Genomic DNA, 57,671 nt, shown 5'->3' with positions numbered 1-57,671 from the left:
ATTGCCCGAACTGCGACGAGCCTCTCGAAGTCTCGGTCACCACGGACGAACTGCGAGCACCGGGGCGACGGAACGTTCCGGGCCCGAGGCGTGATCCAGCCACGTTGCTGGCCGAGGGGTACGAGGTCACGTACCGCGCACTCACCGGACGAGACCTGCTGGCTGTCGACCCCGCTTCCTCCGAAGCCCGGCGTACGTTGCTCAACCGCTGTGTGGTCGACACGACCCCCGCAACTGACGACCTGCCGCAAGGGGTCCTCGAAACAGTGGCGCAGCGCCTCGCTGACCTCGATCCGGGCGCCGACACAGTCCTCCCGATCACCTGTCCGTACTGCCGCCACGCCTGGACTGCGGCGCTCGACGTCGCCGACTATCTGTGGGCGGAGGTCGAGGGGTATGCGCGTCGCCTCCTCCATGAAGTGCACACGCTCGCCTGTGTGTACGGATGGTCGGAGTCCGAAGTCCTCGCTGTAAGCCCGGCCCGGCGCCGGTTCTACCTGGCGGCGACGGCCGGATGAGCGACTTCGTCGGCCGGCTGCTGGGGGAGCCGGGACCAAGGCTGCGGCCGCTGCTGCCGAACGTGTTCGACGCGGCGGCACCACGCCTGCAGACGGACGGCGATCCCGTTCCTCCTGCGTTTGTGGAACAGCGCCCCCCGGCGCCTGCCGTCCAGGAACCACGTGCCTCCACGCTGTCGGCGCCGGGACCAGCGCCACACCTCCGGCACGAACCTGCGACGGAATCACTGCCGGATCAGGAGCCTGAACCGAGGACGGCTCCAGAAGCAGAGCAGGGACCACGGACGGCGACAGCAGCCGGTGCGACCCCTGGCCGACTGCTGCCCCGGGCAGCGCCCAGGACAACAGACATGAGCGAGTCCCTCCCGGGCCCTGGCATGCACACCGACCCCCCTTGGGCCGACATCGCCCCGCGGCGCGGACCGGCCCCACAGCCCGACACCGGACTGACGCCGGACAACAACCCGGGACCCGGAGCCAGGCCCCGCCCACGATTCCCCCTCGCGCCGGCAGCATCGATCGAGCCGGGCTCGGATGCCCCACCCGGGCCGTCCGCCACCCTTGCGCCGGGCATCCCCACGAGACCGACGACCTCCCTTGCGTCGGGCACGCCCACCAGACCGACCGTCCCTCCGGGAGCGGCCACCACGCCAGGTGCGGCCGACACTGGGGACCGCAAGGTCGTCGCAGAGCCAAAGAACCGCTCGTCACCGACGCCGAAACGGGCGTCCGTAGACGGCCTGCAGGGCGGAGACGGCTCTCACTTCGTCGTGCGGGCCGAGGCGCGGGTGGCCCATACACAACAAGCAGCGGCCTCCGCCCAGAGCGACGGACCTGCGCCCGGCGATGAGCGAGTTTCACCACCTGCCACAGAGGCGCCCGAAGCCGACCTCCCTGTACGCAGCGGTATGCCTTTCGCTCCGGCAGCCCAGCCTGGCCCATCAGGCGACCGTGCCCACACCTCCCACTCTGTACGGCCCGCGGTCACTCCCCTTGCCGCCACGGCACCGCCCAGGGAGGGGCGGGCGCCTGGCACAGCCAAGGCCGCCGAACCGGTCGTACGCATCACCATCGACCGGCTCGAGGTCCGAGCCACCCCACCACCCGCTGCCGCACCCCGCTCGTCTCCCCGGCGGCCACAGCTCAGTCTCGATGAGTACCTGCGGGGGCGGTCGTGAGCGACGCCTTCGCGGTAGCCGCCGTGACGGAGACGCTCCGCGCCATCCTGCAGGGCGCGGTGGGCCGCATGGTGCCCGGAATCATGGTGACCGCTCTTCCCCCTGACGAGGCGTTCGTGGAGCGTCCCTCCGCCGGGCTCAACATCTTTCTCTACCGGACATCGATCGACGGTGGGTGGCTCAACGCCGACCCTGACGGCATGCGCCCCGGTGAGACCCGCCACCCCATGCTCCCTCTGGTCCTGCACTACCTGGTCACCCCGTACGCGAGCGGGGACGCGGGGGCTTCGGCCGCCGACCGCATCCTCGGCGTCGCGATGTCGGCCTTGCACGACCACCCCGAACTCAGTCCGGCCGACCTCAAGTCCGCCGCTCTCTTCAGCAACCTCCACCAGCAGAGTGAGCGGGTGAGAATCACTCACGTCCCTCTCGGCGTCGAAGACAACTCCAAGCTGTGGACCGCGTTCCAGAGCCAGTACCGCACTTCGGTCGCCTACGAGGCTCGCGTAGTGCTGATCGACAGCACGCTGCAGGGGCGGGCCCCCCTGCCGGTCGTACGCCGTGGCGAGGACGGCAGAGGTCTTGAGGCCGCAGCCAGCGCCGCCGACCGTTGGCCGGCCCTGGAGGCGATCACCGTGCCGGTCATGCTGCCCGGGGACGACCTGGTCCTCACAGGGAACCAACTGGACTCCGGTGTCCCGTCGCTCCGCCTCACTCACCCCTTGCACGGCAATCGCCTTGTCCAGGACGTCCGGAACGTCGGCGGCACCGAGGTCCGTGCCCACCTCCCCGACGATCTCGCCGCCGGCACCTGGTCGGCGACGCTGGTACTCACGGCGGCTGACGGAAGGGAACAGATCACCAAGGCCCTGCCGGTGAGCATCGCCCCGAGGATCACGAGCAGCCTGCCGTTGCCCGTCGCGCGTGATGCCCGAGGCACAGCGTTGCTCACGGTGACGTGTCAATCCTCGGTGCACCCCGATCAGCGCGTCGAACTGCTTGTCGGGGAATTGCCGGTACCAGCAGATCAGTTCGATCAGGCCACCCGTACGCTCCACTTCCGGATGGCCGACGTGCGGCCCGGTCGGTACGCGCTGCGACTGCGGGTCGACGGTGTGGACAGCCCTCTGCTGGATGCCAACTCCGCGCAGCCGCAATTCGCGGTCGACACAGCGGTGGTGGTGACATGACGACCGCTTCCGCCTCCGGGCCCGAGACCCCGGCCGGTCCCCTGTGGGCACCGAACTCCAAGTCGACGCAGGACCGCGAGGACAGCTGGCAGGCGGACAACAGCCGGTTTCTGTCGGCCGCGCTCGAATGGCTACGGCTGGCGCTCCGCGCGCACATCGAGACGCGATCCGGGCCCCCCGTCACGACCGTCACCGAGGAAGAACTCAAGGCTGCTGAGAAGGACATGGAACACGCGGCGGAGGCCCAGCCTCCCCCCGCCCTGATCAGTCTCGGCGGTCTTCTCGGGCTCTCCTCCTTCGAACTGCACACGCTGCTGCTCTGCGTCGCCCAGGAGCTGGACCCCTCGGTCGCTGACCTGTGCGCCCAGGCCCAGGGCCGCCCCCTGGCGTCCGGTCCGACCTTCGCCCTGGCCCTGTCCCTCTTCCCGGACCCCGCCTGGGACGTCATGTCGCCGTACCGCGGGCTGCGCTTCTGGCAGCTCGTGGAGATCAACCGGACGGCCGAACAGCCCCTGGTGACCAGCCCGCTGCGCGCCGACGAGCGGATCGTGAACCACGTCAAGGGACTGGACTACCTCGACGACCGCCTCGAACCCTTCCTGACAGCCGTGGAGTCGCACGCCGCGCCAACCGATCTTGCGCCGTCCCACCACTCCGCAGAGGAGGAGATCACGGAGTGCTGGCGGCACACACCCTCCTGGGCCGGGGGTCGGCTGCCTGTCATCCAGCTTCTCGGCGCCGACCGGGAGAGCAAACAGTCGGTGGCCGCGCAGTCCGCCGCCCAGCTGGGTCTGCTGCTGTACAGGCTGCCGGCGGGGCTGCTTCCCGAGCCGACGGCGGAACTCGAGAGCATCGCGAGGCTCTGGCAGCGGGAGGCCCTGCTGCTCCCGTTCGCCCTCTACCTCGATGCGGACGACACCGAGCTCGTAGGCGGGGCAGACGGCGCAGGCGACCGGTTGGTCGGGCGCTTCCTGCAGCGGAGCGGCGGCCCGTGCTTCGTCGCGACCCGGGAGTTGCGGCCCGACGTACCGGCTCCGACGTCCGGGGTGGACATCGCACCGCCTCCGGTCGCTGAACGTGCCTCCATCTGGAGGACAGCGTTCCCGCCGAAGGACGCGGACCGGCTGGCCGGCCAGTTCGCGCTGGGCCTGTCCGCGATCCAGGAGATCGCGACGGCGTCGGGCAGCGACCCCGACATCGCCTGGCGCACGTGTCTGGCCCGCACCCGGCCGCGCCTGGGCGCCCTGGCCCAGCGTCTGGAGCCGAAGGCCACCTGGGACGACATCGTGCTGCCCGCCCAGGAGGCCGCCCTGCTGCGGCAGATCGGCGATCAGGTGGCGCAGCGCTGCACGGTCTATCAGAACTGGGGATTCGCGGAGACGCACAACCGGGGACTGGGCATCAGCGCCCTGTTCACCGGTCCGAGCGGTACCGGCAAGACGATGGCCGCCGAGGTCCTGGCCGGGCATCTGAGCCTCGACCTGTATCGCGTCGATCTCTCGGCGGCCGTGAGCAAGTACATCGGCGAGACGGAGAAGAACCTGCGCCGGCTGTTCGACGCCGCCGAGCCAGGCGGTGCCATCCTCTTCTTCGACGAGGCGGACGCGCTGTTCGGCAAGCGCAGCCAGGTCAAGGACTCCCACGACCGGTACGCCAACATCGAGGTCAGCTATCTGCTGCAGCGAATGGAGGCGTACCAGGGCCTGGCGATCCTCGCCACGAACTTGCGCCGGTCCCTGGACACCGCTTTCCTGCGACGGCTGCGGTTCATCGTCCCCTTCGCCTTCCCCGACACCACGCAACGCCGCGAGATGTGGGCACGGGTCTTCCCGGGATCAGCCCCCGTCGACGCCCTCGACCTGGACCACCTCGCCGGGCTGCCGCTGAGCGGCGGAATGATCCGCAACATCGCGCTCAACGCCGCCTTCGCCGCCGCCGCGGAGGGAACGACGATCGGGATGGCGGCGGTCCTGACGGCCGCCCGGACGGAACTGCGCAAGGTGGAAATGCCACTGTCCGAAGGCGACTTCGTCTGGGACGGCTCGACGGGGGTGACATCATGAGAATCGAGCTGCACATCGGACGACTGGTCTTCGACGGCATCGCTCCCGGCGACCCTGCTGCTCTTCGTACGGCCCTGGAATCCGAGCTCGGTGACCTGCTGTCCCGCGACCCGGTCGCCCCCCGCCAGGACCAGCAGCTACACCGCGCCACCCCGCCAACGATTGCCGCCGCAGCGGATTCGGCCGCCTTCGGACGCCATATCGCCCGCGCGGTCCACAGCAGCCTGCGGTTGCCGCTAGGGGGGAACGGGATGAAGGAACGAGCTGTCCGAGCGAACGATCAGCCTGCCTCGCCGACCTCAGACCAGAGCCGTCCCCATGAAGCCGCGCCGAATACAGCTGTCGCGGACGGTCGGTAAAACCGGGCTCCTGTTCCACGCTGCACCCGATACCAGCACGACACCGGAGAGCAGGTTGTCCCTCGTGAGCACCCCCACCCCGCCCCGCGGAGGCTTTGTCTTTCTCGACCCAGAGCAGGGGCGTGTCCTGCGAGTGGCGCCGTTTCAGTACAACCCCGACACGCTCACACGCACGCTCCAGCCGCAGGGCATCGGGGGCGAGGCAGGGGACCGTCTGGAAGCGTTGCGGCTGAAGGGACCGCCGCATGAAACGTTCAAGATCGACGCGGAGTTCGATGCGGCAGATCAGCTGCAGCTGGTGACCGGTGCTGCGCCCACGGCAAGTGCTGGGCTGTTCGGGGCATTGTCCGCGTTGGAGACGGCGGTCTGTCCGAGCAGCGCGCAGCTGGCGCATGAGAATGACATGGCGTCCCAGGGAATGCTCCAGATCGCCCCGGTGGAAGCTCCCCTGATGGTGCTGGTGCTCGGTCGGCGCCGGGTCCTTCCCGTGCGCATCACGGACTTCACCATCACGGAAGAGGCCTACGACGGAGAACTGAATCCCATCAGAGCCAAGGTCGGTATGTCCGTCCGCGTCCTCACCGTCGACGACGTCGGCTTCTCCCACAAGGCGGGCGCCCTCTACATCCGTTACCAGCAGAGCAAGGAGCGGTTCGCGGCACTGATCGGATACGGCCCGGGAGCGGTCGGCTACACCGGGATCTGAGTGCGACGGGACGACCTCGAGAGGCAGGAATGTTCGACCCCACCAGCCGGTATCACGGCATCGCCACAACGACCCTGACGACACCTGACGGACGGACCGTCACGTACGTACGGCGTCGCTTCCTGCCGCAGCCTGGGGATCTCACGTCCGTCGGCGTGCAGGTCGTCGCACCCGGCGACCGACTGGACCGGATCGCGGCCAGACAGTACGGCGACCCGGAGCAGGCGTGGAGGATCGCTGATGCCAACGGGGCGATGAGGCCCGAAGACCTCACGGCGGTGCCCGGTCGTCGACTGCGGATCGCTCTTCTTGCAGGTGTGCCCGGGAGCCTGACCATGGCGACGACCCCGGCAACGTCATGACGCGCAGCCTCCAACTCATGCTCCTCATGGGCAAAGTGGTGCCGGTGCCCGCTCCCGCCGTTCTCGTCGATGCCCTGCAGTCCGTGCAGGTCACCTCGTCCAGTGGTTCGGCGAGTGGTTTCCAGCTGGCCTTCGCCGTGAGCAAGCGGTCGCCCCTGACCGAGGTGATGCTGCCCACGGGGCTACTGGACCCCAAGACCCGGGTGGTCGTGGTGGCCGTGGTCGCCGGAGTGCCACATGTCCTCATGGACGGAGTGATCACCCGTCAGGAGATAAACCCCGGTAAGGCCCCGGGCAGCTCGACCCTCACATTGACCGGTGAGGACCTGTCGCTGCTCATGGACCTCCGGCACGTCGAACGCTGCTACCCGGGGCTGCCGCATCATCTGCGCGTGATGCTGGTGTGCGCCGGATACGCACAGTACGGAATCGTCCCGCTGGCTGTCCCGCCGGCAATCAGCAGCCTTCCGAACCCGGCCGTCGAGGTCCCGGTCCAGTCCGCCACCGACCTGGCCTATCTCCGCGCGCTGGCCGACGAGGTCGGCTACGTGTTCTTCATCGAACCCGGCCCCGCCCCGGGAGTGAGCATCGCCTATTGGGGCCCGGAGGTCCGCGCAGGTCTGCCCCAGCCGGCGCTCACGGTCGACTCCGGGACGGCGGACAACGTCGAATCGCTGAGCTTCAGCTTCGACGGACTGTCGCACACCCAGTACACGGCTCGGTTCGTCGAACCCATCGCCAAGACCCAACAGACCGTGCCGGTACCCGACGTCAGCCTGCTCCACCCGCCCCTTGCCCTGCGGCCGGCCCCGGCTCTGCGCGAGGAACCACTGACCGGACAGACCGGCCGGTCACTCGCAGAGACCCTGCTGTGGGGACTGAGCCGCAGAGCCCAGTCCGCCGACGCCGTCACCGGTCAGGGCAAACTCGACGTCCTGCGCTACGGACACGTGCTCAGTGCCCGCAACCTGGTGGGGGTACGCGGCGCGGGCCTGACCTACGACGGCCTCTACTACGTGCGCAGTGTCACCCACGACATCGCCCGCGGTGCGTACAAGCAGAGCTTCACCCTCACCCGAGACGCTCTCGTCTCCAACATGCCGGTGGTGGTCCCATGACGGCTCAGTCCGTGAAGAAATGGCACGGCCTGTATCAGGGCGTGGTGGTGTCCAACGTGGACACCAGCGACATGGGTCGGCTGCTGGTTCGGGTACCGGATGTTCTCGGGGACGACCCGTGCATCTGGGCTTCGCCGCTGTCTCCCATGGCGGGGACGGCCAGCGGCATGTACGTCGTGCCGCTGCAGAACTCCGGGGTATGGCTGCAGTTCCTCGACGGCGACCCCAACAGGGCGGTATGGACCGGCTTCTGGCGAGGCGGCGCGGGCGATGTGCCGCCTGCGGCGAAGTCCACCCCGCCGGGGGTCCCGCAGATCGTGCTCGCCACCCCCTCCCAGAACGCTCTGGTCATCAGTGACCAGAGCGGGCCGGCCGGTGGCAGTGCCATCACCCTGCAGCTCCATGGCGTCGGCGGGCCGTTCATCAAGATGAACGAGATGTCCATCGAGATCTCGTGCGGTCCCGGGCGCGCCAGCATCGTGCTCGACGGAACAGGGGTGCACATCAACGGCGACGCCCTGACAGTGCTGTGAGGAGGACAAGATGCCCGGACTGATTCTCCACAGCGGTGCCACCATGACGTGCGCCCACCAAGGGTCCGCGAACCCTCCGGCACCGGCCCAACAGCGGGTCCTCGTCGGCTCACAACCCGTCGCCACGACGGCGGACACCTTCGTCGTCCTCGGCTGCGCTTTCCCGGCGGCCTCCCTGGGGGCGCCGCCCTGTACGAGTATTCGGTGGACCCAGATGTCCACCCGGGTACTGGTCAACCGACTGCCGGTGCTGCTCCAGCCGACACCGCCCCCGAGCTTCGGCGCGGGCGTCGGGGTCGGCACACCGCCCAGCCCGCCCATGGTCCAGGCTATGCAGCTTCGGGTGCGGGGGACATGAGCGCGATGCACATCGACTTCCCTTTCAACGTCGACGCGAGCGGTCGCACGGCGACGACCCCACACGCCGACCATGTCCGCGACATGGTCGAGCAGGTGCTCTTCACCACCCCCGGTGAACGGGTGAACCGGCCAGACTTCGGCTGCGGTCTGCTCGACCTGGTGTTCGCCCAGAACGGCCCGGAACTCGCTGCGGCCGTCGAGATGACCGCGCAGGCCGCGCTGCAGCGCTGGCTGGGAGACCTGCTCACCGTGGAGTCCCTGACGGTCAGAGCTGAAGAGTCGGCCCTGACCGTTTCCGTGAACTACGTTCTGACAGCCACCGGGGAGAGTCACAGCGTGCTCATGCGCGGCGGGACAGCGTCTTGAGCGCCCATCCGCTCCGTGACGACGAGCAGCGACGCGCCGCGGTGCGGGCTGCCGGGCTGGCCGGCATCGAGAGTGTCTCGGTCGACGCCGGCCGACGCAGTCTCACCGTCCTATTCTTCGGTAGGCTCCCCGAGCGGCTGGACCGGCACAGCTTCCGTGTCGATGGCGGACGGCGGGGCAATGGCATCCGCATCGTCTCCGTCACCAGCATGGCCGACCCGGCGAACTGCCTGACCATGGAACTCGACCGGCCGGGTGACGGGTTCGTCTACCGGCTTCGCGCACTCGGGCAGGGCTTCGACCGCTGCTACGACAGTTTCGAATTCTCGTTCCGACAAGCCGACCCCGAGGCTCCGGCGCCGGCCGACGGCACCGGTCTGCTGCCGACCCACCCGGCACCGGCCATCGACTACCTCGCCAAGGACTACGCGAGTTTCCGCCGTCTGCTGTTCGAACGACTAGCCCTCACCATGCCGGAGTGGACCGAGCGGCACGCACCCGATCTCGGCGTCACCCTCGTCGAACTCCTCGCCCACATCGGTGACCAGCTCAGTTACCAGCAAGACGCCGTGGCGACCGAGGCGTACTTCGACACGGCACGGCTGCGTACCTCGGTACGACGCCATGCCCGCCTGGTGGACTATCCGATGCACGACGGCTGCGCGGCCCGTACCTTCGTGTGCGTCGAGACCAGCGAACAGCTGAAGCTGCGGCCGGACGACCTCGCCTTCACCGCCTTCCCGCCGGGCCGTATCCCGCAGACGGGCGCCGTACTCCCGGCCGAGCTGCTGACGGACGGCCGCCACCCCGTCTACCGGCCACTGGAACGGCGGGACATCGTCCTCCGCCCCGAGCACAACAGCATCGACCTGTGGACCTGGGGCGATCAGGACCACTGCCTGCCCGCCGGCACCACCCGGGCCACGCTTCTGGACCAGCGGCCCCGTCACAAGGGAAGGGACCGCCCGCTGCTGCTCGCCCCCGGCGATGTGCTCGTGTTCGAGGAGATCGCGGACCCGTGGACCGGAAGTATGGCGGATCGCGATCCCACTCACCGGCAGGCCGTCCGCCTCACCCGGGTCACAGAGAGCATCGACGTGCTCTACGACACCAAGGTGCTCGATGTCGAATGGGCCGACGAGGACGCACTCGCTTTCCCCTTGCGCGTCACCACCCGCAGGGGACACAGCCGCGGCCCGAAGACCGTCGTGGCGCGGGGGAACACCATTCTCGTCGAGCACGGCATCGAAAACAGCTGGGGGCCCGACGGCCTCCCCGAAACGGTCGAAGGACCCGCCGAACGCAGCCCCGAGCAGACCTGCCCCGGGTCGGTCCCACCTCGTACCAACCGTCGCTTCATGTCCACGCTGTGCGGTACACAGGTCACCTGGTCCGCGCCCTATCCGCGCCCGGCGGACGTCTCCGTGGGGCAGAGCCGACAGCTGTCCCGTCTGGCCGCCCGTGCCCGTGCCCGGCTGAGGGACATGCACCGCTCCGGTGCGACGCTGTCCGCCGCCGACCGCGACTTCCTGGAAACACTGTTCGAGGCGGGCCTCCTCACCAGGATGCGCGACGACCGGAGTTCCCGGTTCGACCTGGCTTCCCTCCTCTCACGTTTCGACGAGTACCTGTATCCCAAACTGCGCCGACTCGAGGCACTGGCCGGGCGGGCCCGATCCGGCTACGTGCTCGACCGCGCCGACATCGGGTGGGAACTCACGCAGACCTGGGGCGAGGATGCCGCGGGGTTGATCGACCCGGACAACCCCGCACTGCACGGCCCGGCGTGCGCCGGCTTGCGTCCGGACCCGCGCGAGGCTGTCCCCGCCGTACGGATCTGGGCCGAGGGCACCGACAGCGGTGGCGACGCCTGGACACCACGCCGCGACCTGCTGGCCAGCGGCCCTCGCGACCGCCACGTGGTGGGCGAGAGCGATGAGGAGGGGCGGCTCAGTGTCAGGTTCGGAGACGGCCGTACCGGAGCCGCACCGCTTCCGGGACAGCGACTCCTGGCCTCCTATCGCACCGGCAACGGCCGGTCCGGCAACGTCGGCAGCGAAGCCATCAACCGGATCGCGTCCCGTTCCCGTTCCACCCTGTTGGACGGCGTCATCCGCGTTCGCAATCCATTGCCGGCGGCGGGTGGAACCGACCCCGAACCCGTCGCGCAAGTACGGCTGGCCGCACCTCGGGAGCCATTTCGCAGGCTGGTCAGGGCTGTCACGGCCGAGGACTACGAGACGCTCGCCGTCGGGCACCCGGGAGTGCAGCGGGCCGCCGCCGCCCTCCGCTGGACGGGCAGCTGGTACGAGGCGGACGTGGCGCTCGACGCTGAGGGCACATCTGATCTGCCGCACAGGCTGTCCGAGGACGTGAGGCTGGCCCTGCACAGATTTCGCCGCATCGGCCATGACGTGGTCACCGGGCCCGCACTTCAGGTACCCCTCGACGTGGCCCTCACCGTGTTCGTCGACCCCGATCACCTCGCCGGTCACGTCCGCCAGGCCCTGCTGCGGGCGCTGCGGCCCGGCCCGCAACCCGGGGGTGGACTGGGCTTTTTCGATCCCGGCGTCCTCACCTTCGGCACACCGGTACGGGCGAGTGCGCTGGTCGCCGCGGTGGCCGGGGTCCCCGGGGTCCGGCACGCCGAGGTGACGCGGCTGCGCCGGCTCCACCGATTCACTGACGGCGGGGCGAGCCCCGGCCCGGATGTCCCGCCCTCTGGCGTGTTGAGGCTGCGTCCCCTGGAGATCGCGCGACTCGACGGCGACTCCACCCGGCCGGAGAACGGCTGGCTGACCCTGGACCTGCGAGGAGGGCGATGAGCCCGTCGGCCTGCCGTTGCGGCAGCTGCCCCGGTACCCGGTCGACCACGCCGGCAAGGATCTGGAACCGGCCCGCCCTGCCGGCGCTGCAGTACCGCGCGGGTATCTACGACCAGTTCCTGACGTCGATGCTCGCTGGCTTGTCCAGCACCGATCACTCGTCACTCGCCGGGCTGACCACACGTGAACCCGACGATCCTTCCATCGCCCTCATGGAGGGCTGGGCACTGATCGCCGACATCCTGACCTTCTATCAGGAACGGATCGTCAACGAGGGATACCTGCGCACCGCGACCGAGCAGGAGTCTCTGGTCAGGCTCGGACGGCTGGTCGGCCACCGGCCTCGCCCACCGCTCGCGGCCGGCACCTTCCTCGCCTACACCCTCGACGCAGGCACTCGCTGCACCATCCCGGCCGGCTCGCAGGTGAAAAGCGCTCCACCGCCCGGTGGGCTGCCCCAGGTCTTCGAGACCTCGGAGGAACTCAGCGCCCGCGCCGAATGGAACCAGCTTCCGGTCCGTGGGACCGTTCCCCCTTCTATCGATCCCGATGCCGCCGAGATCATGCCGTCGCTCGAACTCGACGGCGTCCAGCCCAACCTCGGCGCCGGTGACCGTCTGCTCTTCACGTTCGGCGATCCCAGCCGGAACGTCACTCGTCTCGTGGAGAGCACTCGACTGGACCCGTATCGCAGGCGGAGCACCGTACTGCTCAAAGCGCCAGGTCCGGCCCACCAGTTGAAGCGCGAGGTACAGGCCTTTCGCGAGGACGTGGACAAGGCCGTACGGAAGCCGCAGCCGTCCAAACCGTTCGAGGACTTCCTGAGAGTGTTGCGCGAAGTCCTGCACGCCGGTGACATCCTCCGTGATCCGGATGCACTGGCGGAAACACTCGACGACAAACTGCAAGCGTTCCGCGAGCGCCTCTCCGGGGCGCAGGCCGACGCGGCGCACGCTGCCGAACTGCTCGACAAGGTGACCGCTCGGGTCGCGGCTGTCAGAACTGCCGCCGGGGCCGTCACAGGCCCGCCCACGGGTACCGCCGGGAAGCGCCCTCCGAGCAGCTCTGACGGGGAACCCTCCGTAAATCCCCTGAGCCTCGGCCGTCAAGTTCTGCACGGGCTGGAGCGCCCCCCGTCCCGGCCTCCTCGCAACCCCAGTGAAATGGCCACCCCTGTCACCGAACTCTTCGGCCCGGACTCTGATGCCATGTCACGTCTGCTCACCGCGAAGAGTCCCCACCTCGCCGAAACGCTCTACCGCGCCCTCGGTACCGTCTCGGTCAGCGCCGCCGACCCGCCCGGCGTGCAGTGCTTCCGCGTGAAAGCAGCTCCCCTCGGTGCGACGATCCCTGACGTGGCAAGCGTCAGAAGGCTGCTCAGGTCGGTGGATTCCACCGACCCGCCCGGCCCGGACGAATCCACCGACGACGGGAGAGTTCTCCTGTTGGACTCGGTGTACGACACGATCCTGCCTGGCACCTGGATTGCCGTGCGCCGGACGGACGGCCATACGAAGACTCGGATCATTCAGGTCACCGACGTCACTCAACTGGCCGTGGCCGACGAGCACTATGCCGCACGGGTGACCCGTCTGCGGCTTGCTGAGCCGTGGACCGACGATCCCGGCGACCTCTCCGCCCGACGCGCAACCACCGTCTGGGCCGCCGGCGAGACGCTTGCCCTCGCCGATCCTCCGGATACGTCCGTGGTCGCCGGCGACGCGATCGAACTCGCCGGTGCCTACGAGGGACTCACTCCCGGTCGCTGGCTGATCGTCTCCGGGGAACGCACCGACATCCCGAATGTCTCCGGAGTCCAGGGCACTGAACTCGTCATGCTCGGCGGAGTACATCAAGGACTCGACGACACCCCTTTCGGCCACGGCGTACGCAGCACGCTCGCCTTGACCACGGAACTTGCCTACCGGTACCGCCGAGACACCGTGGTCATTCATGGCAACGTCGTGTTCGCGACCGCGGGTGAGACCCGGAACGAGATTCTCGGCAGCGGAGACGCCACGCAGGCGGGGCAGGTCTTCCCGCTGCGTCAGGGCCCTCTCACCTGGCTTCCCGCACGCACGCCCGACGGCGCGAGAGAAACCCTGACCGTCCGGGTTTCCGGTGTGGAATGGCCCCGGATCGCCGATCTGAACGAGGCCGACCCGGCCACTCTTGCCTACCGTCTGCGCGTCGGCATCGACGGCGGAACAGCGGTCGAGTTCGGCGACGGACGCCATGGGTCCCGGCTTCCGACCGGTGTGGAGAACGTCACGGCTCACTACCGCATCGGTGGAGGTACCCCGGGCAATGTCGCGGCCGGACAGGTCAATCACGTGGTCAGCCGGCCCCTTGGGGTCAGCGGAGTCACCAATCCGCTGCCCGCCACCGGAGGCACGGATGCCGACGGCCGGGAAGAGGCCCGCCGTAGTATCCCTTTGCGGCTCAGCGCCCTCGACCGACTGGTGTCGGTCCGTGACTATGAGGACTTCGCTCTGGCCTTCGCCGGCATCGGCAAAGCCGTCGCGCGCCGCTGCCCCGTCGGCGCTCGTCAGTTCGTGCACGTGACCGTCGACGCCGCAGACAACGCCCCCCTCGATGCCCGCTCACTGCTCCTGGAAGCTCTTCAGTCGGCTCTCAGCCGGTACGGGGATCCGGCGTTGCCGGTGCGCGTGGAGGTCTGCGAACGGGTACGGCTTGTACTGTCGCTCGGTGTCCGCACGTTGCCGGACCATTCGCGGGACGTGGTCGAACAGGCCGTCCGGGACGCCCTGCTGGACCGGTTGGGTTTCGCCGCGGCAGAGCTCGCCCAGCCCGTCTTCCTGAGCGCCGCCATCGCGGCCGCGCAGGCAGTCCCCGGGGTCGACTTCGTGGATGTCGACGCCTTCGGCGGTGTGGGGGACGATGTCGACGCGGCCGGCGTCATCCGGTTCGCGCGGGAACTCACGGCCTCCCCCTGCGTGCCAGGCCACCCGGCGGGGTACCGCGAGACCCTCTACACTCCGGCCCCCGAGGAAACGAGCGCCTCGGTGGCCGCCGCCAACGGACTCACGGAAGAGCAGCTGGCTCTGCTGAATCCCGACGGCGTCCCTCGAACTCCCGGCACCGCGATGGTGGTGCGGCGGGCCCTCCGCCCTGCCCAGCTCGTACTCCTCGATCCGTCGCTGCCCGAGACTCTCGTCCTGCGGAGGATCCCATGACTCCCGACCAGGTGTACGCGCTGTTGCCCGCCGTCCACCGACGGCTCGACGCGGAGCACGGCAGCAAGCTGTACGAACTGCTCTCGGTCATCGCCGCTCAGGCCCGTGTCGTCCAGGACGACATCGAGCAGCTCTACGACAACTGGTTCATCGAGACCTGCGAGGACTGGGTGGTGCCGTACATCGGCGACCTCGTTCGCTACCGCATACTGCCCGGGACGACCGCCGCGCTCTCCGACAACTCTTCGCCTGCGTACGGGCTGCTCGCCGCAGCCGCGCCCCGCAGGGAGGTCGCGAACACAGTCGCCAACCGCCGGCGCAAGGGCACCCTCGCCCTGCTCGAAGACCTGGCCGCCGATGTCGCGGACTGGCCCAGCCGGGCGGTGGAGTGCCGCCGTCTGCTCGCCGTCACCCAGCCGATCCGGCGGTACACCACCGAGGATTACGACGCACGGCGGCGACTGCGCCGCGGTGGCCTGGTCGACCTGCGCCGAATCGACACCCTGGACCGGATCGACGGGCCGTTCGACGAGCTGGCTCACACCGTCGAAGTACCCCGCGCCGACTCCTCACGCCGCGTCGGCCAGTACAACATCCCTGGTGTCGGCCTCCACGTGTGGCGACTGCGGGCCCACCCGGTGACCATGGCCCCGGCGCTCTGTGTGGACCGGGCCCGGTCGTGCTACACCTTCAGCATTCTCGGAAACGACACCGAGCTGTTCACCAAGCCGGTTCCTGAACCGTCGGCCTGCCACGTCGCGGACGAGATGAATGTCCCGGCGCCCATCCGGCGCAGAGCTCTGACCGAGCGGCTCTACGACTACTACGGCCCGCTCAAGAGCGTGTGCGTATGGACCGGACCACACCCCGACCTTGATGTCGCGGCCCTCGACCGCATCGTGTCCGCAGACCTGTCCGATTGGAGCTACTCCCCACGCGCCGGACAGGTGGCTCTCGACCCGGTTCTCGGACGCATCAGGTTTCCCGAGCAGACGGACCTGGAGCGAGGCGTCCGGGTGACCTACCACCATGCGTTTCCGAGTGACTTCGGCGGCGGTGAGTACCCCCGTCCGGGGAACACGGTGGGCCCAACCGTCGTTCGCTACCGGGTCGGTCCGCGCGAGGAACACCACAGGATCACCGATGCGATTGAGCGGTGGCGCTCCGAAAGGCCGCACAGTCCCGAAGCGATCATCGAAATCACCGGGAACGACGTCCATCGTGACCTCAAGAACATCCTTCTCGAGCCGGAAGACCGTCTCACCCTGCGCGCCGAGGACGGTTCACGACCGGTGCTCGCACTGCCTGACCGGACCGAGAACGGCCCCGCCTCCTTGCGGATCACCGGCACCGGGCCGCGCGAAGGGAACCTGCCGCGCATCGTTCTCGACGGTCTCATGGTGACCGGGGGCAGCGTCCAGGTCCGGGGCAAGGTGGGACAACTCATCGTCCGGCACTGCACGTTCGTGCCCGGCTGGGACCTCGGCGCGCATGGCTTGCCGCGGTCGCCCGAGGAGGCAAGCCTGGAGCTGATCGGCACGCCGGTCTGCGTCGAGATCGAGCACAGCATTCTCGGCACCGTCGTCGTCAGCCGGGACGAGGCCGCGGCCGAACCCAACCGGATCTTCCTCACCGACAGCGTGCTCGACGCCACCCACCCGGAGCTCGCGGCGCTGACCGGTCCGGACGGTCGGTACGCTCACGCCCTCCTCACGGCACGGCGTACCACCGTCATCGGCTCGGTACGCACGCGCGCCGTCGACATGGTGGAGAACTGTCTGCTGGACGGCGACGTCCAGATCGCCCAGCAGACAAAAGGCAGTGTGCGTTTTTGCTGGCTGCCGCCCGGCTCCCGTACTCCGCGCCGTTTGTATTGCCAGCCCGAGCACTCGGGCGACCCGGACCGCGTCGCGCTGAAGTTCGCCGGCACGCGGTACGGCACACCCGACTACGTCCGACTCACCGACGCATGCGCTGAGGAGATCCGGCGCGGAGCGGACGACGGGTCGGAACCCGGCGCGCTGCACGATCTGTTCCGTCCGCAGCGTCAGGACAACCTGCGTGCCCGCCTCGCCGAATACACCCCGGCCGGGTGCAACGCGGGAGTCTTCTTCGCCACATGAGCGCATCGCCCGAGTGGGCCAAGAACTCACTAGCCGTCACCATCCGCCATGCACACCGTCGTTCAGTCAGGGAGCACAAACGCATGCAGGGAGACTTCTCCCGGGTCACCTTCGACCCGGCCCAGCGTTTCTCGGCCGTCCTTTCCCAGCAGGGCCGGGTACAGCTCGACTCCGAGATCAACGAGCAGACAGCGATCCTGCTGCACTACATGCGCACCCTGGCCGCCGACCTGCTCGGGCCGGTCGCGTTTCCTTCCGGTCCCGGTCACAGCCCTGGTGGGTTCTGCGTCGACACGTTCGACGGAGGCAACTTCACCGTGACGCCGGGCCGGATCTACGTGGATGGAATCCTGTGCGAATGTGATGGGACCGACTACTGGAGCCAGCCGGACGGGCACCTCGACCGAGGGCGGGAGCGTGACCAGCTCCCGACCAGTCCTTTCATGGTCTACCTGCGGGTCTGGGAGCGCATGGTCACGGCTGTGGAAGCGCCCCGCATTCGCGAGGTCGCTCTGGGGCTGCACGGCCCGGACACGACGGTACGGACCCGGGTGGTCTGGCAGTTGTGCTGGATGGATCTGGACTCTGAATCCTTCATTCCCGACATGAAGACCGCACCGCAGTTCCTGCGCGACCAGATCGGTCGAAGGTTCAGGCCTCGCCCACTGCTCTCCGCCCGCGTCCGCAACCCCGAAGGCAACAGCGCGCCTTGTGACGTGCCGCCCCAGTCCGGATATCGCGGGCCGGAGAATCAGCTCTACCGAGTCGAGGTGCACCGGGGCGGAAACGCTGAGACCGCGACATTCAAGTGGTCCCGGGAAAACGGCTCGGTGATCCTGCCGATCAGGGCGGTCAGCGGTGCGTCGATCGAGCTGGAGACGCTAGGCCGGGACGACAAACTGGGGCTCGAAATCGACGACGTGGTCGAGATCGTCGATGACGCTTCCATCTGCCGCGCCGCCGCCGACGCGTGGGAGGAGGAATGCCCCCGTCTCTACACCATCAAGGCGATTGACCACGCCAGGCGCAAGGTCGCCCTCGACCACGAGCCGGCCCAGGATCCCTACCAGCCGGACGCCGGAACGGTTCCCGGACGTCACCCGCTGCTTCGCCGCTGGGACCACGGGACGGCAGGGAGGGAGCAGAGAGACGGTGACACCTATACGGGTGTGGACAGCGAGGGTACCCAGCAGATCAGGGAGGGCACCTGGCTTGTGCTCGAGGACGGCGTCGAAGTCCGCTTCGAGGGAGACGTCGAGCGAGCCCCACAGTACCGCCGCGGTGACTACTGGACGATTCCGGTCCGGGTCGTAACCGGTGACGTCGAGTGGCCCAAAGGGCTCAATGGTCGACCTCAGCCGAAACGACCACAGGGCATCGACTATCACTACGCGCCGCTGGCAGTCGTACTGCCCCAGGACGCCACCGAGTACACCATGGTGGATTTGCGGGTGCCGTTCCCTCATCGACGGCAGTGACCGCGGAAACTGCCGCACAACCGCTACGGCACGCGGGTGGGGTCAGTAGCCCCGCGGTCGGCCTTTCGTCGAGCCTCACGGTTGGATACGTGATGTCACGATTATGAAGATGACCATGCACACAACGAAGACCAGGAAGACGGCGCACCCGATTTTCGAATAGGACTTGGCGGAGACGTCCGCGCCGGTCGTCAGGTTATGCAGCTTCTTCACGCGCAGCGTCCCGGACCGCATCCGGCCACTCGCGCGAACCCGGTCACCATTGGCCACAGAGCCTTCAAATATGAGCCCCTTCATCTCGATCGGCACGAGTCTCACCCGATCGATGGAATCGTCGTATTCCTCGACCCGGAAATTCATGACGAACACGCTTGCCGAGTCCTTCCCCCCGTGCTGCGTTCGGGTCTGGACATCACGGACTGTCCCCTCCACAATCCCGCTTTCCAATTTCGGGGGAGGCGGCGGAGGAGGAGGCGGTGGTGGAGGCGGTGGAGGAGGCGGTGGAGGGAGTGGGGGTGGTGGTGGGTCCACGATATCGTCACACGAATCCGCGGGATCGAATCGAACACCGCAGCGAGCGCACGTGGTTACCGCGGGCGATTTCCGTTGTCGACTGCCGCAGTTTTCGCACGATATCCATTCACTCGCCATGCGCCCACTCCTGTACACGCATCCTTGACGTATTGAGACGTCCCCTGCTTTCGTGGAGACGCCCACCCCCGGTGACATGCGCATCGGCTTGGCCCTGAAGGTGACGCAACAACTGAAACCGATCGCCACTGCTCGTTTCGCTGGAGCGAATATCCGGCCATCTGAATTGAAGACAGCCGTCTAGTCTAGAAAGTGGCAGGGTGCCATCAGCGGTCACTCGGGGCAGCGACAGTGCGGGCCCAAAGCCCTCCTTACGATGCTGACGTGAGGTGCAACGGGCCGCAACCTGAGCACCGTAAACCACGGTCGCCGGCGCCGACAGTGGGTGTTTTCCACCCTCGCTCTGAGCTGGTCAGTCAAAGGGTGAAGACGGCGTGGACGGGTTTGGTGATCCGGGTGGTTGAGCCCCGCAGTTTGCGGAGGAGCCTCAGGTCCTGAGGGTGGCGACAGCCTCTCGACGAGGGCTCGGCTTTCGCGTGGGGCTGGTTCCCTGCCTTTTGCCCTGGGGAGAGGGTTTCGCTGCGGCTCCAGTACGGGACACGGACCGTGCCGCCGGCCCCCGGTAACCCTGGTCGACCCAGCACTTGATGCCGACCTCGGCGAGGGCATCAGCGATGCCGTGTTCACGGGCTGCGCGGACGTCGTGGATGGTGCCGGGCAGCGCTGACGAGGCTGACGGCAGGCGGTCGAATTATTGGGGTGGGTAACCGCGAGCGCGTACCGTTCGGCAGTTGCGTGCGCGGGCGGCGAATACCCTGTAGTTCGGCTGTAGATCGGTGGTCGGCGCCATTCGGCTTCGCGGAGCGGTTGCCGTTGGTGGGTGTTGGGAGAGATGTTCTTCCTGCCCGCTTGTCAGGGGCATTACGCGCCCGTAGAGCAACTCCACTGCCATCGATGAGTCACCACCTGTGCTTGGCAGCCTCGAAGGGCTGGAGAGAGCTGTTGAACGGCAGTTGCTGCGTTGCCATTTGTGAGCAACGGCACTCAACGGAGTGCACAACTTTGCGGGTGCCGATTAATCATCCGGCCTGTTCAAGCCGCATGTTGGTACTGATGCAGCGTTCCGCCGAGTCGCTCTCGTCGATAGACCTGTAGGTCCTCGATCTCCCCTGGTTCGATGATCGGTTCGGGTAGTGAGCGGAGCGGGGCGGCCTGATCCAAGGCCCGGTGTGGCCGGTGCCCGTTGTAGAAGGATTCGAACTCGCGCAGCGCGTGGAGCAGGTGGCTGTGGTTCCAGATCAACGTGCGGTCCAGCAGCTCGCGCCGGCAGGTTTGTATCCAACGCTCCATGATGGAGTTCATCCGCGGCATCCGGATGCCGCTGGTGACGACCTTCAGCCCGGCGTCGGCCAGCACACCGTCGAAGGCCTGTGTGAACTTCGAGTCACGGTCACGGATCAGGAACCTGGCCCTGCTCCTCGCGTCCTCCAGGTCCATAACGAGGTTACGCCCGAGCTGCACGACCCACTGTGCGGTGGGGTGCGCGGTGGCGCCGAGAACGCGGATGCGGCGGGTGGAGTGCTCGATCACTGCAAAGACGTACAACCGCGCCCCGGCCAGGGTGCGGGCCTCGAAGAAGTCGCAGGCCAGAAGCGCGTCGGCCTGGCTGCGCAGGAAGTCGGACCAGGTCGTGCCTTCCCTCTCCGGGGCGGGTGGGATGCCGTGCTCACGAAGGATCTCCCAAACGGTGGAGGCGGCGACCTTGATACCCAGCGCCGCGAGTTCACCATGGATCCGGCGGTACCCCCACGAGCTGTTTTCGCGGGGCATACGCAGGACGAGGGCGCGGATCGAACGGATGGCCGGCGGGCGACCGCGTCGCCTCGGCACGCAGGTCGCGGCGTGGCGCCGTTTGAGCAGATTGCGGTGCCAGCGCAAAAGCGTGTCCGGGCGCACCAGCAGCAGGACGTGCCGCAACTTCTCCCCCGGGAGGCGGTGGAGCAGGCCAGCGAGGATGACGCGGTCGGTGTCGTTGAACGCGGGCTTGCCGACCTGACGCTGCAGGACCAGCAACTGGTGCCGCCGCGCCAGCATTTCGATGCCCTTCTCCCGGTCACTCATAGGCACCAGGCGCAGGAGCGCAACGGTGGCCGTCGCGGTGAGGTAGGCCAGGCGCAGCAGCATGACAGGTCATCCTGCCGTCCTGCCGCGTACAGGTGAAGACAGTTGGGCGGCCGGCGAGTACGGCACGAGATCGGCGATCAATGCCTTCACCTGGGCGGATGATTTGTCGGCACCCGCAGTGGTGCCGGGTGCATCTGGAGCCGCGCTCATCGGTAAGCCCGCCTGTCTCGGCAGTCGTGTGTGGAGCCACACCCGGCTGCCGCCGGAAACGCTACTCGTTGTCGTCGACCAACCGGTCGATCACGGCTTGCACGACATCCGCGCGACGCCGGTCGTCGTGCTGGTCGCGCACGGCACGCTGGAGTGCGAGCAGGTCGCGCCATGCGTCCGCGTCCTGCTCCATGACGGAATCGACGACGGGCGCGGAGACAAGACGCAGACACTCGGCGAGATGGCGGCGAGTGGTCGGGGAGGGCGGGGAATCGGTGTCCGGCGTGCTGAAGCCGCTGGTGAGACAGCGGGCAGGGTCGATGAGGCGCCAGCCGGTCAATGCGCCGTCGTGGACCAGCAGTTCCACGTCGGGGGCGATGCCGATCCGGGCGTCCGGCTGCCTGGCGAGCAGGTCGGCTGCGCGCAGGCACACCAACTCGGCGCCGTCCGGGGCGCAGCGGAACACAGCCGCCTGCGGTAGTTCGAACTCCGACGGCTCGTTTGCCCGCAGCCCGGCCGACTCGCTCGGCGGCAGTGCTGCCGCACCGTGTCCTGCCTCGTAAGGAGCGGACCGGAGCGGAAGGAAGAACGTAGCGCTACATAGCCCCCGACTGTCCCTGTCGAACCGGAGGAAGTCGTTCTCCGACCACAGCCACTGCATGCTGCCGAAGGTGTCGGCCAACTGCTTCTCACGCTCACGCGCGTCCGCGTATCCGGCGATGATCAGTTGTTGGCCGGGAAGGTCGAAACGCGGGGTGAACCGCAACGGACGCCCCGTCGTCTCGACACTGACCGTGCCGCCGACCGAGAAACTCACCATGGTTGTCGCCTATCGGATCTGCTGGGCGGGCGGCATGGTGCCGCCCCTGGAACTCGGGACGTTCCCGTTCACAATGTCGTCGTGGGTCACCGGACTTCCGGGGTCGTCGGCCGAGCCCCCCAATGCCTTGGCACCGGATTCTCCCTTGACACCGGAGGGACCGTAACCCGTGATGACATCTCCCGCTCCGGCGCCTGGCCCCTTGGTGACCACGATGTCCTCGCCCTGGCGGAAGATGAGGTTGCCACGGCCGCCTTCGGAGAGGTACACGGCGTCCGGCTTCTTCAAGATCTCCAGCACACGCTCGTCGCCGAAGTGCGGATGGTAGCCGCTGTCCTTTCTCATCTTGCCTTCCGCGGCCCGTTCGATGATCTTGTCGGTGGCCTTGTTCGCTTTCTCCACCGGGCACTTCGGGGCGAGACCGAGCGGGTCGCTCCAGGTGAGCGGGTTGTGGACATAGCCACCGGGATTGGGCGACGGCGCGAGGCCCAGGGGGTCCGCGGTGAGGTAGCGGGCGGTCTCCGGGTCGTAGTGGCGGAAGTAGTTGTAGTGCAGGCCGGTCTCCGGGTCGTAGTACTGACCCGGAAAGCGCAAGGGTGTATAGGCGGGGCTGTCGGCCGGCCAGGCCGTCGTGCCCCAGAGCGTTGAGCGGGCCCGCCAGGCGATGGTGCCCTGTTCGTCGACGAGCTCCGTCGGCGTCCCGACGAGGTCGGTGACGATGGCGAAGAAGCGGGAGTCGATCTCTTCCTGCGGAGCGTCGGCGGCGGTGATGCGTTCGTTCTGGGCGACCGGACGCTGATCACGGTGGTCCCAGGTCAGAGTTACTGGATGTGGCAACTTCCGTGACACGGAGGTCTGTTCGCACACCGTCGTGCCGTCCCACGTGAAGGTCACGCGCTCGACGACCGTGTCGCCGTCAGCGTCAAGACGCAGCTTCGCGGTGCGACGCCCGATGGGGTCGTAGGTGTAGCGCCAGCGTATGCCGTCTGGAGTGAGCACCGAGGTCAATCGGTCCTCCGCGTCCCACTCGTAACGCCAGGTGTCCGGGCGGCCGGACAGCCGCTTCTTCTGGCGCAGCACGATACGGCCGAGCGCGTCGTGCTCGTAACGGACCTGACCCGCGCGGATTAGCCGGGTACCCGCGTACGCGCGAGGGCCGGTGGCCTCGTGGCCCGGGTGCGTTGCCGGCCAGGCCGCCTGGGTCTGATTGCCGACGGCGTCGTAGGCGTAGCTCTCCGTCCAGCCCTCGGCGGTCACAGAGGTCACCCGGCCCACCGCGTCGAGCTCGAACCGGCGCGCTCCGGACAACAGGTCCTCCACGGCAGTGAGATGCCCGTCCGCGCGGTAGGCGTAGGCGCGCTCCTGAAGCGTACGGTCATTGCTCATGGCGGTCTGGGAGGTGAGTCTGCCGACCGGGTCGTACGCCTGCGCCAGGGTGAAGGCATCGGCGATGGTGCGCCGTACTTCTCGCGCGTCGGCGTCGTAAGTGAACGTGATCGGACGTCCGGCGGCGATCATCTGCGCCACATTGCCCAATGGATCGTAGGTCCAGGTCGTGGTGGCGCCGCCCGGCGTGGTCCGGCTTGTGCGGCGGCCCAGGTCGTCGTGGGTGAAGCGGAGCGTGCGACCGTCGACGGTCTCCGTGCGCACGTTGCCGTGCCGGTCCCGCAGAAGGGTCAACGCGCTGCCGTCCGGGCCGGCGGCCTTGGCGAGCTGGTCGGTGAGGTCGTAGGCATACGACGTGACTTGGCCCGCGGCATCCTTGCTGACGATCCGGCCCAAGCAGTCGCGCTCGTAGCGGATGGTCTGGCCCAGCATATTCGTACGCGAGGTGAGCTGGCCCCCGGCGTCGTGGGTGTAGCTGATCTCCCTGCCGTCGAAGTCCCGCTCACCGACCAGCCGGCCTGCCGGATCGTAGGAGTAGCTCCAGCTCATTCCTTGGGGGTTGGTGACTTCTGTGAGCCGGAGTTCCTCGTCGTATGTGAACTCGTGACGGCCGCCATCAGGTCCCGTGCGGCCGACGAGCACGTCGAAGTGGGTGTACTCGTAGCGGGTCGTGCCGCCGAGACGGTCCGTGTGGCTGGTCCGGTTGCCCTCCCCGTCGTAGGTCCACGACTCGGCCGCGCCGTCAGCGGCGGTCCGGCGGGTGAGCAGGCCCTCGACCGTCCATTCCAGGAGTGTGGTGGCGCCGCTCGGCTCGGTGACCTCCACCGGGTGGCCGAGGGGGTCGCGGCGGTAGCGGGTCACGGCGCCGCGGGGGTCGGTTATCCGGATGGGCAGCCCGGTGCGGTCGCACTCGACCGCGCTGGAGTGGCCGAAAGGGTCGACGACCGACGTGAGGTGGCCTGCTTTGTCGTAGGTGAAGGTGGTGGTCTTCCCTGCGGAGTTGGTGAAGCCCGTGCGGTTGCCCCGCTCGTCGTAGAAGTAGCGGTGGACCGATCCATCGGGGCCAGTGACCTTCACCGGCAGGTTGAGCGCGTTGTACTCGGCGGAAATCTCGCGGCCGTCGGCGCGCTTGGCCAGGACCAGGTTGCCCTGCTCGTCGTACGCGTAGCGGGACGTGTGCCCCAGCGGATCGGTCCGGGAGAGCAGCCGCCCGCGGAGGTCACGTTCGAAGCGGGTGACGGCGCCGAGCGGATCGATCTCGGCGGTGACGTGACATGTGTCGTCGATCAGGTACCGCCGAGTGTGACCCGCGCCGTTCGTGACAGTGGTGACGCGATGTCCCGTGACGGGGTCCGTGTCGTCATAGGCCAGGCGCAGCACTAGGTGGCCTTCGGCGCCGCCCTCCGCGACACAGCGGTCCTGGCCGTCGTACTCGTAGGTGTAGGAACGGTCATTGGAGTCGGTCCAGGAGGTGACCCGGCCGCGCTCGTCGTATGTGAACCGCAGTGGCAGACCGGAGGAGTTGACGACCTCGGTGAGGTGGCCGTCGTCGTAGCCGTAGCGCTTGAGCTCCAGGTCGCCACCGTCGGGGGCGCCGCCGCCCAGGTGTAGGGCCGTGATGCGCCCGTCCCGTGTAGTGATCCTCAGATGGTGGCCCGAGGAGGAGACGATCGCGAGCGGAGTGCCGTCCCGGGCGTGCTCGAAGGTGACCCAGTTGCCGTTGCGGTCGTCGATCTGCTCCAGGATCGCCGCCTGCTCACCGCGATCGGCGAAGTGCCGGACTCGCCCGGTGTCCGGCTCCGTGATCGTGTAGCCGTCGTCCGTACGGTCGAGGTACAGCGGTGTGCCGTGGCTGGGCAGTGTGGGGATGCCGGGCGCCGGGTGCGGGTAGGCGAGGATCCGGCCGTCGGCGTCGACGTGCACCACACCCTCGGCGTCGATCTCCAGCCGTTCGTCCACGGTCGAGGACCACGAGGGGCCGAACCAGCGGCCGAGCGTGTATCCGGACTCCACGCGCCGCGTGAACTCCAGGGGCAGGGAGCCGGGCAGACTGATGTCGGTCTGCGGCAGGTACATCCTGCCGGTGGTCAGGTCGACCGGGTCGGTCGGATCGTGCTCGACCTTGTCCCGAGGCTTTTCCCCGCGGCCCTCCGGGCCGTCCCGGACGGTGCGCCGCGCCGCGCTCTCGGCACCTTCCTCAAGGCCTTCCTTCGCCGCCGTCTTGAGTCCGAGCCGTAGGCCGCTGCGGGCGAGTCCGGCGCCTTTGGTGCCGATGAGTTCGGGGATGAGGCGGCCGAAGAATTCGGAGGGGTCCTTCTTGAAGCCGTCGACGGCGGCGGTGACGATGCGTTCGGGGTGCGCGGCGGTGGAGACGAGGCCGGAGAGCGTCATGGAGACGTTCTGCATGTACGCGGCCGGGTGCGTGAGGTTGTAGGGGTCGGTGGGGTTGAGGCCGCGGACGAAGTTGAGCAGGCCCGCGGTGCCCTTGAGGGCGCCGCCGACGACGTGGGTGAGCTCGGTGTTGTAGGCCTGGTAGCCATCGACGATGGAATTGCCGAGCCGGTCGAGCGGCGGGGGTTCGGCGGGGGCGTGCGCGAGGGCCGCCTTGACCTTGCCCTGGGCGTCGGAGGCGGCGGTGTTGCGCTGCTTGCGTGCCTCGGTGAGCGTCTCGTGGGCCTTCTCGATGTCGGCCTTGCCGGGATCCTGGAAGGGCTCGGGCCGGGGCCCGGGGTCCTCGTTCGCCTTCAGCTTGGCATTGTAGGCGTCGGCCTTCTTGTTGTACGCGTCGACCGCGTCGGAGGAGGCCTTCGTGCCCTTCTTATAGAGGTCGATGGCATCCTTGGCCTTGCCCTGCGCCCACTTCACGGTGTCGGCGTACGCGTCCAGGGCGCCGGCCGCCTTGTCGCAGGCGTCGGACGCCTCGGCCCACTTGGTGGGGTGCACGCCGAACTTCTTGCGGAACGCGTCGCCGCCCTCGCCCGCCCACCCGGACGAGTCGACCTTCTTCATCCCCTGCGAGACATGGTCGAACGCGGTGTGGAAGTCCTTGAGATGCTTCGAGGACTCGCGGATTTTGTCCGGGTTGCCGTGGACGAGCTCGTCGGCCTCCTCCGTCTGGCCGAGCTGCTGCTCGCCGGGCGTGGCACCGAGATCCGAGGCGACATCGTCACCCCAGTCCTCCACCGCGTCGGCCGCCCCGTGCAGGCCGACATGGTCCAGACCGTCGCCGACCTTGTTCGTCGCGTAGTCGACGCCCTCGCCGACCTTCTTCTTGCCCTCGTCGATGAGATCCTCACCGACCGAAAGACCCTTGTTGATACCGCCCTTGACGCCATCGACGATGTCCCCGAGCCCCATCAGCCCTCACCCCCGCCCTGAGTGCCCTGTTGCTGTTCGGCGGCCTTGGCGCGGGCCTCGGGGGAGGGGCCGAAGGTGTCGTCGAGCCACTTGTTGTACTCAGCGTCGGAGACCCCGGCAGCGTTGTGCATGTTCTCGGGATTGAGGCCCAACGGGCCCGCAGTATGAGACGTCGCGATGTCGCGGCCAGCGTCCTTCCAGCCCTGCGCGCTGTTGGCCATGGCCTGGTCGAAGGACTCCTTGCTGTAGTCGGGGGCCGAGAGCACGCCCGACGTGGCGATGTCGCCCCAGCCCTGCTGGGTGACCTCCTCCTCGGTGGCGTAAGGGTTGCCGATCGCGGCGTTCGTAACGACCTTCAACGTCCCCTCGACGTATTGGTCCGTCTCGTAGTAGGTGCCAGCTGACAGGCCGGTCTTCACGGCGAAAGCGTTGCCCTCGTTCACCAGCGAGCGCACGCCCCATTCCCAGCGCTCGCAGAAGCTCTTGAACTCGCCCGTCAGCCCTTCGTGCCCCAGGTCCAGGCCGGACAGGGCGATGTCCCCGAAGCCGCGCCCGGCCCCGGCCTCACCGACCATGCCCAGTTCCTTCAGCTCGGCCAGGGCCTCGGTCAGCCCCTTGGCGATCAGATCCAGGCCACCGGTCTTCAGGTCCTTGCCACCGCCACCACCGCCCGTCACGCGCTGTCCCCCTCATCCGCCTGGTCCTCGTCACGGTCGACCGCCGCCTTGTCCGGCACGATGCCCCGCACCGGCGGAAAGACCATGCCGTCCGGCCCGTCGGCACAGTCCAGGGCCACCCCGCAGGGCACTCCGGCCGTCGGCACCGCGACATCGAGCAGTTTCGCGCCGAGGATCGTCCGGTAGGTCCACTCGCGGCTGTACTCGCCGCGCGCTTGGGCATAGCGGGCCAGTGCCTGCTCGTCGGAGAAGGCGAGGAGGAACCGGACGCCGCTAGAGTCGGCGGTCAGCAGACCGCGCTCCTCGGCAGGGCCGGGTCCGTCGCCCAGCGGCACCAGCACAGCCGTCCGCCGGAACTCGCCCAGCAGCTCGGCGAACGCCCGTCTGCGCGCCGCAACTTCAGGATTCTCGGCGAGCGACACCTGGCGATCCGGCTGTGTTTTGGACTGGACACTCAGGGGCGGCTCCGGATGCTCCTGCGAAGGTGTCGCCGGCGCGTCAGGAGTCGGCGACTCGTCCATCTCTGCGTAATCGGCGAGACGCGATCTCGGTATACGTGGCGGCTCCCCCGCCGCACCCCCGTGCTCAGACATGCCGACCATCATCACAACTGCCCGTTGCGCACCGCAACGTGCCTGCGTCACACCCATGTCACAGGCGTGCGTCGTCCCGCCGGGGCTTCCGAGGTGGTGTCAGGCTTCGTCTGCCTCACGACTGAGGTCGTTGCGGAGGTAGTTCCCGTAGCGGGCCATGGTGGTCGGCTTGAGCGCCAGAGCCTTCACGGTGAGCCAGACTCTTGGGTAGTCGGCGACCGTCTGGTTCGGATCGGCGTCGAACCCGCCCGCCTCGCCCTCCAGGAATCTGAGGAGCGCGGTCTCGGCGCTGTCCTGGCTTGGGTAGCCGCCGCGGCGGATGGTCGTCCGGTGGTGGGCCACGGAGGGGACATCGACGGCGAAGCTCCACGTCCCGTAATCGCTGTCCGTGACTAGATGTGGGCAGTGTGCGCCGAGCTGGTAACGGTGAATGTCTTGGCAGCCGCAGCGGCGGTAAACACGACCGCGGCCGGCGGTGGTTGTACGCATGGTGATCGCCTCAGGGTGCGGCAGGGGATGCCGACGCTTCCAGCCTCCGTCCAGTGCGACCACCAGGCGACCACCATGTTCCACGTGGTGTCGGTCTGCCGCTGGGGTGCCGGGGGTATCTTCCGGCGCCTCAGGACCCCGCGGATAGTGGAAGCGCCCACGTGGTGGCCGAGCTTGAGCAGCTCGCCCTGGATGCGCTGGAATCCCCATCGAGAAGCTCAAGTCCCTGCGCGGCCTGGGCGTCGACCAGTTCGCCGTCTACAACATGCACGACGCCCGCGAAGCGACCACCGACGTCTACGGGACCCAGATCATCCCCGCCCTGTCCGACTGACCGCCGCGTTCACCGGCCGTACGCACCACCCAGCGCCCGCGCCGGCGTTGCTTCCGGTGATGTCCGGCCCTATGACCGTCGCCCGCCCCCGGACTCGTCACGGCTCGCCGGATCCACCGAACCCCCCGGCTCCGCAACGTTCACCACCACCGGCGGCGCCGAGCCGAGCGCATCGCCGAGGCGGTCGCCGGAGGACGGCGGACCGGCGTCCTCGATCCCGAAGCGCTCCATCAGTTCCCGACTGTGCAGGCGGACGACCGCTTCGACGAGCCGGGCGTAACTGTCCGTCGTGGAACGGGCGCGCCGACGAGCGGTTGCCGCGAGCAGCACGGCCAAGACGCCTGCCGGCCACCACACCGCCGCCAGCGCTGCGTACAGCACCGACCAGGCACCCAGTTCGGCCGCGCGGGCACCGGCGGACCGGGTGGCGACAAGCTCCGTACGTTCTCCTTCGGGAAGTGACAGCCAGATGTAGGGCCAGAGTTGGCCAAGATCCAGGTGCTGGTCGCGCTGCAGTCGCAACGCGACGGCATGGACCCGGTCGCCGCTCCAGGTCGGCCGGTCCGGACGCTCCGCGGAGATCGCCGCCCTGGCCCCGAGCGCCCTTCGCCGCGCCGTCGGGTCGACTTCGCGGTCCAGGGCTGCCGCGCGCGCGGCCCGTGCCCACTGGGCGCTGTACTCGCGGTGCGCGGCGTCCCATCGCCGTCGGCGGATGTCCGTTCGGCGTCGTGCGAGGGCTGCCGCGGGACGCGGCCAGGAACGCCAGTCCGCCGCCAGCGCGACCCGTTCGATTCCCGCTCCCAATGCCCGGGCCGCGAGACCTGCCGCCACTGACGCGGCGAGGACGGCCACCAGCACGACGATCTGGCCGCCGGTGGTACGTACCGCAGGTGCGTGGGCCCAGGTGGTGACCTGGTGGGCCAGACGAGGTGCGTCCAGCGCGTGCGCCTGGCCGAGGGCCTGTGCGGCCGCGCACACCGCCAGGTAGAGCGCCCCGGGGAGGGCCAGCAGGCTCAGCCACTTGTCGGCAAGCCCCTTGCCGAGCTGGGCCCCGAAATCGCCGAGTATCCCTGTCACGTAGCGAGGGTGCTGCGCCGCAAGGGTGTGCCCGTCACGTGACAGACGTGGGTGCTGCCCGGCGTCGGCCAACTGTAGCGAGTGCAGGGGTTGTCGGGGCGCGGGCAGAGGAGGACGGGCTCGTCGGTGCGGGCGGGCGGGATTCCCGGCGGCGTCGCCATCGATATGTCGCGGGTGCGCCCGAAGACGCCGATCGCGTCCTGGCCCCGCCGCAGCGCGTGATGGACGGCTTCCAGCTGCTCGGAGGGGTCCGTCCCATCGCGCAGGGCGTCGAGCAGTTCGTCGAGGAGGCGTGTACCGTCCGCCGGGCCGCGTGCCAACGTGGCACGCGTCCGCTCGATGTTCTCGCAGAACTGTGCGATGCCGTCGGCGATCTGTTCCGCCGTCCGCCTGCTTCCGCGTGCCACTGAGCCGCCCTCCGGATGCTGATTCCCGGCGACCACCCCACCGGGGTACCGGCATCGTACGCTGAGACTCGCCGTGACGAGGAGGGCTCGATGGGACGCCGCGATGAACTGCTGCTGTCACTGGGCGAGTTGGTGCAGCGGATCGGTGACACCGGTGATGCGGCAATGGCCTGGTCACCACAGGTGATCGCGGTGGCGCAGGACCTTACGGAGGAGCTCGACGAGGCGGAGGGCTGGGACATCCCGGTCCGGCAGGCGCTGGGGTGGCTGAAGTGGTACCAGGCGTGTGCTTCGTTGGGGGAGGAGCGGCAGCGCGCGGTAGACGAGGCGCTGCAGGTGTTCGCCCCGGCCGCGATGGTGATCGGGATGGTGCCGTTTCCCGAGCCGCTGCTGCCCGGCCTGGCCGACGAGGCCGCCACGCGCCTGCCCGCGATGCTCGAGTACGCACTGTCCAGCCCGGACGACGATCAGTTCGCGGCTCTGGTCGACACCTCGATACACATCGCGAACGCCACTCCCGGCGGGCATCCGCAGCGGGCGCACCGGCTGGCCGTCGTCTGTCACGCGCTGATCTCCCGTAGCGCCCGGAACGGCCAATTCATCCGGCTGGAACAGGCGTTGGCCGCCGCCCGGCAAGGCGTCGTCCATAGTCGCCCGGACGACCCGGACCGGGCCGCGATGATGAGCGTCTTCGCCGCGGTGCTGTTCAACGGATTCAACCTCAGCGGAGCGGTCGCGGATCTGGACGAGGCGATCGAAGCGGCTCGCGAGGCGGTGTCCAGCGGTAAGGGTCGGCCTGGTGAGCGCATACGGCTGGTGGTCCTGGCCGACATGCTGTGGACAAGGTTCCAACTGACCGACTCAGTCGCAGACTTGGACGAAGTGACTGAAGTGCGATCCTCCCTCGCCGAGGCGAGCAAGGTCACCGACGCCGGGTGCAGCGAGCAGTTCACCTTGCTGGGGCAGGCCCTGTTGACGCGGTTCGACATACGGCACGATCCGGCGGACCTGGACGGGACCGTGAACGCTCTGCGCGGCGCTGTGTCCGCCGCGACCACCGACGAGGAGCGGCTGTACTGCAGGTCGGACCTCAGCTGCGTCCTGCAAAGGCGGTTCGAGCGCTGCGGCGCGCGGGCCGACCTGGACGAGGCGGCCGACGCGGCCCGTGAAGCCGCTGCCGAGGCGCCGGCCGCATGCTCCCCGAGTCTGCTGACGAGCCTGGCGATCGTGCTGGACTTCTGCGCTCGCACCACCGGGTCCCTGGATGATCTCGACACGGCGATCGGCCTGGTCCGGCGGGCCGCTGCGGCGACGCCTGCCGGGTACAGCCGGACGAAGCGCCCGGAGCTCGGAATCATCCAGGCACACGTCCCGGACGTCATGGAGGGCGCGACGGCCGAGTACGAGCCCAGCCGGCCTGAGTTGCAGCGACTGCTCTGCGCCTATCTGACAAGGCGCTTCGAGCGGACCGATGTGCTGGCCGACATCGACGCCCTCGTCGAAGCACGCCGTGAGGCGCTCGCGACGGGGGGCGTCGACGGCAGGGACGACGGCGACCGGGCCAGGAACCTGGCCTTGCTGAGCTACGCGCTTAAACTCCGCTTCCACCGGGTGGGCCGGTCCGAGGACCTGGAGGAAGCCGTGACGACCATTCAGCAGGCCCTGTCCATCCAGCCCGGCGACGGTGACTTCCTTTCCTCGCTGAGCGACACCTTCCGCGTTCGGTTTGTGGAGTATCGGGACAAGGCCGATCTCGATCAAGCCGTCCAGCTGGCCCGGCGGGCGACACAGGTCTGCGCCGGCGACCTGCTTCCGGCCGTCGCCTTCGCGAACCTCTCCCAGGTGTTGCAGACCCGCTTCGGCCTGTTCAGGGATCGGCCTGATGTCGATGAGGCGGTGAACGCCGCGCGCGCGGCCGTCACCGCGGAGGGCGACGGAGCCCAACGGCCGAAATGGCTGCTGATCCTCGGGGAGTCGTTGCTGGCCCGGGTCGGGGCCCGTCGCCTCTCGGACGACGAGTCCGGGCGGGAGACCGACCGCGCGGAGGCGCTCCGGGCCCTCTCCGAACTGGTCATGCGATCCGACTCGGCGCCGCCGCGGTTGAAGGTGCACGGCGCGAAGCTGGGTGCCTGGCTGGCAGCCGTCGAGCTCCCTCCCGGCAGCGAGGACTTCGCACTCGCTGCCGACCTGTTGGAAGCGGCCGTCCTCGCGCTCCCCGAACTGGCCCCGCGCCGGATGCGCCGGGAGGAGCAGCAGGAGACCATGGAGACGGCGTCAGGAATCGCCGGCGACGCCGCGGCGATGGTGCTCTCCGACCCTCTTCGGCCTCCGGCGGAACGCGCCCGCCGTGCCCTGTCGCTGCTGGAGATGGGGCGTTCGGTGCTGCTGAGCCGGCGCCTCCACGCCCGCAGGGACCTCGCCGGACTCCACGAGGCCGGACCGGAGTTGGCGGCCCGCTTCGCTGCCCTCTGCGATCTCCTGGACGGGGATGTGGAACAGGCGCCGACCGGACAGGACCGTATCGGGGCGGCCGCGGAACTGGCTGCGACGCTCCGTCGGATCCGCGCCCTGGACGGCTTCGCCCACTTCGCTCTGCCGCCGACCGACGAGGAACTGCTCTCCGCGGCCGACCGCGGCCCGGTCGTCAGCCTGAACGTCGCCTACCGGGGCGACGCCCTGCTGCTGACCGCGGAGGGCAACACCGCGCTCGGGCTTCCCGGTGTGACCGCCGAGACGGTGATCGACCAGATCAACGCCTTCCATGTGGCACTTCGGGAAGCCCGTGACCCGCACCGGGACCGCGTCGCCGCGCAGCACGCCCTCTCTCAGGTGCTGAAGTGGCTCTGGGACAACATCACCGGCCCCGTGCTCGACGCTCTGGGCCACCACGGCCCGCCCGCCGACGGCGCTCCCTGGCCCCGGGTGTGGTGGGCGCCCGGCGGGTACCTCAGCCTGCTGCCCCTCCACGCCGCCGGCCACCACGACGATCCGGCCGAAGGGCGGCGCACCGTCATGGACCGCGTCGTCTCGTCCTACACGCCCACCATCAGCGCTCTTCGGCACGCGCGACGTCGCCAGTCGACGTCAGCCCCCGCCGCGAGCAGTGCCCTCATCGTCGCGATGCCCGAGACTCCGGGACTCGCCGGACTGCGAAACGTTGCCCCCGAAGCGGAGCTGGTCCGCGACCTGCTCCCCGACTCCCTGCTGCTGACCGCGCCGGATCGCGCGCAGGTGCTGGCCCAACTGCCCGGACGCACCATCGCGCACTTCGCCTGCCACGGCAGCTTCGACCCCGACGATCCGTCGGCCGGCCGGCTGCTGCTGAACGATCACGGGCAACACCCCCTCACCGTCGCCGACCTGTACTCCGTCGACCTCGATGGCGCACAGCTCGCCTACCTGTCCGCCTGCCACACCGCGGTGAACTCGGCCGAGCGCCTGCTCGACGAGGGCATCCACCTGGTGGGGGCACTGCAGACGGCGGGCTTCCCCCAAGTGGTCGGCACCATGTGGGAACTGGACGACGAGATCGCGGAAGAGATCACCGAGGACTTCTACTCGCTGCTCCGCGAACCGCACTCCGGCGGACTGGACCTGCGCACGGCCGGACACGCCCTGCACCACGCCGTACGCAAGCAGCGCGACCGTTACCCGGGCACGCCGTCCTTGTGGGCCTCGCACCTGCACTTCGGCGCATGAACGTCGACGAGGCCGGCCCTGCTCCGTTCAGCCCTGACCCGTGATGATGCGGCGCAGCTCCGGAACGTAGGGCGTCACCGGATCTTCTCTGTACGACAGCGGTCCGGCCCGGAGCACGGTCGCTCCGAATCCGGGACTGTCCGGCGGCGCACCGTGCAGACCCGCTGCGGTGCCGTCGCCGCCGGTATCCGGCGAGGTCGCGAACACAGGTCCCTTGTAGCGTAGTTCGCCCACCTGATCGACCCCGGCTCCTGTACTGGCGAGCAGCACCAGTGCGTCCGCTTGCAGACCGTGGTCCCTGGCCGCGAGCCCCGCGACGAGTCCGCCGTAGCCGTGCGCGATGACGCTGACCCGGGCCGAACCGGATGTGGGCCCCGACGACGGCCGGGACAGCGGCAAGGTGACGAGGAAGCTCGCGAGGCGTCGGGCGCCGGCGACGGCGAACGCCGGGTCGGCGGCTTCCCGGGGCGACTGCGGCGCCACGTAGTCGACCCAGGTGATGACAGACACCGCATCGTCGTCCGGCCCAGAGGCGACCTTTCGGAAGAGGGACTCCGTCTGCTCCTGGAGCCGCTCCATTCCGGACAGCCCGGAGCCGACACCGGGCACCATGACGACGACCGCGCGCGCACGGTCCGGGTCGTTTCGTGCAAGGACCATGCGGCCTTCTTGGATGTTGAAACTCAACAGAAGGATGCGATCGCTGTTCGGCATGGTCCGCAGTCTGTCGAACCGGGCAGACTGCGGCAACCACTTTGACAGGTAAGGCAGTTGACGTCGGCTCTCTGGCTCAAACGCCGTTCCTCACCGGGTCGGAGAACGTCACACCGGGCTCGCCGAGCGGCCCAGCAGGGGGACTGTCACGATCGCCGCTGCGATGTCGACCACGTGACCGCTAGGGAGAGTAGCGGTGTTCCGTGCGTGTTCTCGCGCATTGCGTTGCCGGCGCCTCCACCGCAGCCCTCACAATTGACGGTGGCTGAGGGCGCGCTGGGAACGTTGCCCCGGGGTGCCGTCACCCGTCGGGGTGCGAAGCTGCGGTGGAGCGAACGCTGCACCGCAGCCGATGGAGCCGGATCGAGCGGGATGCAGCGGGACGGAAACAGGGCGATATGCCCCGCTCTCGGAGAAAGCCGCAGGTGAGAAGCGTCACCGGTTTGGGTTCGAGTCCTACCCGCCCCACCACGAGGCTCCCTCAGAGAACCGTTTCTACCTGCGAAAACACGAGGGCAGGGCCTGTGCGTGCCGACAGGTGCGCGAACGCGTCGTGGCCAAGATCCGGCGCTACCAGCAGTTCCTCGAGCGCCGCGACAAGACGCTTCGGGGCGCGCGTGCACACGGACGAGGACGGGGCCTGGTGTGTCGAACGGGGCGGCCTGTGCGGCAGCGCGCTGACCGTCGAGCGGCGGACCGTCTCGTACTTCTTCGTCGCGGCCGCTGTCACCGGGGCCACGGTGCGCGTGCCGGGCCGGGGCCGTGCCAGCCTCCAGGGGCGAAGTGTGTTTCCTCGACGTCCGCGAACAGGACGCTGTGCGGGTCGAGTTGACCGAGGGCGCCGCCGATGTCACCGGAACGGGACGGTTGCGGGGCGGTTCAGCGTCGATTTGGGGAACGTCTCCGACACCTTCATGACGATGGCGGCGATCGCGCCGCTCGCCGACGCCCCGATCACCATCACCGGAGTCGCGCACGCCCGGCTGAAGGAATCGGACCGTATCGCCGCGGTCGCCCAGAACCTGTGGGCGCTGGGGGTCCGGGCGGATGAAGGCCCCGACCGCATCACGGTCCACCCGGCCGGCCCCGCATCGCTTGCCACCGCGACCATCGCATCGCGATGGCTCTCAGCGTCCTGGCACTGTGGTCCGGCGGCATCGTCCTTGACGACCCGACCTGCGTCACGAAGACGTTCCCCGCCTTCCACGAGGAGCTGCGCCGCTTGTTCGGGCCGCCGCTGGGGTGACGAGTGCTGCCGGCGAGTTCCGCCGCAGCAGCCGATGACCTCGGCTGTAGCCGACCATGCCGCAGCGGAGGCGAGCAAGATCGCTACCCCGGCCGAGGCCCGGACGTCGCTGTACGCTGCGTCCATGCAGTCGCCCGCCCCTTCCTCGCCTCACCGATCCGCGCCCACGGGTCCTACCGCCGACCCCGCGCAGCGCGGGCTTTTGACTGAGCGCATCGCTCGCCAGTTGGAGCACGACATCCGGTCCGGTGAGATCGCGGTGGGAGCGAAGCTGCCTTCGGAGCGTGAGCTGGCGGCCCAGTTCGGCTCCAGCAGGAACGTCGTACGGGAGGTGTTGCGGCGGCTTGAGGCTCAACATCTGATCGAGGTCGCGCCCGGACGGGGTTCCTTCGTGCGTGAGCAGACCTCCGGGCAGGCGAGGGGGTACGACGCGCTGTACAGAGCGGGTCGGCCCACGGTCCGTCAGCTCATCGAGGCCCGTCTCCCGTTGGAGGTCGAGATGGTGCGACTCGCGACCCAGCACGCCACCGACGAAGACCTGGCGACGATGCGTCAAGCGTGCGACGCCCTGGAGTCGGCGACCGATGTCGTGGTCAAGGCGCAGGCTGACATGGACTTCCACGATGCCGTCGCGGTGGCGAGCAAGAACCCCGTGCTGCGGATCATGCTGTCGTCTATCAGCGGAATGATGTTCGAGATGATGCTGCGTTCGAACTCGGACCCGTCGATCGGCGAAGAAGGCGTGCCGCACCATCCGGAGATCTTCGAGGCGATCGAGGCACGCGACGTGGAACTCGCCGGCGCACGCATGAGGGAGCATCTGATGCTCGGGCTGCGTACCTACGGGCCGGACCTCGACGTGCAGGTGGACACCATGGCGCGTAATCACATCGAGACTTTGCTGGAACGGGCGGCGCGGGGACGCTGAGCAGTCGGCGGGGATGGGGTGCCGCCGGCACCCGGTCCGGCCGGGCCCTGGCGGAGCCGACCTGGCAAAGGCGGTCGGCGCGTACGCAGTTGAGATTTGTGGATCTTTCCTCTCGGGGGTGTTCCGGATCTGCGGAGCCTGCTACGGTCCTGTCCGGTCCAACTGGTACTACCAGTTGGACCGGACAGGACCGTAGGACTTTGAGAGCGTTCCAGAGCAGAAAGACGAGGACAACGATGTCCACGAGCAGTCGGCTCCTGAGCCGCCGCTCCTTCGGCAGGCTGGCCGCAGGGATCGCTGGAGCTGCGGGGACAGCGGCGCTCGGCGCCTGTTCGCCAGGGGCCGGAAAGCCGTCGGCCAGTGCTCCGTTGCGGATCATGGCGATCAACCACGTGTGGTCGCAGGCGATCAAGCGTCGGACGAAGGAGTTCGAGGAACGCATCGGGCGGCGGGTCTCCCTGACCCTGCTCACCGCCGACCAGCTGACCAGCAGTTACAACGTCAAACTCAACGCGTCGGGCACCGACGTCGACGTCATGATGGTGCGCGCGCTCCAGGACCAACTCCTCTTCGCACACAACGACTGGCTCGCCGATCTCACCGACCGGGTGGAGGGCGACAGCGAGTTCGCCTGGACGGACTTCCAGAAGGCGCCGCGCGAGGTTTCCGTGACGGCAGGCAAAGTACTGAGCGTTCCCGTGGTGACCGAGCGACCCACGCTGTACTACCGCAAGGACCTGGTCCAGGACGCCGGAGGACCCCCGCGCACCCTCGACGCGCTGATGTCCTCCGCCCTGGAACTCAGCCGACGCAAGCAGGGGTTCTACGGATACGTGGGCCGCGGACAGCGCAATGGCGCAGTGTCCCAGTGGTCCAGCTTTCTCTACTCACACGGCGGCGACTTCGTCATCGACGGCCGGTCCGGCATCGGGACCCCGCAGGCACTGGCCGCTTACGAGTACTACGGACGCCTTCTGGGGAAGGCGGGGCCGCCGGGGGCCACCAATATGAGCCTCGAACAGGCCATGCCGATCTTCGCGCAGGGCAAGGCGGCGTTCTACATCGACGCCGACGCGATCTACAGCAACTTCCTCGACCCGAAGATCGCGAGCCGGACGGTACGGGACACCGTCGGATTCGCCCCCTTCCCCGCGGGACCGGCCGGTGCCAGGCCGCACAACATCGCGTCCTGGAGCCTCGGCATCAACAAGTTCTCCCTCCTGCGTGACGACGCCTGGCAGTTCATCAAGTGGGCCGCGGGACCCGACATGTCGGCGGCTCTCCAGGCGGACGGCATCCCTGGCGCTCGCACCTCCGTGTGGGCCGACTCCAAGACGCTCAGGTCCTTCCCGCCCGACCTCGCCGAGGCCATGAGCCTCAACGCAAAGCGAGGCCTGGGCTACGACCGCCCCCGTGTTCTCCAGGTCGGCCGCGCCCGGGACATCGTCGGCCGCCCGCTGGTCGCAGGGATTCTCGGCGAGCCCGTTCGGCCCGTCGTACGGGACGCGGACGCGGAGTTCGCCGATTTCCTCGTCCGCGACAACCGACACAAGGAGTCCTGATGACCGCCACCGAGGTCTCCGCATCCCGGGCCGACGCCCGACCGAGCCACAGCCGAACGCGACGCACCCGCCCGCCGCGCACCTTCGAACAGGCCAACCGTCGCCTGAAGTGGGCGATGCTGGCCCCCGCCCTGCTCTTCGTCGGCCTGATGATCGTCTTCCCGCTGGCCTTCACGCTCGACCTCAGTCTCACCGACGCGTTCGGAGCAGTGAACGCCGACAAGAGCCACATCGGTCTGCGGAACTTCGCCGACGCGCTGGGCGACGCCCGCAGGTTCTGGCCCGCGGTCCGCCGCACGATCGTCTTCACCCTCGGCGCCGTGGTCCTGGAGACGGTGTTCGGCCTCGCCCTCGCGATGCTCATGCGCAAGCCGTTTCGCGGCATGCGCTGGGTGCGCACCATACTGATCATCCCTCTGCTGGCTACACCGGTCGCGATCGGCATCCTCTGGCTGCTGATCCTCGACCCCACCAACGGCATCGCCAACCACCTCCTCGCCGGTCTCGGACTGCCCCGCCAGGAGTTCCTCGGCTCGGTGGGCCAGTCCCTGCCGACGCTGATGCTCATCGACGTGTGGCAGTGGACACCGATGATGACCCTGCTCCTGCTGGCCGGCCTGACCACACTGCCCGAGGAGCCCGAGGAGGCAGCCCTCGTCGACGGAGCCAGCGCCTGGCAGCGCTTCCGCTTCGTCGTCCTGCCCATGCTCGGCCCCACCCTCGCGACCGCACTCGTACTCCGTGCCGTCGACGCCCTCAAGACCTTCGACATCCTCTACGCCACCAAGGGCGCAGGCGGCGGCTCGGACTTCGAGGTGGAGACGCTCAACGTCTACGCCTACGGGCTGACCTTCGACTACCAGGAATACGGCCTGGCCGCCGCCGTCCTGGTGCTGTTCACGCTGTTCATCATCGGTGTCGTGGTCCTGCTGCGCCGCCGCGGCGGAAGGAAGAACGCATGAGTGCCACCCTCACCCCCGCCCGGCCCTCGCTCGCCCCGCCGTTCCGCCGACGCCGCCGGCTGGCCTGGCTGCGCGGTACCGCGATCGGGCTCGTCACCCTGGTCTTCGCGCTGCCGCTCGTGTGGATGTTCGCCGCCGCGTTCAAGACCAACCTCCAGGTGACCGACCCCTCCGTGGGCCTGTGGTTCACGCCCACCCTCGACAACTTCCGCAACGTCGTCGAGGCCGGGCAGATCGTCCGCTCCATGGGCAACTCCCTTCTGGTGGGTGCGGTCTCCACCGCCCTGTCCGCCGTCATCGCGGTGCCCGCCGCCTGGGCCGTGGGCCGATTCGGCATGCGTCGCACCGGGTCTGTCATCCTCATCGCGCGCATCGTCCCGGCGATCTCCCTGCTGGTGCCGTGGTACTACCTGTTCGCGCAGATCGGGCTGGTCGGCTCCTACACCGTGCTGATCCTCAGCCACATGTTCGTATCCGTCCCGCTCATCATGTGGATCATGATCAGCTTCTTCGCGGGACTCCCGGTCGAACTCGAAGAAGCCGCCCGCACCGACGGGTTGAGCGCCTTCGGCGCCTTCTGGCGGATCTCCCTCCCGCTCGCCGCACCGGGCACGGCGACCGCCTCGCTCCTGGCCTTCGTCTTCAGCTGGAACAACTTCATGTTCGCGCTGGTCTTCGCCGACGACCGCACACAGACCGTGCCGGTGACCCTCTTCAACTTCATCTCGTACGCGAGCACCGACTGGGGCGGCCTCATGGCCGCCTCCACCCTGATCACCGTCCCCGTGGTCATCGCCGCCGTCCTCGGCCAGAAGTACCTGGTGGCCGGCCTGACCTCGGGCGCCACCAAGGGCTAGGCACTGCCTCCCACGACACCGGAAAGAGCACACGTATGAAGATCGTCGACGCGAAGGTCGTCGTCACGAACCCCGGACGCAACTTCGTCACCTTGAAGCTGACGACCGACGACGGCCTCACCGGCCTCGGCGACGCCACCCTCAACGGCCGCGAACTCGCCGTCGTCAGCTACCTCACCGACCACGTCGCGCCCCTCCTCCTCGGCCTCGATCCACACCGGATCGAGGACACCTGGCAGTACCTGTACCGCGGGGCGTACTGGCGCCGGGGCCCCGTCACAATGGCCGCGATCGCCGCGGTCGACGTTGCCCTGTGGGACATCAAGGCCAAGGCCGCCGGCCTCCCGCTCTACCAACTCCTGGGCGGCGCCAGCCGGGACCGCGTACGCACCTACGGGCACGCGAACGGACGCGACACCCCCGAACTCATCGACTCGGTGCGGGCCCGGCTCGCCGAGGGCTACCAGGCCGTCCGCATCCAGTCGGGAATCCCCGGCCTCAAAGCCGTATACGGCGTGCACAGCACCGACGACGCCGGCTCGGCCGTCCTGCATCAGCAGGCCCGCCCCCTGGTGGAGGACTGGGACACCGACGCCTACCTGCGCCACATCCCGGCCGTTTTCGACGCTGTACGCAGCGAGTTCGGTGCCGACCTGCCCCTGCTGCACGACGCGCACCACCGGCTCACCCCCGTCCAGGCGGGCCGCCTCGGCAAGGACCTGGAGCCCTACCGGCCCTTCTGGCTGGAGGACTGCACCCCCGCCGAGAACCAGGAGGCACTGCGCCTGGTACGGGCCAACACCACCACGCCGCTGGCGATCGGCGAGGTGTTCAACACCGTGTACGACTACCAGACCCTGATCACCGAGCAGCTCATCGACTACGCACGGTCCGCGGTCACCCACTTCGGAGGCGTCACGCCGCTGCGCAAGCTGTTCGACTTCGCGGCCCAGTACCAGATCAAGAGCGCCATCCACGGGCCGGAGGACATCTCACCCGTCGGCATGGCTGCGGCTGTCCACCTCGACCTGGCAGTCCACAACTTCGGTGTCCAGGAGTACTCGGGCCACACCGCACTCACCGAGGAGGTGTTCCGCCACGCCTACACCTTCACCGACGGACACCTGCACCCGGGCGAGGCCCCCGGCATAGGCGTGGAACTGGACGAGGACATGGCCGCTGCTCACCCCTACGAGGCGGCCTATCTGCCCGTCAACCGCCTGCAGGACGGCACCATCCACGATTGGTGAGCCACCGTCCGCCAGCTCACAGCACAGTCTGACCCTCCGGTTCCGGTGGGTCGCCGTGCTCCAGAGCAAGGCGAGGGAAGGAGGACGGCTCACTTCCCTCGCCGCAGTCCGTACTCTGCATCGACCCGGCCTTCCGCGGGCAGGGCCTGGCCGCCCGCCTGGCCTTGGCCGTGTGTCGGCGACGCTTGAATGTGAGCCAGTTCCGGCGGTTGAAAAGTGACCCCCTGCTGGTCAGTTGATGTTGGTCCGTCAGCGAGAGACCGGCCTGGTCGGAACACCCGTCGGAGCGAATGCGTGCGCGGTGCGCGGCGCCTTGTGGCGGAAACCGGACACGGCGTATACCCGCCGTAGTGAGTCCTCCTCCACCGCAGAACCCTCTGCCACTGTGTCCCCACCGCAGCACCACGAAGAGATCTCCGGCACGTGAACACTTCCGGCCGGTTGGGGATGGGGAGCACCGATGCGCGCGATATCGCGAACGACCCTGGGCACGGCCATCGCCGCTGTCCTGGCCGTCACGGCAGGAGGCATGTCCGTGGCGAACGCCACCGACGGCGCCGCCGGAAACGACAGGCCCCTGGTCGGCAGCGCCGCCGCCCAGGCCGAGGATGCGAAGGCCGCGACGGCCGTCGTCACCCTCGTCACCGGCGACAAGGTCGTCGTCAAGACCGATGCCAAGGGCCGCAGTTCGGCGAGCGTGCTGCCGCGCGAGGACGGCGGTGAGCCGGTCGTGGAGACCCGGCGCGTGGGCGACGACCTGTTCGTCTACCCCGAGGGCGTCCAGCAGAAGATCGACGCCGGGCTTGTCGACGAGCAGCTGTTCAATGTCACCGGCCTCGTCGCCCAGGGCTACGACGACGTCCACAGCGCGTCGATCCCGGTCATCGCCATGTACGAGAAGTCCGTGGACGTGGCCCGCTCGCTGCCCGCCACGCCGCGCGGTGCCGAGCGCACCCACACCCTCGACTCCATCGGCGCCGTGTCGTTCAATGCCGACAAGGAGAAGGCGGCCTCCTTCTGGGCGGACGTCACCAGCCCCAGGACCAGGGCCGGTTCGCCGGTCAGGAAGCTGTGGCTGGACGCCAAGGCGAAGTCGACCATGGCCGAGTCGACGAAGCAGATCGGTGCCGACCTCGCCTGGGCAGCCGGATACACCGGCAAGGGCACCAAGGTCGCCGTACTCGACACCGGTATCGACGCTGACCACCCGGACCTCAAGGGCAAGGTCGTCGACTCCAAGGACTTCACCGGCTCCGCCTCCGGCACCGACGACCAGCAGGGTCACGGCTCGCACGTCGCCTCCACCGTCGCCGGCACCGGTGCCGCGTCCGGCGGCAAGGAACAGGGCGTCGCCCCCGACGCGGACCTGCTCATCGGCAAAGTCCTCGGCGACAACGGCTCCGGTTCCACCTCCGGGATCATCGCGGGCATGCAGTGGGCCGTCGACCAGCATGCCGACGTCATCTCCATGAGCCTCGGCTCCACCGAGGTCGGCGACTGCTCCGATCCGATGGGCGTCGCCGCCGAGGAAATCGCGAAGAGCACGGACTCCCTGTTCGTGATCGCCGCGGGCAACTCGGGCCCCAAGGGCAACACCGTCGCGGCGCCGGGCTGCGCCCCCGACGTGCTGACCGTCGGCGCCGTCGACGCGCAGGACGACACCGCGAACTTCTCGTCGCGCGGCCCTGTCCTCGGCTCGCACACCCTCAAGCCGGAGATCGCCGCGCCGGGCGTGAACATCAAGGCCGCGGCCGCCGGTGGCACCGGCGTCTACGCGTACACCACCATGTCCGGTACGTCGATGGCGACGCCCCATGTCGCGGGCGCGGCAGCCCTGTTGAAGCAGAAGCACCCCGACTGGGACGGGCAGCGCATCAAGCAGGCCCTCGTCTCCTCCGCCAAGACCGACATCTCCGGCGACGTGCGCGAGACCGGCGGCGGTTCGATGCGCGTGGACCAGGCGCTGAAGCAGACCGTGCTCGGTGCGGGCTCCGTGCAGGCGGGCTCGTACTCATGGCCGCAGTCCAAGGGCGACCCCACCACCGTCGAGATGCCGTACACCAACACCGGTGACAGAGCGGTGCAGTTGACGCTGAAGGTCGACGGCGTCACCGGCAACGACGGCTCCGAGGTCGAGAGCGCCGTCGCCAAGCTCGGCCGCCGCACGGTCACCGTCCCGGCGGGCGAGACCGTCAAGGTCCCCCTCACCGTCGACCCGACCGCGGACCTCAAGGCCGCCCAGTACGGCGACGTCACCGGCCGCGTCCTGGCCACCGGGCCCGGCGGCGTCCACGTCTCCACGCCGTTCTCGCTGTACGTCGAGCCGAAGACGGTCAAGCTGACCGTCAAGCTCATCGACCGGGGCGGCAACCCGGCGCTCGGCGCCTCCAGCCTCGACGTGGTCGGCACCGACGACGTCTCCGCGGTGCGCGTCGCCAACAACGGCGCCGAGGAGCAGACCTTCGAGGTCCGCGCGGGTGCGTATGAGCTGTCGGCGTTCGTCACCACGCCTGACGCGGGCGAGGGCGCCAAGCTGTACGACTCGATCACCTACCTGGGCCGCCCGCAGCTGCGGCTCACCAAGGACACCACCGTCGTCCTGGACGCCCGCAAGGCGCACCGCCTCAAGGCCGTCACCCAGGACAAGAAGACGGAGACGCGCGGCGCCGTCCTCGGCTACGCCCGCTCCTTCGACGACTACTGGGTGCACTCCGGCACCATCACCGGCGGCCGCGCCCTGCGCGGCTACTACGCCGACATCCAGGGGAGGGCCACCGACGGCGACTTCTCCTTCTCCAGCATCTGGCGCAACGCCGCCCCGCTGATCCGCGAGCTGAAGACCGCCGACGGCACCAGCCTGCACCCGTACGCCGCGTCCACCGGCGGCGCCAACCTCAACGGCACCGGCTCCGCCGAGGTCGTCAGCGCGGGCTCGGGCACCGCCGACGAGATCGCCGCCGCCGACGTCAAGGGCAAGATCGCCCTGGTGAAGCTGGCCGACACCGACGCGGACGTCTTCACGCCGGCCAGGGCGGCCCAGGCGGCGGGCGCGATCGCCGTCATCGTGTACCACGACTCCGAGGTCCGCTGGACGCCGAACACCGGCTTCGCCGTTGCGCCCCTGCCGATCCTGAGCCTGCCCGCAGCCGAGGGCAAGGCGCTCGCCGCGCAGCTCGGCAAGGTCTCCTGGCAGGCCGCGGGCACGACGCCGTACCTCTACAACCTGGCGTACACCGAGGACGGACCGGTCGTCTCGGACCGCACCTACACCGCCCGCGACAAGGACCTGGCCCGCGTCGATGCCTCGTACACGGCAGCCGGTGTCGCCACCGACTTCGCGGACATGACGACAGGCACCTTCGACTCGGGGATCTCCGGCTCGGCCGCCGCGTTCGAGCGGTTCGCGGTGCCCGGCGAGCGCACCGAGTACTACACCGGCGACCGGGCCGTCTGGGACCGTGGGGTCTCCAGCTCGATGCCGTTCGGCGAGTTCATGCAGGGCCTGCCCACCGTCTATGAGAAGGGCGAACACACCAGCGAGAAGTGGTACGACGGCGTCCTCTCGGCAGCCGCGCCACGCACCGATGACGGCCGTGACTCCCTCGTCGCGGAGCGACAGGGCAACCTGATCGGAGTCGACTTCAGCAGGGCGTTCTGGCGCGACGGCAGCCACACCGGCCTCCCCGGCTCGTTCGGTGACTCCGGCAACGTCCGGCTGCGCCGCGACGGCGCGCAGGTCGGCTCGAAGTTTTTCCCGTACGGCGTCTTCACGGTGCCGTCCGACGGGGCGTCCTACGAGCTTGAGCTCACCACCTCCAAGGGCGGCCAGCCTGCGACGTTCTTCAAGCGGTCCACCAGGACCACGACGGTCTTCGGCTTCACGTCGAAGGAGAACCCGAACGCCTACTCGCAGAGCATCCCGCTGCTCTTCCCCAGGTACGCGATCCCCGAGGACGCCATGAAGACCCTCGCGGCCCGGGACGGACAGTCCATCACCCTGTCCGCCAGCGGCCAGGCCGGCTACACGCCGGGCGAGATCACGTCGGCGAAGCTGTCGTACTCCTACGACGGCGGCACGACCTGGACCGCGGCGAAGACCGAGAAGAAGGGCGGCAAGTGGGTTGCCACCGTGAACCACTTGGGCGCCTCCAGCCAACAGGTCACGCTCAAGTCGGAGCTGAAGGACGACAAGGGCGCCTCCGTCACACAGACCGTGACCCGCGCCTACGACGTGCGCTGAACACGGACACGGTGGCGCACATGTACTGCACTCCGGTCCGCCGGGCGGTCCTCCTGCGGGAGTAGGGACAGCCCGGCGGACCGGTCAGATCCGGCCGGGCGGCGTGGGGGACTGCCCGGCCCTTTCGCATGCCAACTGGCCTGCCTGGCGTCTTAGTTGGGGCCGGGGCGACGGCTCCACCAGTTCCATCGCACAGCGCGCCCTGCACGGTGCCGCCCGCGGGGAGCATGCCCGCGGCGCGGCGCGGTCGAGCAGCATCTCGCCAGCTTCGCCCTGTTCCGACGTTGGCGGCGGGGCGGTACCTGGCACCGCATCGTCGAGCAGCTGCAGGCCTGGGCCGACGCCGAGGGGCTGATCGCCTCTGACGTTCAATAGCTCGCGCAGACCGCAGAATTGGGGCCCCACCGCCTCCGGCCGAGAGAGTGGTGGCGACTCTTGACAGCAACAACTGATCATCTTATGGGTTTTGCTGCGTGCGGCCCTGGCGCGATCCCGCCCGCACCAGCAGCCCCAGAACACCCGCGACAGGTGATGCCGAATGACTCCGCAGCCCTAACCGCGCCTGTCCGGCACCTGCCGGGTGTGCAGGCCGCTCGCCAAGCTCTACCAGGAGGCGGGTGAGGGCGGTCGGCGTCGGGCCAGACGGCGTCCCATGAGCATGGTCATCGACCGCATGACATCGCCTCGCTGGTCGCGGGCAGGCTCTCATCGAGCCTCGCCCGACGCCCGGCCTGCGAGAACTCGACGAAACGGCCTACAACAAGCTCCGCCAGGCTCCGTGCTTCCTTGCGGTCAGGCTCCTGCGGCCCTGACCGTACGCAATCCCTGCCTTCCGGGGAACGCGCACAGTCACTGCCCCGTCTCCCAAGCGCCAGAACCGGCGATACTTGAATACGCGAGCGCACCACTACCAAGGCCGCGCCCGCCGGGCGGACACGGCGCAACTCGCGTGTGGGGGCATCGTCGGCAAGTCCGGCCAGGGTCCCGCACCGGCGGGTGCCGGGCAGGGAGCATGGAGGGCATGACCACTGAGCATCCCGCCGAGCGGGGCGGCACCGGGCGCGACTTGTTCGCCGCCTTCTCCGAGCGGGCATCGAACGTCACCAGCTCGCCACTGTTCTCCGCCCTGTGCGTGCTCCTGGTCCTCGGCATGGTCGCCATACACCTTGCGCACCTGCCGCTGCCCTGGCTGATCTTCGCGGGGGACGTCGTGGCGGCCGGCAACCTGCTTTTGCTGGCTCTGCTGACGAACACCGAACGGCGTGATGCGCACGCGGTTCAGCGCAAGCTGGACGCCATCGCGGCGGCGATGCTGGAGCAGCGCGAGGGTGCGAGCCACACAGCGGCCGACGAGCTACGGCGTGTCATCCGCATGGAGGAGAAGCAGTAACGGGGCGGCGCCACGGACATCCGTCGTCGAGGAACACGACCTGCTCCGGGGGCTGGTGTGGCGTCGAGGACACGACCGACCGTACGGGGGCGGGTGGCACCTGCTTGGGGGGCGAACTGCCCGGGGCGGCGCGGGGGTACACCGCCGCGCCGGCCACGGGCCGCGCAGAACTCCAGAGCCTGCTGCGGGAGGCGCTGGTGCACATGGCCCGCGAGTTCGGTACGCATCCGTGGCCGCCTTGGCTGCCCTCCTCCTCAACGGCGCTGTCCTGTCTACGTTGTGTGGGACGGGGCCTCACCCGCAGAGTCGTATGCCCGTACCTATGTGCGCCGACTTCGGCACACACGGCGGAGGGGCATCGAGACTTTGGGACTGGAACGAGCGGTGCAGCTCCTCGGCCGAAATGGCCAGCCGGTGCGCCTTGGGCAGGTCACAGCTGCCGATGGGGCAGTCACCGCCCGGTCCGCCCACGACAGTCTTGGTCGCTTTGCCTGCCGTCGCAGTACCGCGAGCTCGTGGCGGAGTACGAGTATCTCCGCCTCCTTCGAGGCCGGGCTTCGCAGCAGCAGGGCAAGCCCGCCGAGCAGTCCCCGACAGATCCAGTGCAGCAGTTTCAACGCCATGAGAAGGGATCACGGCTCACCTGGGGAGCGCGAGAGCCAGCAGGTCAAGACGATGCGCGAATAATGGCATCCTTCAGGACGCCCGTAGCGGTCCAGAACGGTTTCACCGGGCCTGGCTTGGGGACACGCATGTGCCCCACCATTTGTTCTCCCGCCGACCGCGCATCCCGGCTGAAGTGCCGGGGGTGTGTCCGGCCGAGCCGGTGCTGCCGGGCGCTGCCTGCGCGACGATCAATCAGCTGTGCCGCCACCCTTGCCGCGCTGAGAACAGCCCGGTTAGCGTATCTGGTGCAACTGGTCTGCGAAGGAGTTGCTCTGGTGCGCGTGTTGCCGACGGTATTCCCCGATCCGTACGTCCTCGGACGCGCCCTCGCGGCGATGGTCGCGGACGGGCTGGAAGAGGCCGCCCGCGAGGGCAGGCCGTACGTCCTGGGCTGTCCGGGCGGGCGCAGCGCTCGGACCACCTATCGCGCGCTCGCCGGCGAGGTCGCGCGGCGCGGACTCGACCTGCGCCCTCTGACGGTGGCGATGATGGACGAGTACGTCGTCGAGGGCGCGGTGCCGGGGGAGTTCCGGCCCGTCGACCACCGACTCCCGCACTCCTGCCTGCGGTTCGGCCGGGAGGAGATCACCGGACCGCTTAACACCGCTGCGGGCACGGGCCGTTCGATCGAGCCCGACCGCCTGTGGGTGCCCGATCCATCCGATCCGGAGAGTTACGACAAGCGCCTCGAAGACCTCGGCGGCATCGATCTGTTCATCCTCGCCACGGGCGCCGGGGACGGACACGTCGCCTTCAACGCGCCCGGCACTCCGGCCGGCACCCGCACCCATGTGGCCCGGCTCGCGGAGCAGACGCGCCGCGACAACCTCGTCACGTTCCCGACCTTCGACGGCCTCGACGACGTGCCGTTGCACGGCGTGACGGTCGGGGTCGGCACGATCAGGGAACAGTCGCGCCGGACCGTCCTCGTGGCCCACGGCCCCGACAAGGCGGCGGCCGCGGGCCGGCTGGCGGCGGCCGTGTCGTACGAGCCGGACTGGCCCGCCACCGTCCTCAGCGACTGCGCCCGCCCCGACCTTTTTCTCGACGCAAGCGCGGCGCACGCCCTCTGACCAACACCCCACGCCCTACGCCTCACGTCCAAGGAGACCTCGGCATGGCCCGTATCAAGATCGCGTATCTCGGCGGGGGATCCACCCGCGCCCCCGGCACGATGGCCTCGTTCATGCACCAGGGCGAGAACTTCGACGGCTCGGAATTCGTGCTGATCGACCTCGATCCGGACCGCCTCGAGGTCGTGAAGACGATCACCGAGAAGATGGCCCGCGCCAAAGGTCTCGACATCACGGTGACGGCTACCACGGACCGCCGCGAAGGCGTACGCGACGTCGACGCCGTCCTGTCCTCCTTCCGTCCGGGCGGCTTCGAGGCACGGGCACTCGACGAGCGGATACCCCTCAAGCACGGTGTGATCGGCCAGGAGACGCAAGGCCCCGGCGGCCTGATGATGTCGCTGCGCTCGGTCCATGTGATGCGCGGGCTCTGCGAGGACCTGGCCGCCGTCGCGCCGCGCGCCCGCATCTTCAACTACACCAACCCGGTCAACATCGTCTCCCAGGCGGTCTCGGAGTTCAGCGGCATCCCCATCGTCTCGTTCTGCGAGGGCCCGATGTGCTTCCCGCCCGTCATCGCCCGTGCCGCGGGACTCGACCCCGACCTGCTCGTGACGAAAATGGCCGGCGTCAACCACAACTGCTGGTCCACGGAGGCGACGTACGACGGCGAGGACGCCATCGCGCTCCTGCGCGAGCGCTGGGAGCAGATGAAGGACACCCCGGCCGACGACGTGCACGGCCGGCGCGCCCTGCACCTCGCCGTCACCATGGGCTCGATCCCCTCGGACTACTTCCTCTACTACTACTTCCGAGAGGACCGGCTGCGCGAGCTGCGGCACGCACCGACGACCCGCGCGGAGGACATCTTGTCCGAGGTGCCGGACTACTGGGCGCACTACCGCGAGCAGGCCGCCTCCGTCGAGCCGCGGCTCGACCCGGCCCGCTCGCGCGGCGGCATCCATGAACTGGAGCTCGCCATCGACGCGATGAGCGCCTACTACAACGACACCGGCGCCCGCCTCCCGTTCAACGTCCCCAACACCGGCGGATTCCTGCCCGGTTTCGACGAGTCCACGGTCGTCGAGGTCTGGGGCACGGTCGACGCGAAGGGCTTCCACCCGGAGGAGCAGAGCCCGCTCCCGCACTCCGTGCGCGGCATCACCCAGGCCCTCGCCGAGTATCAGATCCTCGCCGCACGAGCCGGCTGGGACGGCGGACCTGATGACGCCGTACGCGCCATGGCCGCGAACCCGCTGGTCCCCTCACTCCCGGTCGCGGAGGCGCTGTACGCCGAGATGGCAGTGGCGCAGCGCGCGTGGCTGCCCGAGAGGCTAGTTCCGTGACCAGATCCGGCCTGTACCTCGGCGTCGACGCCGGCAACAGCAAGACCGTCGCGCTGCTCTGCCTGCCCTCCGGAGAGACCGTCGGCGCCGGGCGGGCGGGCTGTGGCGACATCTACGGGGCGCCGCGCCCGGCCGACGCGGTGCGCGAGGTGACGGCGGCGATCGGCGACGCCCTGGCCGGGGCCGGGGCGGGCCGCGCCTCGGTCGCGGGCGCGGCGTTCCGGCTCGCCGGGGTCGACTGGCCCGAGGACCGGGAGTTCTGGGAGGGCGTGCTCGCGGACCACTACCCGGGGCTGCGCCACCGTACGGTCCTCAACGACGGCTACGCATCGATCCGCTGCGGCGAGCTGTCCGGGGTGGGCGTCTCCGTCCAGTCAGGCACGGCCGCCGCTGTCGCCGCTCGCGGGCGCTCCGGCGCCATGTGGGACATGGGCTTCCGGGTCCAGCACCCGATGGGCGCTTCGGGCCTGGTCATCGAGGCACTGAGGGCGGTGTTCCTCGCCGACCTGGGAGTGGCCCCGGAGACCGAACTGACCAAGGCGCTGTTGGAGTTCTACGACCAGCCGGGGGCGGAGGAGCTCAACCACTGGTTCACCCGCCGCGGGAACGGGGCGCCGCCGTCGGCGCGCCCCCGTGCCGCCCGGGTGGTCACGGCGGTCGCCGCGGCGGGCGATCCGGTGGCGGAGGCGATCGTGCGCGAGGAGGGGCGGCGCCTGGCGATGTACGCGGGTGTCGCCGCCCGCGCCACCGGGCTCGCGGAGGGGGACGGCGCGGTGAATGTCGTACTGTCCGGCTCGGTCCTGATGGCCGCGGATTCGCCCGTGACGGCGGCTCTCCGGACGGCGCTCGAGGCCGAACTGCCCGGTGCAGTACCGCACCGGGCGGTGCTGCCCCCGGTCGCGGGAGCGGCCCTGGACGCGCTCGGCGAGAACGGAGTCGCGGTGACGGACGCGGTCGCGGCCCGGCTCGCTGCGGGCCTCCCACCGCCCGGGTTCTTCACGACCTGACGCGCTGCGCGGTGTTCAGGCCGGCCGGAACAGGTCCGCCTGGAAGCGATACGCGTCGCTGCGGTAGACCGCCCGCCCGGTCAGCACCGGTGTCTCGTCCGCTGTGTACGCCACCTCGTCGCCGATGAGCACCGGTACTCCGGGCTCGACGTCGAGCAGCGCCGCCGTCTCCTCGTCCGCGGCATCGGCCCGTACCGTGTACGTGCTGCGCGCCACGGACAGCCCGCACTCCGCTTCCAGGACCTCGTACAGCGAGCGGTCCGTCATGTCGTACGAGGCCAGCGCGTCCGCGTGGGCGACGACGCTGAGGTCGACACAGATCGGCACTCCGTTCATGGACCGCAGCCGCCGCAGCTCCAGGACCCTGGCGGCCGGCGCGATCCGCAGCCGCTCCGCCTCCTCGAAAGCGGCCGGGCGCGCCTTCTGCGTCAGGATTCTGGCCTGCGCGGTCAGCCCGCGGGCCCGTGCCATCTCGGAGAAACTCTGCAGCGTGCTCGGCGGCTCGCCGACCGCCTCGCGCGGGACGAACCAGCCGCGCTGTGCGGAGCGTTCGAGGCGTCCCTCGGCCGCGAGCCCGCCCAGGGCCTGGCGCAGCGTGGAGCGGCTCACACCGAGAGCGGCCGCGAGATCACGCTCTCCGGGCAGTCGGCGGCCGGGCGGGTAGGCGCCTCGGCGCAGCGCGTCGTCGAGCTTGCGGTACGTCTGTGCGGCAACGGCTCCACTCGCCGCGTCCTGGTCGGCCATGCGGCCCGCCCCCTCCACCATCCGATCCCACGGGTCAAGGAAAATGCCAGCGTACCAACCACTGGACTAACTGGTCTGCCCGCTCCTAAGCTCACCGCACCTCACGCCCTCAGCGACAGGAGGCGCCGTGCACATACGCAGGCGACCATCGTGGATCCGCACCCTCGCCGCCCCGCTCCTCGCCGCCTCGTTACTGACCGCCTGCGTGCCCGGCATGTCCACCGGCGTCAGGGCCGGCGCAACGGCGCAGGGCCCCGTGGTCACCAGTCCGGGCGCGATCGGCCCGGCCCGGCTCCAAGTCCTCGACTACTTCGGCGGCGGACCCGACAAGGCCTGGATGACCGGAGTCATCGAGGCATTCGAGAAGAAGTACCCGCAGATCGACGTCAGCGAGACCACGCAGAACTTCGACAGCATCATGAAGTCCCTGCCCCTGAAGCTACGTTCGGGCAGCCCGCCCGACATCGTCCCCGCCAACAACGGTTGGCAGTCCCTGGGCACCTTGGTCCGCGGCAACCTCGTCCTCGATCTCGACCGGTACGCGGATGCCTACGGCTGGAAGAAGTCGTTCCCCGTTTCGATCCAGCGCGAACACGCCTTCTCTCCCGACGGCCGTGAGATGGGCACCGGCCCGCTCTTCGGCACCCCCATCGCCCGGGGTTCGATCATCGAGGTCTATTACAACCGTGCGCTCCTCAAGAAGCTCGACGCTCAAGTACCCAAGACCTTCGGCGAGTTCGAGAGCACGCTGGCCAAGGCAAAGGCGGCCGGCGTCACGCCGCTCTCGCTCGGCAACGTCGAGGGGAACGGAGTCCTCTCCGGCCTCTTCGCCCTGACCGACGCCCTGGGCGACCAGCAGAAGATCGCCGACTTCACGTACTCGCACGGCGATGTCCCCGTCCGGGAGACCGGCTTCCGGGAGGCGGTGACCACCTACAAGAAGTGGTCGGACAGGGGATACCTCACCAAGGACTACGCCGCGATCCCCTACGCGGACGCCATGCAGTCCTACCTCGACGGAAAGCAACTCTTCCGCTTCGAGTACTCGGGCACCCTCCCCACGAAGCCCGGCGACGGCGACCGGTTCGGCTCGTTCGTCCTGCCGCGGGCCGACGGCGGCGCACCGGTCGCCACCATGTCGGCCGCCAGCAACTTCTCCATCTCTGCCAAGACGAAGCACCCGGACGCGGCCGCCGCGTTCCTGAACTTCGCCGCGAGCCCGGAGGCCGCCGAGATCGCCGTCGAGGCCGGGGCGATGCCGATGCTCGCCACTTCGCGTCTCCCGGCCGGCCACGAGAAGCTCATGGCCGACGAGGTCGCCAACGTGGCGCAGGTTGCGCAGGACGACACGGCCGTGCCCTACATGGACTGGTCCACACCGACCATGGTCAACACGATGGTCCAGCACATGCAGGACCTCTTCGCGGACAAGACCTCGGTCCCGGCGGTCGTGGCTGCCGTTCAGGACGACTACACGAAGTTCCGGCAGGAACAGCGCGAACAGATGGCGAGGTAGCGACGATGACCACCGTCGACGTGCGCCGGCCGGACGCGGTACGGGACGGCATCCCGGCCCCGGTCTCCCGTCCGGCCGACCGCAGGACGTCCCGTACCGCGTCCGGCCGGCGTCCCTGGCTCGGCCTCGCGTATCTCGCCCCGGCCCTGATCGTGTACGCGGTCGTGGTGCTCGTGCCGGCCGTTCAGGGCGGCTACGTCTCCTTCTTCGACTGGGACGGCGTCACCCCGGCCCGGTGGAACGGCCTGGGGAACTACGCGGCCTTCGTCAACGATCCGGTACTGCGCCAGGCCATCGAGCACACCCTCGTCTTCCTGGTGTTCTTCTCCTTCCTGCCGATCGTGCTCGGCCTGGTCAGCGCGGCACTCACCTCGCGCAAGGACGTGCGCGGCAGCGCCGTCTTCCGCTGGGTCATCTTCCTGCCGCAGGTGCTCACCCCGGCCGTCACGGCGATCGTGTGGAAGCAGATCTACGCCCCGCAGGGCCCGGTCAACTCGGTCCTGCGCGCGATCGGCCTCGGGGCCCTGGCCCAGGGCTGGCTCAGCGACTACACCTGGGCGCTGCCCGCCCTGGGCCTCATCGGCACGTGGGGCGCGTTCGGCCTGTGCACGGTGCTCTTCGTCGCCGGCACGCAGGCGATCCCGACCGAGCTGTACGACGCGGTACGGGTGGACGGCGCCGGACCCGTGCGGGAGTTCTTCGCCATCACTCTGCCCGGGTTGCGCGGGCACCTCGCCATTGTCCTCACCCTCACCACGCTCGGCGCGATCCGGGTCTTCGACGTCGTCTGGCTCACCACACACGGCGGTCCCGGCACCTCGACGGTCACCCCGACGACCGTCCTGTACGAACGCGCCTTCGCCAATCCCGACATCGGCACCGCCGCTGCGGTCGGTGTCGTGATCGCCCTTGTCTCCCTGGCCGTGTCCATGGCCATCCTCAGACTCTCCGAGGACAGGTCCCGATGATCTCCACCAAGGAAAAGTTCTTCAACTACGCGGTCCTGACGGTGCTCGCTCTCGGCGTGCTCTTCCCCGTCGGCTGGGTCCTCGGTGTGGCGCTCAGCCCGAACGGCACCGGGGCGCTCGCCCTCGGCGAGCTGCACTGGGCCAACTTCGCCACCGCCTGGGAGCAGGCCGGCTTCACCCACTATCTGAAATCAAGCCTGATCATCAGCGGCGGCGTGGTCGTGATCTCGACGGTCCTCGCGGTGCTCAGCGGATACGCCTTCGGGGTCCTCGGTGTCGTCGGCGAGAAGTGGCTGTTCCCGCTGGTCCTGCTCGGACTGATGATCCCCACGGAGACGATCGTCGTGCCGCTGTACTACGACTTCCTGGCATACGGCCTGACCGACACATATCGGGGCATCATCCTTATCCACGTCGGGATGGGTGTGAGTTTCGGGGCCTTCTGGATGCGGGCCGCGTTCCGGACCGTCCCGAGGGCCATCGCGGAGTCGGCGGAGATGGACGGGGCGGGCTCCTGGACCCAGCTGTGGCGGATTCATCTGCCCATCGCCCGCCCTGCCGTGATCACGCTGGTCCTGCTGAGCTTCATGTGGACCTGGAACGACTACTTCCTGTCTCTGATCATGGTGACGGATCCGGGGCTCCAGCCGATGACGCTCGGGCTCGGCGCCTTCTCCACGCGCTATGGCACGCAGGCCAATCTGCTGTCCGCGGGGGCGCTGCTGATCTCGCTGCCGATCGTCGTGCTCTATCTGTTCTTCCAGCGCCACTTCATCCGGGGCATGCTCTCCGGAGCCGTACGCGAGTGAGCAGCAAAGGCAGCTGCCCCGGCCGGACCACCGTGAGGGTCCGGCCGGGGCAGCTGCCTTTGCGGGTCAGGACGAGCGCGGGTCGTGCTTGCCCCGGCCGTCCTGCGCCGTGTGCTCTGCGCCGTCGTATGCGAAGTCGGGGAAGGCGCTCCGGATCTCCACGACCCGTCCCTCCTCCGCCGACCGCTTGGCGGCCAGCATCACTTCGAGGGCGTGGTAGGCGTGCTCGGGCCGGGTGAGCGTACGGGTGCCGTTCTCCACGCAGTCGACGAGATGACGCAGGCCGTCGGTCCAGGGCCAGTTGGGGTCGGACTCGCCGACGATCTCCCAGGAGCCGCGCGCATTGGTCCACTGCTCGAAGCCCTCGGGCGCCCAGTCGTCGCCCAGCATCTGCATCGTGCCGGCGCTGCCGTACAGCTCCACGGCCGGCGACCGGTACTTCTGCAGCGTGAAGCCGGTGGCAATGGACGCGAACCGGGCGTCCCCGAAGTCCAGGACGATGTGCGCGTTGTCGTCGGAGCGGACCGTGACCTTCTCGCCCTCCGCCTCGCGCTTCGGCACGGCGACGCCGACCATCGCGGTCACCCGCTTCACCGAGCCGAGGAAGCCGCACAGGCTGGTGAGGTTGTAGACGCCGAGGTCGAACATCGCACCGCCGCCCTGCTCGTAGAACCAGCGTCCCCACCAGGGCCCCGCCCAGCCGTACCGTGCCCTGGCCAGATGGATGTCTCCGATCTCGCCGTCGCGCACCCGCCGGTGCATCTCGCGGTACGTGGGGGACAGCGCGACATGCGGCGCGCAGACCAGCTGTCCGGGCGCCGTGGCGGCGTACCGCATCAGCTCGGCGGCCTCTTCGAGGGAGGTCGACATGGGCTTCTCGACCAGGACGTGCTTCCCGGCCTCCAGGGCGGCACGGGCGAGCGAGCCGTGCTCGTTCATGCTGGTCAGAACGAGGACGATGTCCAGGTCCGCACGGCCGATCAGATCCTGGGGGCCCACGAAGGAGGTGTCGATACCGAACCGCTCGGCGGCCGTCGCCCGCTTGGCGGGGTCCGGGTCGTAGCCCGCCACCAGCTCGACGCGTCCTTCGTGCTGCAGCTTGGTGATGAGGGAGGAGTAGGGGCCTTGGAAAACGCTGCCGAGGCCCAGGACACCGATGCTCAAGGTCATCGCTTCAAGATTCCTTCCGTGGACAACATGCCCGGAATGAGCGGGAATTGGGTGACATCGCCGTGACTGTGGCTGCGGCTTTCAGGGCAATTCGCGCCGCTGCCACGGAAATTCACGCGGGACCGCGAGCGGCCGTGAAGGGACGGCGAACGACATGATCAGGGCACGCCGTGGCTCACCCGTCGTGTTCGGGCCCGCGTAGTGGATGGTCCGGTTGGCGTGCACGGTGGCTCCTCCTGCGGGCAGGGGGCAGGCCACACGTTCGGAGACGGCACCGGTGTCGGCCAGTACGAGACCTTGGGCGTCCGGGTTGATCAACTTGTGTGGCAATACCGGGAGGAGATGGCTGCCGGGCACGAACTCCATGCAGCCGTTGGCCGGGGTGGCGGGCTGAAGTGGCAGCCAGATGCTGATCGCCCGGTGCTCGTGGTCCGGGTTCCAGTACGCCTCGTCCTGGTGCCAGGGGGTCTCGGCGCCGCGGTGGGCGGGCTTGAGAATGGCGTGCATGCCGGTCGGGACGACTTCGGGGCCGAGCAGGCGGCGCGCAACGACGGCTGCGTTGCGGTAGGCCTCGGTGTCGCGCAGCTCGGGCGCATAGCGGTCCGGGTTGAGGACCTGCGGAAGGAGTGGTTCGCCGTCCGCCTCGCCGGCCAGCTCGATCTGGTCCCCCGCGGTGATGCCCGCCCGCTCCTCGAAGAGGCGGTCGTACGCTGCGTGCAGAGCCCTCACTTCCGCTGCGGACGTCAGCCGGTCCAGGGCCACAAAGCCTTGCCGGTCGAACTCCTCCCGCTGCGCTTCGGTCAGCAGCGCCTCATCGCTCGTCGCCATCGGACACCTCCTGCACGATCGCAACCCGGAGTTGCTCCCCGCCCGCGCCGCCCGGCCAGCTCACGAGTACGCCGCCGCCTGCCACGCTGGTCACCTCGGCATCGCCGTCTGCGACGACCGCTCTGCCGGTGTCGATGAGCGCCCTGCCTGGCCCGTCGCCGCGCCGCAGCAGCACGGTCGAGGCGTCGGCGAGGCCGTCGAGTTCGGTCGTCGCCCACCGGAGCAGGCCGCCTTCCAGGCGTACGTCGACGGGCA

General features: G+C 69.0%; 41 protein-coding genes and 3 pseudogenes (2 of these 44 running past the window's edge). 29 read left to right on the top strand and 15 right to left on the bottom strand.

Annotation, left to right across the window (positions count from 1 at the left end):
- The 13 genes from CG723_RS46410 to CG723_RS24160 all read left to right on the top strand — a co-directional run.
- On the top strand, positions 1 to 518 hold the 3' portion of the coding sequence (locus CG723_RS46410; protein ID WP_159032541.1) for a hypothetical protein. It extends 205 nt beyond the left edge of the window; 518 of the gene's 723 nt are visible here — the last part of the coding sequence; the start codon falls outside the window, past its left edge; the stop codon is at positions 516 to 518.
- 1,174 nt (positions 519 to 1,692) lie between these two features.
- The gene (locus CG723_RS24215; RefSeq protein WP_100595558.1) at positions 1,693 to 2,886 is read left to right on the top strand and encodes a DUF4255 domain-containing protein; all 1,194 of its coding nucleotides are present in this window, start codon (positions 1,693 to 1,695) and stop codon (positions 2,884 to 2,886) included.
- On the top strand, positions 2,883 to 4,949 hold the full coding sequence (locus CG723_RS24210) for an ATP-binding protein (protein ID WP_100595557.1): 2,067 nt from the start codon (positions 2,883 to 2,885) through the stop codon (positions 4,947 to 4,949). The genes CG723_RS24215 and CG723_RS24210 overlap by 4 nt, the downstream gene beginning before the upstream one ends.
- Positions 4,946 to 5,308 (top strand): hypothetical protein, encoded by a 363-nt coding sequence (locus CG723_RS47000; RefSeq protein ID WP_199841878.1) that lies wholly within the window; start codon positions 4,946 to 4,948, stop codon positions 5,306 to 5,308. The genes CG723_RS24210 and CG723_RS47000 overlap by 4 nt, the downstream gene beginning before the upstream one ends.
- Before the next feature lie 64 nt (positions 5,309 to 5,372).
- Positions 5,373 to 6,014: a hypothetical protein gene (locus tag CG723_RS24205; protein WP_234374483.1), complete on the top strand. Its 642-nt coding sequence runs from the start codon at positions 5,373 to 5,375 to the stop codon at positions 6,012 to 6,014.
- A gap of 358 nt (positions 6,015 to 6,372) precedes the next feature.
- Positions 6,373 to 7,494: a hypothetical protein gene (locus CG723_RS24195; RefSeq protein ID WP_100595554.1), complete on the top strand. Its 1,122-nt coding sequence runs from the start codon at positions 6,373 to 6,375 to the stop codon at positions 7,492 to 7,494.
- The gene (locus tag CG723_RS24190; RefSeq protein WP_100595553.1) at positions 7,491 to 8,027 is read left to right on the top strand and encodes a phage baseplate assembly protein V; all 537 of its coding nucleotides are present in this window, start codon (positions 7,491 to 7,493) and stop codon (positions 8,025 to 8,027) included. Before CG723_RS24195 ends, CG723_RS24190 begins: the two co-directional genes overlap by 4 nt.
- Before the next feature lie 10 nt (positions 8,028 to 8,037).
- Positions 8,038 to 8,385 (top strand): hypothetical protein, encoded by a 348-nt coding sequence (locus tag CG723_RS24185; RefSeq protein WP_100595552.1) that lies wholly within the window; start codon positions 8,038 to 8,040, stop codon positions 8,383 to 8,385.
- On the top strand, positions 8,382 to 8,753 hold the full coding sequence (locus CG723_RS24180) for a GPW/gp25 family protein (protein WP_199841871.1): 372 nt from the start codon (positions 8,382 to 8,384) through the stop codon (positions 8,751 to 8,753). The genes CG723_RS24185 and CG723_RS24180 overlap by 4 nt, the downstream gene beginning before the upstream one ends.
- Entirely contained in the window at positions 8,750 to 11,578 is a 2,829-nt protein-coding gene (locus CG723_RS24175) for a putative baseplate assembly protein (protein ID WP_100595550.1), read from the top strand. Before CG723_RS24180 ends, CG723_RS24175 begins: the two co-directional genes overlap by 4 nt.
- 140 nt (positions 11,579 to 11,718) lie before the next feature.
- The gene (locus tag CG723_RS24170; protein WP_159032540.1) at positions 11,719 to 14,775 is read left to right on the top strand and encodes a putative baseplate assembly protein; all 3,057 of its coding nucleotides are present in this window, start codon (positions 11,719 to 11,721) and stop codon (positions 14,773 to 14,775) included.
- A complete protein-coding gene (locus CG723_RS24165) occupies positions 14,772 to 16,898 on the top strand; it encodes a hypothetical protein (protein ID WP_100595548.1) in 2,127 nt (708 codons plus the stop codon). The genes CG723_RS24170 and CG723_RS24165 overlap by 4 nt, the downstream gene beginning before the upstream one ends.
- Positions 16,895 to 18,376, top strand: a complete 1,482-nt coding sequence (locus CG723_RS24160; RefSeq protein ID WP_159032539.1) for a DUF6519 domain-containing protein — start codon at positions 16,895 to 16,897, stop codon at positions 18,374 to 18,376. Before CG723_RS24165 ends, CG723_RS24160 begins: the two co-directional genes overlap by 4 nt.
- Positions 18,377 to 18,451: 75 nt before the next feature.
- Here CG723_RS24160 and CG723_RS46995 read toward each other — a convergent pair whose 3' ends face one another.
- From CG723_RS46995 to CG723_RS24125, 8 genes and pseudogenes are all read right to left on the bottom strand, one after another.
- On the bottom strand, positions 18,452 to 18,745 hold the full coding sequence (locus CG723_RS46995; protein ID WP_199841870.1) for a hypothetical protein: 294 nt from the start codon (positions 18,743 to 18,745) through the stop codon (positions 18,452 to 18,454).
- Between the two features lie 638 nt (positions 18,746 to 19,383).
- Positions 19,384 to 19,712, bottom strand: a pseudogene (locus tag CG723_RS47815) (transposase family protein); the annotation flags it as partial.
- 347 nt (positions 19,713 to 20,059) lie between these two features.
- The gene (locus tag CG723_RS24150) at positions 20,060 to 21,151 is read right to left on the bottom strand and encodes an integrase core domain-containing protein (protein WP_100595546.1); all 1,092 of its coding nucleotides are present in this window, start codon (positions 21,149 to 21,151) and stop codon (positions 20,060 to 20,062) included.
- 211 nt (positions 21,152 to 21,362) lie between these two features.
- A complete protein-coding gene (locus CG723_RS24145) occupies positions 21,363 to 22,121 on the bottom strand; it encodes a hypothetical protein (RefSeq protein ID WP_234374482.1) in 759 nt (252 codons plus the stop codon).
- Between the two features lie 9 nt (positions 22,122 to 22,130).
- Positions 22,131 to 26,864, bottom strand: coding sequence for a putative T7SS-secreted protein (locus CG723_RS24140; protein WP_100595545.1), 4,734 nt, complete (start codon positions 26,862 to 26,864; stop codon positions 22,131 to 22,133).
- Positions 26,864 to 27,541 carry a hypothetical protein gene (locus tag CG723_RS24135; RefSeq protein WP_100595544.1) on the bottom strand — a complete coding sequence of 226 codons (678 nt, stop codon included), beginning with the start codon at positions 27,539 to 27,541 and terminating at the stop codon, positions 26,864 to 26,866. Before CG723_RS24135 ends, CG723_RS24140 begins: the two co-directional genes overlap by 1 nt.
- On the bottom strand, positions 27,538 to 27,963 hold the full coding sequence (locus CG723_RS24130) for a hypothetical protein (protein WP_199841869.1): 426 nt from the start codon (positions 27,961 to 27,963) through the stop codon (positions 27,538 to 27,540). The genes CG723_RS24135 and CG723_RS24130 overlap by 4 nt, the downstream gene beginning before the upstream one ends.
- 270 nt (positions 27,964 to 28,233) lie before the next feature.
- Positions 28,234 to 28,476, bottom strand: a complete 243-nt coding sequence (locus tag CG723_RS24125; RefSeq protein ID WP_100595543.1) for a hypothetical protein — start codon at positions 28,474 to 28,476, stop codon at positions 28,234 to 28,236.
- 337 nt (positions 28,477 to 28,813) lie between these two features.
- On the opposite strand from CG723_RS24125, the pseudogene CG723_RS47810 reads away from it, so the two are divergent.
- Positions 28,814 to 28,957, top strand: a pseudogene (locus tag CG723_RS47810) (TIGR03842 family LLM class F420-dependent oxidoreductase); the annotation flags it as partial.
- Positions 28,958 to 29,026: 69 nt separating this feature from the next.
- On the opposite strand, the gene CG723_RS24110 reads toward CG723_RS47810, so the two are convergent.
- Positions 29,027 to 30,034 carry a hypothetical protein gene (locus CG723_RS24110; protein WP_100595542.1) on the bottom strand — a complete coding sequence of 336 codons (1,008 nt, stop codon included), beginning with the start codon at positions 30,032 to 30,034 and terminating at the stop codon, positions 29,027 to 29,029.
- Complete coding sequence (locus tag CG723_RS24105; protein WP_100595541.1) at positions 30,031 to 30,441, bottom strand: hypothetical protein; 411 nt, start codon at positions 30,439 to 30,441, stop codon at positions 30,031 to 30,033. Before CG723_RS24105 ends, CG723_RS24110 begins: the two co-directional genes overlap by 4 nt.
- A gap of 90 nt (positions 30,442 to 30,531) precedes the next feature.
- On the opposite strand from CG723_RS24105, the gene CG723_RS24100 reads away from it, so the two are divergent.
- Complete coding sequence (locus CG723_RS24100; protein ID WP_100595540.1) at positions 30,532 to 34,140, top strand: CHAT domain-containing protein; 3,609 nt, start codon at positions 30,532 to 30,534, stop codon at positions 34,138 to 34,140.
- 27 nt (positions 34,141 to 34,167) lie between these two features.
- On the opposite strand, the gene CG723_RS24095 is transcribed toward CG723_RS24100, so the two are convergent.
- The gene (locus tag CG723_RS24095) at positions 34,168 to 34,800 is read right to left on the bottom strand and encodes an alpha/beta hydrolase (protein WP_159032538.1); all 633 of its coding nucleotides are present in this window, start codon (positions 34,798 to 34,800) and stop codon (positions 34,168 to 34,170) included.
- A 452-nt stretch (positions 34,801 to 35,252) separates the two neighbouring features.
- Between CG723_RS24095 and CG723_RS24090 the strand changes: the two are divergent.
- From CG723_RS24090 to CG723_RS24030, 11 genes and pseudogenes are all read left to right on the top strand, one after another.
- Positions 35,253 to 35,912 (top strand): annotated as a pseudogene (locus CG723_RS24090) (hypothetical protein); the annotation flags it as partial.
- 312 nt (positions 35,913 to 36,224) lie between these two features.
- Positions 36,225 to 37,028: a FadR/GntR family transcriptional regulator gene (locus tag CG723_RS24085; protein ID WP_100595577.1), complete on the top strand. Its 804-nt coding sequence runs from the start codon at positions 36,225 to 36,227 to the stop codon at positions 37,026 to 37,028.
- Between the two features lie 236 nt (positions 37,029 to 37,264).
- The gene (locus CG723_RS24080) at positions 37,265 to 38,590 is read left to right on the top strand and encodes an ABC transporter substrate-binding protein (RefSeq protein ID WP_100595538.1); all 1,326 of its coding nucleotides are present in this window, start codon (positions 37,265 to 37,267) and stop codon (positions 38,588 to 38,590) included.
- The gene (locus tag CG723_RS24075) at positions 38,590 to 39,552 is read left to right on the top strand and encodes a carbohydrate ABC transporter permease (RefSeq protein ID WP_100595537.1); all 963 of its coding nucleotides are present in this window, start codon (positions 38,590 to 38,592) and stop codon (positions 39,550 to 39,552) included. The genes CG723_RS24080 and CG723_RS24075 overlap by 1 nt, the downstream gene beginning before the upstream one ends.
- Complete coding sequence (locus CG723_RS24070) at positions 39,549 to 40,409, top strand: carbohydrate ABC transporter permease (protein ID WP_100595536.1); 861 nt, start codon at positions 39,549 to 39,551, stop codon at positions 40,407 to 40,409. The genes CG723_RS24075 and CG723_RS24070 overlap by 4 nt, the downstream gene beginning before the upstream one ends.
- Before the next feature lie 35 nt (positions 40,410 to 40,444).
- Positions 40,445 to 41,659 carry a D-mannonate dehydratase ManD gene (gene manD, locus CG723_RS24065; protein ID WP_100595535.1) on the top strand — a complete coding sequence of 405 codons (1,215 nt, stop codon included), beginning with the start codon at positions 40,445 to 40,447 and terminating at the stop codon, positions 41,657 to 41,659.
- Between the two features lie 460 nt (positions 41,660 to 42,119).
- Positions 42,120 to 45,899: a S8 family peptidase gene (locus CG723_RS24060; protein WP_100595534.1), complete on the top strand. Its 3,780-nt coding sequence runs from the start codon at positions 42,120 to 42,122 to the stop codon at positions 45,897 to 45,899.
- A gap of 1,021 nt (positions 45,900 to 46,920) precedes the next feature.
- A complete protein-coding gene (locus tag CG723_RS24055; RefSeq protein WP_100595576.1) occupies positions 46,921 to 47,289 on the top strand; it encodes a hypothetical protein in 369 nt (122 codons plus the stop codon).
- Between the two features lie 947 nt (positions 47,290 to 48,236).
- Positions 48,237 to 49,028, top strand: coding sequence for a 6-phosphogluconolactonase (locus CG723_RS24040; RefSeq protein WP_234374481.1), 792 nt, complete (start codon positions 48,237 to 48,239; stop codon positions 49,026 to 49,028).
- A 44-nt stretch (positions 49,029 to 49,072) separates the two neighbouring features.
- Positions 49,073 to 50,374: a family 4 glycosyl hydrolase gene (locus CG723_RS24035; protein ID WP_100595532.1), complete on the top strand. Its 1,302-nt coding sequence runs from the start codon at positions 49,073 to 49,075 to the stop codon at positions 50,372 to 50,374.
- Entirely contained in the window at positions 50,371 to 51,381 is a 1,011-nt protein-coding gene (locus CG723_RS24030) for a BadF/BadG/BcrA/BcrD ATPase family protein (RefSeq protein WP_159032537.1), read from the top strand. The genes CG723_RS24035 and CG723_RS24030 overlap by 4 nt, the downstream gene beginning before the upstream one ends.
- Positions 51,382 to 51,396: 15 nt before the next feature.
- Here the strand turns inward: CG723_RS24030 and CG723_RS24025 are convergent, their stop codons facing one another.
- Positions 51,397 to 52,125 carry a GntR family transcriptional regulator gene (locus CG723_RS24025; RefSeq protein WP_100595530.1) on the bottom strand — a complete coding sequence of 243 codons (729 nt, stop codon included), beginning with the start codon at positions 52,123 to 52,125 and terminating at the stop codon, positions 51,397 to 51,399.
- Positions 52,126 to 52,252: 127 nt separating this feature from the next.
- On the opposite strand from CG723_RS24025, the gene CG723_RS24020 reads away from it, so the two are divergent.
- The 3 genes from CG723_RS24020 to CG723_RS24010 are packed head-to-tail and all read left to right on the top strand — an operon-like array spanning position 52,253 to position 55,418.
- A complete protein-coding gene (locus CG723_RS24020; protein ID WP_100595529.1) occupies positions 52,253 to 53,641 on the top strand; it encodes an ABC transporter substrate-binding protein in 1,389 nt (462 codons plus the stop codon).
- Between the two features lie 5 nt (positions 53,642 to 53,646).
- Positions 53,647 to 54,609, top strand: a complete 963-nt coding sequence (locus CG723_RS24015; RefSeq protein WP_100595528.1) for a carbohydrate ABC transporter permease — start codon at positions 53,647 to 53,649, stop codon at positions 54,607 to 54,609.
- On the top strand, positions 54,606 to 55,418 hold the full coding sequence (locus CG723_RS24010; RefSeq protein ID WP_100595527.1) for a carbohydrate ABC transporter permease: 813 nt from the start codon (positions 54,606 to 54,608) through the stop codon (positions 55,416 to 55,418). Before CG723_RS24015 ends, CG723_RS24010 begins: the two co-directional genes overlap by 4 nt.
- Before the next feature lie 66 nt (positions 55,419 to 55,484).
- Here the strand turns inward: CG723_RS24010 and CG723_RS24005 are convergent, their stop codons facing one another.
- The 3 genes from CG723_RS24005 to CG723_RS23995 all read right to left on the bottom strand — a co-directional run.
- Positions 55,485 to 56,588, bottom strand: a complete 1,104-nt coding sequence (locus CG723_RS24005; RefSeq protein WP_100595526.1) for a Gfo/Idh/MocA family protein — start codon at positions 56,586 to 56,588, stop codon at positions 55,485 to 55,487.
- Positions 56,589 to 56,669: 81 nt separating this feature from the next.
- A complete protein-coding gene (locus tag CG723_RS24000; RefSeq protein WP_100595525.1) occupies positions 56,670 to 57,416 on the bottom strand; it encodes a phytanoyl-CoA dioxygenase family protein in 747 nt (248 codons plus the stop codon).
- Positions 57,400 to 57,671: the 3' portion of a beta-galactosidase gene (locus CG723_RS23995; protein ID WP_199841868.1), read on the bottom strand. Its footprint extends 2,290 nt past the window's final position; the window shows 272 of its 2,562 coding nt (coding positions 2,291–2,562); its start codon lies off the right edge, out of view — the gene reads right to left on this strand; its stop codon occupies positions 57,400 to 57,402. The genes CG723_RS24000 and CG723_RS23995 overlap by 17 nt, the downstream gene beginning before the upstream one ends.

It is taken from the genome of Streptomyces sp. CB01635 (assembly GCF_002803065.1).
GTDB lineage: Bacteria > Actinomycetota > Actinomycetes > Streptomycetales > Streptomycetaceae > Streptomyces.
This window is presented reverse-complemented; position numbering and strand designations above follow the sequence as displayed.

What these genes read in the sequence shown, in the direction of transcription:
- CG723_RS24000 (WP_100595525.1), bottom strand. Translation starts at nt 57,416, where the DNA reads ATGGCGACGAGCGATGAGGCGCTGCTGACCGAAGCGCAGCGGGAGGAG.
- CG723_RS24070 (WP_100595536.1), top strand. Translation starts at nt 39,549, where the DNA reads ATGAGTGCCACCCTCACCCCCGCCCGGCCCTCGCTCGCCCCGCCGTTC.
- CG723_RS24080 (WP_100595538.1), top strand. Translation starts at nt 37,265, where the DNA reads ATGTCCACGAGCAGTCGGCTCCTGAGCCGCCGCTCCTTCGGCAGGCTG.
- CG723_RS24185 (WP_100595552.1), top strand. Translation starts at nt 8,038, where the DNA reads ATGCCCGGACTGATTCTCCACAGCGGTGCCACCATGACGTGCGCCCAC.
- CG723_RS24150 (WP_100595546.1), bottom strand. Translation starts at nt 21,151, where the DNA reads ATGCTGCTGCGCCTGGCCTACCTCACCGCGACGGCCACCGTTGCGCTC.
- CG723_RS24010 (WP_100595527.1), top strand. Translation starts at nt 54,606, where the DNA reads ATGATCTCCACCAAGGAAAAGTTCTTCAACTACGCGGTCCTGACGGTG.
- CG723_RS24025 (WP_100595530.1), bottom strand. Translation starts at nt 52,125, where the DNA reads ATGGCCGACCAGGACGCGGCGAGTGGAGCCGTTGCCGCACAGACGTAC.
- CG723_RS24160 (WP_159032539.1), top strand. Translation starts at nt 16,895, where the DNA reads ATGAGCGCATCGCCCGAGTGGGCCAAGAACTCACTAGCCGTCACCATC.
- manD (WP_100595535.1), top strand. Translation starts at nt 40,445, where the DNA reads ATGAAGATCGTCGACGCGAAGGTCGTCGTCACGAACCCCGGACGCAAC.
- CG723_RS24085 (WP_100595577.1), top strand. Translation starts at nt 36,225, where the DNA reads ATGCAGTCGCCCGCCCCTTCCTCGCCTCACCGATCCGCGCCCACGGGT.
- CG723_RS24195 (WP_100595554.1), top strand. Translation starts at nt 6,373, where the DNA reads ATGACGCGCAGCCTCCAACTCATGCTCCTCATGGGCAAAGTGGTGCCG.
- CG723_RS47000 (WP_199841878.1), top strand. Translation starts at nt 4,946, where the DNA reads ATGAGAATCGAGCTGCACATCGGACGACTGGTCTTCGACGGCATCGCT.
- CG723_RS24060 (WP_100595534.1), top strand. Translation starts at nt 42,120, where the DNA reads ATGCGCGCGATATCGCGAACGACCCTGGGCACGGCCATCGCCGCTGTC.
- CG723_RS24095 (WP_159032538.1), bottom strand. Translation starts at nt 34,800, where the DNA reads ATGGTCCTTGCACGAAACGACCCGGACCGTGCGCGCGCGGTCGTCGTC.
- CG723_RS24165 (WP_100595548.1), top strand. Translation starts at nt 14,772, where the DNA reads ATGACTCCCGACCAGGTGTACGCGCTGTTGCCCGCCGTCCACCGACGG.
- CG723_RS24035 (WP_100595532.1), top strand. Translation starts at nt 49,073, where the DNA reads ATGGCCCGTATCAAGATCGCGTATCTCGGCGGGGGATCCACCCGCGCC.
- CG723_RS24100 (WP_100595540.1), top strand. Translation starts at nt 30,532, where the DNA reads ATGGGACGCCGCGATGAACTGCTGCTGTCACTGGGCGAGTTGGTGCAG.
- CG723_RS24210 (WP_100595557.1), top strand. Translation starts at nt 2,883, where the DNA reads ATGACGACCGCTTCCGCCTCCGGGCCCGAGACCCCGGCCGGTCCCCTG.
- CG723_RS24075 (WP_100595537.1), top strand. Translation starts at nt 38,590, where the DNA reads ATGACCGCCACCGAGGTCTCCGCATCCCGGGCCGACGCCCGACCGAGC.
- CG723_RS24005 (WP_100595526.1), bottom strand. Translation starts at nt 56,588, where the DNA reads ATGACCTTGAGCATCGGTGTCCTGGGCCTCGGCAGCGTTTTCCAAGGC.
- CG723_RS24140 (WP_100595545.1), bottom strand. Translation starts at nt 26,864, where the DNA reads ATGGGGCTCGGGGACATCGTCGATGGCGTCAAGGGCGGTATCAACAAG.
- CG723_RS24145 (WP_234374482.1), bottom strand. Translation starts at nt 22,121, where the DNA reads ATGGTGAGTTTCTCGGTCGGCGGCACGGTCAGTGTCGAGACGACGGGG.
- CG723_RS24055 (WP_100595576.1), top strand. Translation starts at nt 46,921, where the DNA reads ATGACCACTGAGCATCCCGCCGAGCGGGGCGGCACCGGGCGCGACTTG.
- CG723_RS24190 (WP_100595553.1), top strand. Translation starts at nt 7,491, where the DNA reads ATGACGGCTCAGTCCGTGAAGAAATGGCACGGCCTGTATCAGGGCGTG.
- CG723_RS24015 (WP_100595528.1), top strand. Translation starts at nt 53,647, where the DNA reads ATGACCACCGTCGACGTGCGCCGGCCGGACGCGGTACGGGACGGCATC.
- CG723_RS24180 (WP_199841871.1), top strand. Translation starts at nt 8,382, where the DNA reads ATGAGCGCGATGCACATCGACTTCCCTTTCAACGTCGACGCGAGCGGT.